This window comes from Caproiciproducens sp. MSJ-32, assembly GCF_018918055.1.
Classification (GTDB): domain Bacteria; phylum Bacillota; class Clostridia; order Clostridiales; family Clostridiaceae; genus Clostridium.
This window is the reverse complement of sequence record NZ_JAHLPS010000037.1, coordinates 1-53,733: the sequence shown is the minus strand read 5'-3', so window position 1 is coordinate 53,733 and position 53,733 is coordinate 1. Positions and strand designations below refer to the sequence as shown.

The 53,733-nt window shown below is 28.9% G+C and carries 48 protein-coding genes and 1 pseudogene; 44 read left to right on the top strand and 5 right to left on the bottom strand.

The annotated features are described in order from the left end of the window. Positions 1–242: 242 nt before the first annotated feature. Entirely contained in the window at positions 243–767 is a 525-nt protein-coding gene (locus KQI16_RS04460) for a tryptophan transporter (protein WP_216432504.1), read from the top strand. 34 nt (positions 768–801) lie between these two features. Here KQI16_RS04460 and KQI16_RS04455 read toward each other — a convergent pair whose 3' ends face one another. Next, complete coding sequence (locus tag KQI16_RS04455; protein WP_216432503.1) at positions 802–1,536, bottom strand: polysaccharide deacetylase family protein; 735 nt, start codon at positions 1,534–1,536, stop codon at positions 802–804. A 196-nt stretch (positions 1,537–1,732) separates the two neighbouring features. Here KQI16_RS04455 and KQI16_RS04450 point away from each other — a divergent pair, with 196 nt between their 5' ends. The 3 genes from KQI16_RS04450 to dut all read left to right on the top strand — a co-directional run bounded on the left by KQI16_RS04450 (position 1,733) and on the right by dut (position 5,015). Then, positions 1,733–3,943 carry a sensor domain-containing protein gene (locus KQI16_RS04450; protein WP_330654133.1) on the top strand — a complete coding sequence of 737 codons (2,211 nt, stop codon included), beginning with the start codon at positions 1,733–1,735 and terminating at the stop codon, positions 3,941–3,943. Between the two features lie 71 nt (positions 3,944–4,014). Beyond that, complete coding sequence (locus tag KQI16_RS04445; RefSeq protein ID WP_216432502.1) at positions 4,015–4,428, top strand: SpaA isopeptide-forming pilin-related protein; 414 nt, start codon at positions 4,015–4,017, stop codon at positions 4,426–4,428. 149 nt (positions 4,429–4,577) lie between these two features. After that, positions 4,578–5,015 carry a dUTP diphosphatase gene (gene dut / locus KQI16_RS04440; protein ID WP_216432501.1) on the top strand — a complete coding sequence of 146 codons (438 nt, stop codon included), beginning with the start codon at positions 4,578–4,580 and terminating at the stop codon, positions 5,013–5,015. A gap of 138 nt (positions 5,016–5,153) precedes the next feature. Here the strand turns inward: dut and abc-f are convergent, their stop codons facing one another. Beyond that, entirely contained in the window at positions 5,154–7,073 is a 1,920-nt protein-coding gene (gene abc-f / locus KQI16_RS04435; protein WP_216432500.1) for a ribosomal protection-like ABC-F family protein, read from the bottom strand. A gap of 169 nt (positions 7,074–7,242) precedes the next feature. Continuing rightward, positions 7,243–8,457: a 6-phosphofructokinase gene (locus KQI16_RS04430; RefSeq protein WP_216432499.1), complete on the bottom strand. Its 1,215-nt coding sequence runs from the start codon at positions 8,455–8,457 to the stop codon at positions 7,243–7,245. 186 nt (positions 8,458–8,643) lie between these two features. On the opposite strand from KQI16_RS04430, the gene KQI16_RS04425 reads away from it, so the two are divergent. Further along, positions 8,644–9,204, top strand: a complete 561-nt coding sequence (locus KQI16_RS04425) for a manganese efflux pump MntP (protein ID WP_216432498.1) — start codon at positions 8,644–8,646, stop codon at positions 9,202–9,204. 54 nt (positions 9,205–9,258) lie between these two features. Then, positions 9,259–9,681, top strand: a complete 423-nt coding sequence (locus KQI16_RS04420) for a Fur family transcriptional regulator (protein ID WP_216432497.1) — start codon at positions 9,259–9,261, stop codon at positions 9,679–9,681. A gap of 11 nt (positions 9,682–9,692) precedes the next feature. On the opposite strand, the gene KQI16_RS04415 is transcribed toward KQI16_RS04420, so the two are convergent. Next, the gene (locus KQI16_RS04415; protein ID WP_216432496.1) at positions 9,693–10,487 is read right to left on the bottom strand and encodes a metal ABC transporter permease; all 795 of its coding nucleotides are present in this window, start codon (positions 10,485–10,487) and stop codon (positions 9,693–9,695) included. Positions 10,488–10,514: 27 nt separating this feature from the next. Then, positions 10,515–11,186 carry a metal ABC transporter ATP-binding protein gene (locus tag KQI16_RS04410; protein WP_216432495.1) on the bottom strand — a complete coding sequence of 224 codons (672 nt, stop codon included), beginning with the start codon at positions 11,184–11,186 and terminating at the stop codon, positions 10,515–10,517. A 334-nt stretch (positions 11,187–11,520) separates the two neighbouring features. Between KQI16_RS04410 and KQI16_RS04405 the strand changes: the two genes are divergently transcribed. From KQI16_RS04405 to KQI16_RS04220, 38 genes and pseudogenes are all read left to right on the top strand, one after another. Then, the gene (locus KQI16_RS04405) at positions 11,521–11,919 is read left to right on the top strand and encodes a DUF6762 family protein (protein ID WP_216432494.1); all 399 of its coding nucleotides are present in this window, start codon (positions 11,521–11,523) and stop codon (positions 11,917–11,919) included. Positions 11,920–11,958: 39 nt separating this feature from the next. Further along, entirely contained in the window at positions 11,959–13,752 is a 1,794-nt protein-coding gene (gene pepF, locus KQI16_RS04400) for an oligoendopeptidase F (protein ID WP_216432507.1), read from the top strand. A gap of 143 nt (positions 13,753–13,895) precedes the next feature. Further along, positions 13,896–14,852 (top strand): rhomboid family intramembrane serine protease, encoded by a 957-nt coding sequence (locus KQI16_RS04395; protein WP_216432493.1) that lies wholly within the window; start codon positions 13,896–13,898, stop codon positions 14,850–14,852. Between the two features lie 169 nt (positions 14,853–15,021). Beyond that, on the top strand, positions 15,022–16,365 hold the full coding sequence (gene gdhA, locus KQI16_RS04390; RefSeq protein WP_216432492.1) for an NADP-specific glutamate dehydrogenase: 1,344 nt from the start codon (positions 15,022–15,024) through the stop codon (positions 16,363–16,365). 191 nt (positions 16,366–16,556) lie between these two features. Further along, on the top strand, positions 16,557–17,951 hold the full coding sequence (locus tag KQI16_RS04385; protein ID WP_216432491.1) for a glycosyltransferase family 2 protein: 1,395 nt from the start codon (positions 16,557–16,559) through the stop codon (positions 17,949–17,951). A gap of 161 nt (positions 17,952–18,112) precedes the next feature. Next, entirely contained in the window at positions 18,113–20,062 is a 1,950-nt protein-coding gene (locus tag KQI16_RS04380; protein WP_216432490.1) for a DNA gyrase/topoisomerase IV subunit B, read from the top strand. A gap of 23 nt (positions 20,063–20,085) precedes the next feature. Further along, positions 20,086–22,995 carry a DNA topoisomerase IV subunit A gene (locus tag KQI16_RS04375; protein ID WP_216432489.1) on the top strand — a complete coding sequence of 970 codons (2,910 nt, stop codon included), beginning with the start codon at positions 20,086–20,088 and terminating at the stop codon, positions 22,993–22,995. Between the two features lie 13 nt (positions 22,996–23,008). Next, the gene (locus KQI16_RS04370) at positions 23,009–23,551 is read left to right on the top strand and encodes a DJ-1 family glyoxalase III (protein ID WP_216432488.1); all 543 of its coding nucleotides are present in this window, start codon (positions 23,009–23,011) and stop codon (positions 23,549–23,551) included. Positions 23,552–23,561: 10 nt separating this feature from the next. Then, entirely contained in the window at positions 23,562–25,340 is a 1,779-nt protein-coding gene (gene recJ, locus KQI16_RS04365; RefSeq protein WP_216432487.1) for a single-stranded-DNA-specific exonuclease RecJ, read from the top strand. 515 nt (positions 25,341–25,855) lie between these two features. Further along, entirely contained in the window at positions 25,856–26,935 is a 1,080-nt protein-coding gene (locus KQI16_RS04360) for an undecaprenyldiphospho-muramoylpentapeptide beta-N-acetylglucosaminyltransferase (protein WP_216432486.1), read from the top strand. 264 nt (positions 26,936–27,199) lie between these two features. Next, positions 27,200–30,712: a pyruvate:ferredoxin (flavodoxin) oxidoreductase gene (gene nifJ, locus KQI16_RS04355; RefSeq protein ID WP_216432485.1), complete on the top strand. Its 3,513-nt coding sequence runs from the start codon at positions 27,200–27,202 to the stop codon at positions 30,710–30,712. Between the two features lie 130 nt (positions 30,713–30,842). Further along, a complete protein-coding gene (locus KQI16_RS04350; protein ID WP_216432484.1) occupies positions 30,843–31,139 on the top strand; it encodes a DUF1292 domain-containing protein in 297 nt (98 codons plus the stop codon). Positions 31,140–31,252: 113 nt separating this feature from the next. After that, entirely contained in the window at positions 31,253–32,071 is an 819-nt protein-coding gene (locus KQI16_RS04345; protein WP_216432483.1) for a PHP domain-containing protein, read from the top strand. An 8-nt stretch (positions 32,072–32,079) separates the two neighbouring features. Next, positions 32,080–33,273, top strand: coding sequence for a pyridoxal phosphate-dependent aminotransferase (locus KQI16_RS04340; protein WP_216432482.1), 1,194 nt, complete (start codon positions 32,080–32,082; stop codon positions 33,271–33,273). Between the two features lie 300 nt (positions 33,274–33,573). After that, positions 33,574–34,386 carry an aminotransferase class IV gene (locus KQI16_RS04335; RefSeq protein WP_216432481.1) on the top strand — a complete coding sequence of 271 codons (813 nt, stop codon included), beginning with the start codon at positions 33,574–33,576 and terminating at the stop codon, positions 34,384–34,386. Positions 34,387–34,479: 93 nt separating this feature from the next. Then, on the top strand, positions 34,480–36,018 hold the full coding sequence (locus KQI16_RS04330; RefSeq protein ID WP_216432480.1) for a DUF342 domain-containing protein: 1,539 nt from the start codon (positions 34,480–34,482) through the stop codon (positions 36,016–36,018). A gap of 10 nt (positions 36,019–36,028) precedes the next feature. Then, positions 36,029–36,475 carry a chemotaxis protein CheW gene (locus KQI16_RS04325; RefSeq protein WP_216432479.1) on the top strand — a complete coding sequence of 149 codons (447 nt, stop codon included), beginning with the start codon at positions 36,029–36,031 and terminating at the stop codon, positions 36,473–36,475. Between the two features lie 5 nt (positions 36,476–36,480). Continuing rightward, positions 36,481–36,972, top strand: a complete 492-nt coding sequence (locus KQI16_RS04320; RefSeq protein ID WP_286172871.1) for a chemotaxis protein CheD — start codon at positions 36,481–36,483, stop codon at positions 36,970–36,972. Between the two features lie 43 nt (positions 36,973–37,015). Continuing rightward, a pseudogene (locus KQI16_RS04315) lies at positions 37,016–37,573 on the top strand (CheB methylesterase domain-containing protein); the annotation flags it as partial. Between the two features lie 11 nt (positions 37,574–37,584). Next, the gene (locus KQI16_RS04310) at positions 37,585–38,349 is read left to right on the top strand and encodes a CheR family methyltransferase (RefSeq protein WP_216432477.1); all 765 of its coding nucleotides are present in this window, start codon (positions 37,585–37,587) and stop codon (positions 38,347–38,349) included. A gap of 13 nt (positions 38,350–38,362) precedes the next feature. Then, complete coding sequence (locus tag KQI16_RS04305; protein ID WP_216432476.1) at positions 38,363–40,378, top strand: chemotaxis protein CheA; 2,016 nt, start codon at positions 38,363–38,365, stop codon at positions 40,376–40,378. A 13-nt stretch (positions 40,379–40,391) separates the two neighbouring features. Further along, positions 40,392–40,991, top strand: a complete 600-nt coding sequence (locus KQI16_RS04300; protein ID WP_216432475.1) for a chemotaxis protein CheC — start codon at positions 40,392–40,394, stop codon at positions 40,989–40,991. Between the two features lie 16 nt (positions 40,992–41,007). Next, complete coding sequence (locus KQI16_RS04295; protein ID WP_216432474.1) at positions 41,008–41,367, top strand: response regulator; 360 nt, start codon at positions 41,008–41,010, stop codon at positions 41,365–41,367. Positions 41,368–41,388: 21 nt separating this feature from the next. Further along, complete coding sequence (locus KQI16_RS04290) at positions 41,389–41,787, top strand: chemotaxis protein CheW (protein WP_216432473.1); 399 nt, start codon at positions 41,389–41,391, stop codon at positions 41,785–41,787. A gap of 15 nt (positions 41,788–41,802) precedes the next feature. Then, positions 41,803–42,798 carry a flagellar motor switch protein FliM gene (fliM, locus tag KQI16_RS04285; RefSeq protein ID WP_216432472.1) on the top strand — a complete coding sequence of 332 codons (996 nt, stop codon included), beginning with the start codon at positions 41,803–41,805 and terminating at the stop codon, positions 42,796–42,798. After that, complete coding sequence (fliY, locus tag KQI16_RS04280) at positions 42,791–43,927, top strand: flagellar motor switch phosphatase FliY (protein ID WP_216432471.1); 1,137 nt, start codon at positions 42,791–42,793, stop codon at positions 43,925–43,927. Before fliM ends, fliY begins: the two co-directional genes overlap by 8 nt. Before the next feature lie 112 nt (positions 43,928–44,039). Further along, positions 44,040–44,315, top strand: a complete 276-nt coding sequence (locus KQI16_RS04275) for a flagellar biosynthesis anti-sigma factor FlgM (protein WP_216432470.1) — start codon at positions 44,040–44,042, stop codon at positions 44,313–44,315. A gap of 1 nt (position 44,316) precedes the next feature. Then, positions 44,317–44,727 (top strand): flagellar protein FlgN, encoded by a 411-nt coding sequence (locus tag KQI16_RS04270; RefSeq protein ID WP_216432469.1) that lies wholly within the window; start codon positions 44,317–44,319, stop codon positions 44,725–44,727. 14 nt (positions 44,728–44,741) lie between these two features. Further along, positions 44,742–46,484 carry a flagellar hook-associated protein FlgK gene (gene flgK / locus KQI16_RS04265; protein ID WP_216432468.1) on the top strand — a complete coding sequence of 581 codons (1,743 nt, stop codon included), beginning with the start codon at positions 44,742–44,744 and terminating at the stop codon, positions 46,482–46,484. 11 nt (positions 46,485–46,495) lie between these two features. Further along, positions 46,496–47,467 (top strand): flagellar hook-associated protein FlgL, encoded by a 972-nt coding sequence (gene flgL, locus KQI16_RS13190; RefSeq protein WP_216432467.1) that lies wholly within the window; start codon positions 46,496–46,498, stop codon positions 47,465–47,467. 12 nt (positions 47,468–47,479) lie between these two features. Continuing rightward, positions 47,480–47,905: a flagellar assembly protein FliW gene (gene fliW / locus KQI16_RS04255; protein WP_216432466.1), complete on the top strand. Its 426-nt coding sequence runs from the start codon at positions 47,480–47,482 to the stop codon at positions 47,903–47,905. Positions 47,906–47,987: 82 nt separating this feature from the next. Then, positions 47,988–48,212, top strand: coding sequence for a carbon storage regulator CsrA (gene csrA, locus KQI16_RS04250; RefSeq protein ID WP_216432465.1), 225 nt, complete (start codon positions 47,988–47,990; stop codon positions 48,210–48,212). A gap of 91 nt (positions 48,213–48,303) precedes the next feature. Beyond that, entirely contained in the window at positions 48,304–48,651 is a 348-nt protein-coding gene (locus tag KQI16_RS04245) for a flagellar protein FlaG (RefSeq protein WP_216432464.1), read from the top strand. 14 nt (positions 48,652–48,665) lie between these two features. Continuing rightward, positions 48,666–48,956: a hypothetical protein gene (locus KQI16_RS04240; RefSeq protein WP_216432463.1), complete on the top strand. Its 291-nt coding sequence runs from the start codon at positions 48,666–48,668 to the stop codon at positions 48,954–48,956. Between the two features lie 13 nt (positions 48,957–48,969). Further along, positions 48,970–49,356, top strand: a complete 387-nt coding sequence (gene fliS / locus KQI16_RS04235; protein WP_216432462.1) for a flagellar export chaperone FliS — start codon at positions 48,970–48,972, stop codon at positions 49,354–49,356. Between the two features lie 25 nt (positions 49,357–49,381). Then, on the top strand, positions 49,382–51,553 hold the full coding sequence (gene fliD, locus KQI16_RS04230; RefSeq protein ID WP_286172870.1) for a flagellar filament capping protein FliD: 2,172 nt from the start codon (positions 49,382–49,384) through the stop codon (positions 51,551–51,553). A 10-nt stretch (positions 51,554–51,563) separates the two neighbouring features. After that, positions 51,564–51,887, top strand: coding sequence for a flagellar protein FliT (locus KQI16_RS04225; RefSeq protein ID WP_216432461.1), 324 nt, complete (start codon positions 51,564–51,566; stop codon positions 51,885–51,887). 343 nt (positions 51,888–52,230) lie between these two features. Continuing rightward, positions 52,231–53,346 carry a flagellin N-terminal helical domain-containing protein gene (locus KQI16_RS04220; RefSeq protein WP_216432460.1) on the top strand — a complete coding sequence of 372 codons (1,116 nt, stop codon included), beginning with the start codon at positions 52,231–52,233 and terminating at the stop codon, positions 53,344–53,346. Positions 53,347–53,733: the final 387 nt, after the last annotated feature.

Below are 53,733 nucleotides of genomic sequence, written 5' to 3'. Positions count from 1 at the left end.
CAATATCTGAAATTTATTCATTTGTACATTAATTTCTATTGAACCGCCGTGTACCGAACGGTACGCACGGTGGTGTGAGAGGACGCTGAATAAAATAATTATTCAGCTCCTACTCGATTATATAAATTAATTTACGCTAAAGTTTTTGTTAATCAAAAGGGGGGATATTTATGGTATGAAGAGTAGAAGTAATAAGCAATATAAGAAACAATAAAAAATATTTAACAATTGGGGGTATAAATATGAATACAAACAGTAATATTAGAAAAATGACAATTAATGCTATACTTTTAGCTCTAGGAGCATTATTACATCAAATTACGCCTGTACTTGGTTTCCCTATGCAGCCAGATTTTGCAATAATGATGTTGATTATAATAATATATTTAAATAAGGATTATAAAACTACTTTAATAGCGAGTATTATAGTTGGTATCTTCACAGCTTTAACTACAAAATTTCCAGGAGGACAAGTACCTAATATAATTGATAAAATTATTACGGGGAATATAATTTATTATTTATTCCTAGTAACTAGGAACACATTTAAGGATAATATAAAACTTATATTTTCCCTAGGGTTAGGAACAGCTATTAGCGGATTTATTTTTTTAACATCTGCCTTGATATTAGTTGGCTTACCTGGAGATTTTATTCAATTGGTTGTTGCAGTTGTATTGCCTGCTGCAATATTAAATTTAATAATAGGTACTATTCTTTATAAAATAATTATTAGATCATTAGAAATAAATAATTTGAAAATTTAAGAAAAAAATAAATAAAGGACTTTTAGTCCTTTATTTATTTTTTCATAAATTTGTATATTTCTTCGGTATTTTCATCAATTACTTTAAAGCTATAACCATTTTCTTTATAATATTTAATTATAGAAGGAAGGGCAGAAACAGTATTTTGGTTTATTGCAGAACAATGCATAAGCATTACAATATTTCCGTCAGAGTTAGCATGTTTTGTAGAGTTTTTTATTATCTTATCTATAGGTAATTTGCAGTTAGCTCCATCCCCACAATCTCCTGTCCAATCATATATCTTAAAATTATTTTTATGAAGTAAGTCAACTAAAGACTGTTCTAATTTATAAGATTTATTATTGCATCCAAAAGGAAATCTTATTATGTAATATTTTTCTCCAGTAACTTCATAAAGGATTTCCTGGCATTTTAACATTTCTTCCAAAAAAGCTTCATTACTTGAGTAGAGATTTTTTCTATCATGAGTATGACTATGAAGTCCTATACTATGACCTTCATTTTTCATTCTAAGAATAATATCTTCCTGGCCCTTAACTTGGGAAGAAATTATAAAAAAGGTTGCTTTGACATCTTCTTTTTTTAGGATATCTAAAATTTCCCTTGTAACTTTTCCCCCTGGTCCATCATCAAAGGTTAAATATATAATTTTTTCGTTAGAATTATTATCATGGGAAGCTGCAAAAGCTTTTATAGGAAAAAGCAGTAGAATTAGCAGAAATATTAAAGAGGAATTTATTACTTTAATAAATAGAGTTTTATTCATATATTTCCCTCCTAGATAGTGTAATAAAATCAATTTTTACACTATTTTAATTTATTATATAATTAGTATACCAATTATTATTAATAATAAAGTATTTAATAAATGGAAGAATGAAAATACAAAAATCAAAAATATGTTAATTTTAGGAAAAATATGATAAAATCTTTATAAAAAGTAAAATTTGAAGAAGGCATAGGTGATAAAGTTGGGGAGAATAGACAAAAGATTAGCATTTGTAGTTATAGCTATATGCTTTTTTAATGATGATTTCATTTTTGGATTTATTGTCTTAATTAATCTGATATTAATAATTTCATTAATATATTTAATTAAAAAATATAGAAATTTATATAAATTATCAGAAGTCAATAAAAATAAATATAATCTGGCTATTGATTTTTTAGAAGCTGTATTATGGGAATGGAATTGTGAAACAGAAGAATTTTATATATCTTCCAAAATAAAAAATTTATTATCAATTGATAAAGAAGAGATTAAATTAGAAGATTTATTTTCTTATATTACTCAGGAAGACAGAAACGAGTTGAAGTTGTTTTTTGATGAGATGATAAAGGATAAGATTATAGATAGTTTTTCCTTGGAAACTAATATTATTAATAATTTAGGCCAAAGATTAACAGTTGAAATGCAGATACGGAGCAATTTTAGAGATGGAGTTTTTATAATTTCAGGAATGATAAAGGATATTACGGCAAAAAAGCAGCAAGAAAATATTAATAAAGCTATTGAAAATAAAAATAGATTAGCTGTAGAAGGATCAAAAGATATTGCTTTTTGGTGGAATGTAAGGCAAAATGTTATATCCCTGAATAAAAGGATAAGAGAATATATTGATTTTGAAGGTGAAAAAGATATAATAATATCTTATACAAAATGGAGAAGTTATATATATAAGGATGATCTTGCAGAATATGATAGTCAGATGATGAGGCTAATAAGTTCTAAAACAGATGAGTTTTATTCGATGGAGTTCAGAATTTTAACTAAGGACAATGAAATAAGATGGTTAGAAAGTAAAGGGAAAAAGACCTTAGAGAAGAATGGGGATGTTTTTATATTTGGGGCTCTTTCCGATATTACAGCTAGAAAAGAAAAAGAGTTAGAAAATAGTTTTTTAAGTTATTTTGATGAAGTAACAGGAATTACAAATAGAAGATATTTTATTAAGGAAGTTGGCGAATATATAGAAAAAAATCCTAAAGGAAGTTTTGCTGTTATTTTTATTGATTTAGATAACTTTAAATTTATTAATGATACTTATGGACACGATGTTGGAGATTTACTATTAGTTGAATTCACTAATATTATAAACGGAATGAAAATAGAAAACTCTCTTTTTTCTAGGTATGGTGGAGATGAATTTTTGTTAGTAAAATACAATGTAATAGAAATAGAAGATCTAAAAATTATATTAGATAATTTAATAAAGGAATTAAGTAAGCCTATTGCCATTAATGATATTGAGGTATTTTGTACTTTAAGTATTGGAGTCAGTATTTATCCTGCAGATGGAAAAGATATTGGAACTTTATTAAAAAGGGCAGACATGGCTATGTACCTTGCGAAAATTAATGGTAAAAATAGATATGAAATTTTTGATATGAATATGCTGGAAATATTAAATAGAGAGTTTGAAATCGAAAAAAGATTAAGAGTTGCCTTAGATAATAATGAAATAAAGGTATTATATCAGCCTAAAATAGATACAGAAACTGAAGAGGTATTAGGCTTTGAAGCTCTTGTAAGATGGAATTGTAAGGCATTGGGAATGGTTTCCCCTAAGGAATTTATTCCAATTGCAGAATCTTCAGGATTAATAATACCAATAGGTAATTATATAATAGAGGAATGTATTAAGAAATGTAAGGAGCTGTCTATAAAAACTAATAAGAAGTTTAAAATGGCTATTAATTTATCTGATGTCCAAATAAGAAGTGAAAAAATACTTCCATTTATAGAGGAAACTCTAGAAAAATATGATTTAGATGCCAGTTATATAGAATTTGAAATAACTGAAAGTGTTATTATGAAGTATCCTGAGAAAAATATAGAAAAATTAAAACAGTTAAAAAAGTTGGGAGTATCTTTAGCTTTAGATGATTTTGGTACTGGTTATTCTTCCTTAAGCTATTTAAGAATATTGCCAATTGATTCTTTGAAAATAGATAAAAGTTTTATAGATGGAATTGTCATTGAAGAGAAAAGTGAATATATTATTGATACTATTATAGAACTTTCCCATTATTTAAATTTAATTGTAGTAGCGGAAGGAGTAGAAACAAAAGAACAGTATGATTATTTAAAGAGTATAAATTGTGATTTAATACAAGGATATTATTTTAGTAAACCTCTAGAATTTATTGAAGCAGAAAAGTTATTGCTATAAAATTTATAAAATTAATCACCAAATCACAATATTCTTCATATTATGTAACTATATTGTGATTGGAGGTATGTATGAAAATTAAAATTGATGATAATTTATCTGAAAGAGAAAGTTTTATAGAAGATGAAGATATATTAAATGATGATTATATTATTGATGAAGAAGTAGACAAATCTAAAGGAACTATTGAAGTTATTGTAAAATTGGGGAATTATAATGGTGCAAATTTAAAGGGAGCAAAAGTTAATTTATACTTATTACAAGGAATATCTCCTAAGTTAAAACAATCCAAATTTACTGATGAAGATGGAAAAGTAATATTCGATAATTTAGACAATGGCTGTTATAGGGTTATATCAATAGTAGATAGAAAATACTTTGAAAAACCAATTTATCATACTTGGAATGAGTTTACTGTAGATCAGGAAAATAAATCTACAAGAATAATAGTTATTAATCGTTTGAAAAAAGTAAAAAAACAATAAGTTATATTTCACAGATTATATTAATTTAACAATAATCAATTAATATAATCTGTGAATTTTTTTATTAAATGTATAATTTTCTATTATATGATTTTTGAAATTAAATAAATATGTTAAAATAGAAGATATGCAGCAGAGGAGGAATAAGGATGAATGAATTTAAACTAAAAGTTAAAAGAATACATGAAGATGCAATACTGCCTAATTATGCTCATTATAATGATGCTGGACTAGATTTATATTCTATAGAAGAAAAAATTATTAATCCTTCTGAAAGTGCTTTAATAAGAACGGGAATAAAAATAGAACTTCCTTTTCAAACTGAAGCTCAAATTAGGCCAAGAAGTGGATTAGCTCTAAAAAATGGAATTACAGTTTTAAATACTCCAGGAACTATAGATGAAGGTTATAGAGGAGAAATAGGAATAATCCTTATTAATCATGGAAAAGAAGTTTTTAAGGTTGAAAAAGGAATGAAAATTGCTCAAATGGTTGTAAAACCAGTTTGGAAAGTTCAGGTAGAAGAAGTTAAAGAACTTTCTGAAGATGCAAGAGGAGAGAAGGGATTTGGATCAACTGGTCTTTAGAATGCCAATTGACAATTTACAATGGCTGATTAGGAGAATAATTAAAATTTGTTGAATTATGAAAAATGGGGCTGTCGTATTAATACGATAGCCCTTTTATTTTAGAGTTTTAGCATATCTAAAAATATTCTGAAATTGTTAATTGATTAAGCTTTCCCATTCTTGATAAAGAGCTTCTATTGTTTCTTCAAGTTTTTTTATTTCCTTATTTACCTTTTCGCTTTCTATTGGGTTTGAATATACCTCTTCTAGACATAGTTTTTCTTGTAAAGCTAATAACATATCTTCATTATTAGCAATATCTTCTTCTAATTTTTTTAGTTTTATTTTTAATGCTTTTTCTTCCTTTTCTTTTTCTCTTTTCTTTTTACGTTCTTCTTTAATTTGAGTTTTTGTTTTTCCATTAGCGATTTCTTCAATTATTTCAAATCTATGAGGGTTTATCTTTTTTTCTTGGTAGTAGGAGTAATTTCCTAGATATTCTTTTACTCCATTCTCAGTTAATTCAAGAATTTTATTAATTACTTTATTTAAGAAGTATCTATCGTGGGATATTACTAAGACTGTACCATCATAGTTTAATAAAGCATCTTCAAGAGCTTCCCTTGATATTATATCTAGATGGTTTGTAGGTTCATCTAGTAATAGGAGATTTGCTTTAGATAACATTAATTTTAATAAATTAATTCTACATTTTTCTCCACCGCTTAAATTTTTAATTACTTTAAAGACATCTTCTCCAGTAAATAAGAAGGAAGCAAGCATACTTCTTATTTTTGAAACCGTAAGGTTAGGAAACTCATCCCATACCTCATCTATTATTGTTTTATCTAAATTTAGGTCAGATTGTTCTTGATCATAATAACCTGGATTAACATTTGTTCCAAGAATAACCTTACCACTATCGGCTTTAATTTTATCTAGAATTATTTTAAATAATGTAGTCTTTCCACGACCATTTTCACCAATTAAGGCGACTTTTTCTCCTCTTTTAATATCCATATTTAAATTAGAGAAAAGGGTTTTGTCTCCATAGCTTTTAGACAAGTTTTCTATATGAAGTACGTCATAGCCGCTTTTTATTGCAGTTTCAAATTTTATTTTAGAAGGATCCTTTTCCTTATCAGGAGCCTCTATTCTTTCCATTTTTTCTAAGGCTTTTTCCCTACTTTCTGCAGCTCTTATGCTTTTTTCTCTATTAAAGCTTCTAAATCTTTCGATAATGGCTTCCTGCCTTTTTATTTCAGCTTGCTGTAGGTTATATGCTTTAAGTTGAGCTTCATAATTTTTACGTCTTTGTTCAATAAATTTTGTATAAGGTACATTGTAACAATTAACATGACCGTTTATTACTTCAAAGGTTTTATTTGTTACTTTATCTAAAAAGAATCTATCATGGGAAATAACCAAAACAGTACCTTTATAATTAGTTAAGTATTCTTCAAGCCATTCAATCGCATCCAAATCTAAATGGTTAGTAGGCTCATCTAATAGAATTATATCAGGATTTTTAAGTAACAACTTACAAAGGGAAGCTCTTGTTTTTTGTCCCCCGCTAAGAGTTCCTATTATTTTATTAAAATCTTCTTCTAAAAAACCAAGACCTTTTAAAACCCTTGATATTTCTCCCTTATAGCTATATCCGCCTTTATTTGTATATAGATCTTGTAATGTTGTATATTTTTTTATTAATTTATCATAATAGGATGCGTTAACTTCATCATAAGGTTGATTCATTTCTATTTCTAATTCTTTTAATTTATTTTCAATATCAATAAATTCTTTAAAGACTAAATTCATTTCTTCATAAATAGTATTTTCTAAATCTAAATCTATATTTTGACTTAAATAACCGATAGTTTTATTCTTGTCAATAAAGATTTCTCCTGAATCATAAGATAATTCCTTTGAAATAATTTTAAATAAAGTAGATTTACCTTCCCCATTTCCTCCAATAATTCCGACTTTGTCTCCTTCATTGATTGAGAAAGTAACATCTTTTAGTATTTCTTTTATTCCATAACTTTTAGATATGGATTTACAGCTTAAAACTATCATTTTTTCCTCCTAGTTTATTTATAAAAACATATGTGAAAATTTTAATCTAAATTTTATTATACTATAAGGCTCTAGGCCAAGCAAACAACAATAATTATTATCTAATTTTTATCATATTTTAATAATTAGATTAGTTTAAATAAAAAAAGTTGCTTTATAGCAGCTTTTTTTATCTTATTGTCTTAAATTTTGGTAAATTATTCATAAACTTAAGGGAAGGAGATCCTTCAATTAAAGGTAAGAAATACTCTAGGGCTTCTTCTTTTATATGGTTTCCTTTTTCATTCACTAATTCTACAGGAAAATATTTTACTTTATTCGCAACTTTATCTGCCTCAATTAAAAAGTGAGAAGTTTTATATGGAGAATTACTGTCTCTTTTTATTGCAACCATATAGCCGCTTTTATTTTCCATTGAATATTTAATAGCTGAATAACCAGCATTAAAGGCTTCATCTAAATCTGTCTTTGATGAACAATGCATTGCACATCTTTGAAGTACTCCAAGTTCCAGAGCTTTAACTCTAGTAGTTATTCCAGAATTAATAATCAAGTTTTTTAGGTAATTGCCAACACCGCCAAGCTGAGCATGTCCAAATTTATCATCACCAAATTGAGGAACTTCAGATAAGAATTTTCCTTCCTTGTTTTTTATGCCTTCTGAAACAACTATAAATACCTTGTTTTGTTCTCGGAATTTTTTTCTTACATCTATAAGAAAAGTTTCTACATTAAAGGCTACTTCAGGTAAATATATAAAATCTGCAACAGGCTTGTCATTTATTCTAGCCATACATGCAGATGCTGCTAACCAGCCTGTGTCTCTTCCCATAGTTTCTAATATGAATATTCCATTATTTATATATACTGATGCATCTAGATATGTTTCTAATGTTGTTGTTGCTATAAATTTAGCAGCACTAGCAAAACCAGGAGTATGATCAGTATACATTAAATCATTGTCAATAGTTTTTGGAATGCCTATAAAGTTAATATCTATATTCTTTAACTTTGCATACTTGCCAAGCTTAGCGATAGTATCCATTGAATCATTTCCTCCAATATAGAAGAAGGCTTTAATATCGTTTGCTTTTAATATATCTATAAGTTTATCGTATTCTTCAGTTGATTCCTCGATATTTTTCATTTTATATCTACATGAACCAAGGCCAGAGGCTGGTGTATATCTAAATTCTTCTATTTCATCATCTGAAAAATTCGATAAGTCAATTATATTTTTATTTAGAATTCCTTCAATTCCGTTTAAACCAGCATAAACCTTCTCATAAGCACCTAAGTCCTTATTTCCTTTTAATAAACCGACAACACTTGAATTTATAACAGAAGTTGGTCCTCCAGATTGTGCAACTATGCAATTAGCCATTATTATACTCTCCTTTTATTAAAAATAGTAAATGTGATATACTTTTTACAATTTATATACGCTATATAATAATATACAACAATTTATGTCGAAATAAAAGTTTTTTTTGCAAAAAAAATCATCATAAATATTGTACTAATTAATAAAATAGTAAAGAAAGGGATACATGAAAAGCAGGAGGGAAAGATGAGTTTAAAAGATATCTTTTTAGTTGCTATAGCATTAGGAATGGATGCTTTTGGTTTAACAATTAGTCTTGGCATAAATCCAAGGTTAAAGAGAAAGAGTAAAATAGCTTTCATATTATCATTTTCTTTTTTTCAATTCTTATTTATATTATTAGGGGGAATTCAAGGCAGGATATTTAATAAATATATAGTAACAATTCCGGATATATTAGGTGGAATCACTGTATTTTTGTTAGGGATAATAATGATAATAGCTACTTTTAAAAAGGATGATACTGATGATGAACTGCTAATTAAAAAAGCAATGTATATAATTTTAGGTATTTCTGTGAGTATAGATGCATTGGTAGTTGGTTTTACAAGTCTTTATTCAGTAAAAATAATTATTATTTTTTTGTATGCTTTAATAGTAGGCTTAGTAGCATTATTAATTTGTTTAGTTGGTTTCATTAGCTGTAAGTATATAAGAAAAATAGATTTTGTTAATAAATATTCGGATATATTAGGGGGAATTATTCTTATTGGTCTAGGAATAAAGATGATAGTTTTCGGTGTTTAATATATTTAATTTTAGTGATATAATAAAATTATTAAATTACGTTAGGAGAAAAATATGAGCTGGGAAAGGTATTTAAAAGATAATAATATAAGAATAACAAGCGGAAGAATTGCAATTTTAAATATATTAAAATCTTCAAATAAAGGTCTTTCTGCAGAAAATATATATGATTTATGTAAAAAACAATATGAAAACTTAAATCTTAGCACTATTTATAGAACTTTAGAATTATTTGAAGAAAAGGAAATAATAAAAAAAATAAATATAGATGGTCCAGCCCTTTATATTTTAAAAAAGGAAGGACATAAACATCTATTAAAATGTGATTTATGTAATAAAAGTGTGGAAATTCAATGTCCTATGGAAGAAATAGAGGAAATTATTAAAGCTCAGGCAGGCTTTAGTTTAACAGAGCATAAACTTGAACTTAAGGGTGTTTGTAATGAATGCAAAAATAAAAAAAATTCAAGAGTGTAATCTTGAATTTTTTATTTATTCAAAAATTTATTTATTATTATAACCATGCATAAGGTTATAATTGATGTAATAGCAATAGTACCACCAGGAGCACTATCTATATAATAAGATAAGCTTAATCCTAAAAGTATATCTATCATCCCGAAAAGAATAGAATATATTAAAGTTGATTTAAAACCTTTTTTTAATTGCATTGCGGTGGCAACAGGAACTATCATAATTGAGGAAATAACTAATAATCCCATAACTCTTATAGACATAGAAATTGTTGCACCTACTAAAATAGTGAATACATAATTTATCAATCTTACATTTATATTTGTAGTCTTAGCACCTTCTTCGTCAAAAGTTATATAAAGTAGTTTATTATATAAGAATATTAAAACAAATAAGCTTATAAGACCAACAATAAGAATTAATTTTATATCCTCACTGGAAACTGTTAAAATGCTTCCGAATAAATAAGAGTTAACTTTAGTAGATGCTTTACCGCTGCTTATTAAAAGAATTGCTATTCCTAGACTTAAAGTTAATACTATGGACATAACAAGTTCTGCATATTTTTTATAGTAGCCCCTAAGAAATTCAATGATAATGGCACAAATTGTAGTAAATAAAAAGGCTGATAATATAGGGTTGATTCCTATAACAAGACCTATTGCTACACCTGCAAAGGAAGAGTGGGATAGGGTATCACCTATAGTAGAATATCTTCTAAGGACCAAAAAAAGTCCTATAAAAGGACAAAGTATTGAAATAATTAGTCCTGCAATAAATGCATTTTGCATAAAATCTAATTGAAACATAAAATCTACCTTTCCAAGACAAAGAAATTAAATAACATTATCTAAGTCTAAATTATTATTTCTAAATTTTTTATATTCATCAACAGTAAAAAGCTTTAATTTCCCATTATCTATTCTTAATATGTGAGTTGAATTTTCTAAAGCAATATTAATATTATGTTCAATAGAAATAATAGTTTTTTTGTTTTCCTTATTTAGTCTTTTTAATATACTATAAATTTCTTTTTGATTTACTTCATCAACTCCTGTAGAAGGCTCATCTAAAATTATTATATCAGGGTTGCCCATTAAAGCCCTGGCGATTAATACTCTTTGCTGTTGCCCGCCTGATAACATTCCTAATAGTTGATTTTTATATTCCTGCATATTAACAATTTTAAGCATCTCTAAAATATTGATATCTTTATTTTTTAAGGATTTTTTATGGCATGATAAGACTTCCTTAACTGTTATCGGGAATTGAGAATTAAAAGAATCGAGTCTTTGAGGTACATAGCCAATTTTATTTGAATTTATCTCAATAGAACCTAAATTAGGTTTTAAAATTCCTAAAATTAATTTTATAAGTGTAGTTTTACAGCTTCCATTTTCACCAACAATAGATAAGTAAGCACCATCAGGAATGGTAAGATTTATATTATTTAAAATATATGGTGGTTTATTAGAATATGAAAAACTCAGGTTTTTTATATTAATCATTTAATAATCATCTCCTAAAATTTCTTTTACTATTATATATGAAAATGCAAATGACTTGCAAGAATAACTTTATAATATACACTTTATTTTATTATCAATAGTATTGCCATATTTAGATATTGAAAAGCAATTTTTTTGATTATAGTGCATAATTCACAGCTTAGAATGAAATTATTTCCTAGTTTTTTAAATTTAGAAAATTTTTAATATTAAACTTGTGAACTATGCATTAAATATAAGTTCTATGCACTTTTATAGGTTGATTTATATTCTGAATAAAACATATAATATAGATAAGTTGAAAAACTAAAGTAAGTATATTGGAGGAAGAAATATGGATTTTTCAAGTTTAGTATTAATGGAAAAGGATAATGAAACAGGATTCATAACAAAAGAATTAGGAAGTTTTCAAGTCTCAGAAGGGGCTGAATATGTAAAAAAATTTTTTGTTTTAAATGGAATTGTAAATTTATACTTTGATACAAATAAAGATGTTGAAGAATGGGAATACTCTGCTATATACGATCTTTTTAATTATGATATTTTTAAAGAAAATGATTTTGAAATAGAAGATGTCTTAGATGAATATAATCCAACATTTTTAATAAAATTTAACTATGTTGAGGATTATAATATTATGAAGGAAAAAATAGAAAAAGCTTTAGGTTTAATTGATTTAACTATGGAAAAGGTCTTTAATGATATTAAGGGCAAAGAAGAAGAATATATGTAGAAGGGAGGGCCTAAGTATTTAGGCAATATTATGAGTGATATAAAAAAGCTTAAAAGCAGAGAAGAAATAGATGAAAAATTTAAGTGGAAAGTAAATAAAATTTTTCCAGATGATGAAGCCTGGGAAAAGGCTTTTAAAGAAGTAAAGGAAGAAGCACCAATACTAAAAAGCTTTGAAGGGAAATTAAAAGATGAGAAGCGTCTGCTTGAATATTTAAAAAAGAGTGAAGAACTTGGCATAAAAGTAGAAAATGTATATATTTATGCCCATTTAAAAAGTGATGAGGATACTTCAAATACAAAATACCAAGCAATGATGAATAGAATAGATGCATATTTAGCAGAATTTTCATCTTATACATCCTATTTTGTACCAGAAATTTTATCCTTTGAAGATGGATATATTGAAAGTATTATTAATAATAATGAAGAATTTAAAATGTATGAATTTATGTTTAAGGATATCTTAAAAGAAAAGCCTCATGTATTAAGTAAAAAAGAGGAGGAGCTTTTAGCAAAAGTTTCAGATTGTCTTGATGCACCAAGTACAATATATAATATGTTAACTAATGCAGATATGAAATTTCCAACTATAGTTGATGAAGAGGGAGAAAAGGTAGAATTAACTGAAGCAAATTATTCTACTTTCATTAAAAGCAAGGATAGAAGAGTAAGAAAGGACGCCTTTAAAGCTTTATTTGGAGAATATAAGAAGCTAGAAAATACTTTAGCTACTTCATTAACAAGTTCAATAAAAAACTTTAATTTTAGCGCTAAAATAAGAAAATATAACTCGGCTTTAGAAGCGTCATTGAAACCTAACGAAATTCCTGTTGAAGTATATACAAATTCTATAAAAACTATTAATGAAAATATTAAATCTCTTCATAGATATGTAGATTTAAAAAAGAAGCTTTTAGGCCTAGATGAAATTCATATGTATGATTTATATGTACCTGTTATTGAAATGCCAAAGGAGCATATAGAATTTGATGATGCTGTAAATATAATTCTAGAAGGTTTAGCTCCCCTTGGAGAAGAATATTTAAATATATTTAAAGAGGGAATAAATAATGGTTGGATAGACATATACCAAAATAAAGGAAAAAGAGGCGGCGCTTATTCCTGGGGGGGGTATAATACCATGCCATATGTACTTTTAAATTATAATTATACATTAAATGATGTATCAACCTTAGCTCATGAAATGGGGCACTCAATCCACTCTTATTATTCTAGAAAAGAGCAGCCATATATTTATGCTGGATATACCTTGTTCTGCGCAGAAGTTGCCTCAACAACAAATGAGGCTTTATTAATTCATCATTTAATAAATAAGGAAGAGGATAAAAAGAAAAAGCTATTCTTAATAAATCAAGAACTAGAACAAATTAGAACTACAGTATTTAGACAATTGATGTTTGCAGAATTTGAATTATTTACTCATGAAAGTATGGAAAAAGGAGAATCATTAACTGCAAGTGATTATAATAAAGCTTGGCATGACTTAAATGTTAAATATTTTGGACCATCTATGGTAGTTGATGAAGAAATAGATAGTGAATGGGCAAGAATACCTCATTTCTATTCTGATTTCTATGTATATCAATATGCTACTGGATATGCAGCAGCATCTGCCTTTGCAAAATCAATTTTAGATAAGGAAAAAGATGCAGTATCTAAGTATATTGGTTTCTTAAAGAGTGGCGGAAGTGATTATCCAATAGAAATACTTAAAAAAGCAGGGGTGGATATGACAACTTCAAAGCCGTTAGAGGCTACAATTTCAAGATTTAATGAATTATTGGATATGCTAGAAAAAGAAATTCAATAAGAAATTTAAGGGACTTCTAAGAAATACATTTAGAAAGTCCCAATTTTTATAGAAACTTTAAACTAGTGCGGAGTGTAGATTAGCGTGGAGTTTGGAGTTAAACTCAACACTCCACACTCCAAACTGAAAGGTGGGGTGTTTTTTTGGAGCAGTTTGAAAGGGATTTTTTCAATATTTTAACAAAGGAATTACATTTTTTTATTAAGGATTATTATAGCTATAGTTTAAATACAAATAAATGGCTAGCAGTACTTGATCTTGGTGAAAATTATACTGCTGTAATAGTTACTCAAGAGGAAGACCTAACAAGTTATTATGAATGCTATGATTTTTTATCAAAAAGTTTAAATAAACCTTTTATTTTAAATAATATTGTATTGACTAAAAAAAGGGAATTAAATTTTATTGAAACTGATTATAATAAACTTATTTTCTCTTTAGAAAGTAATAATATACTTTATTTTGGGGAAGGAACAAAACCTTATGTATCAATAATAAATTTAATTGCTAATAAAAATATGCCTAAAAGAAGCTTAGATTTAAAAAAATATAAAATTACTTATAGTATTATGCTAATAAATATTCTTATATATTTATTAGAAGTAATAAATTCTAGAAATTTTTTTAGTATAGACATTTATACTTTAGTTGAAATGGGAGCTAAATATAATATTTTAATAGAAAATGGAGAATTTTATAGGCTTATTACAGCAGGTTTTTTACATGGAGGTATAATGCATTTATTTTTTAATATGAGTGCCTTAAATATTATTGGTAAAGAAGTTGAAGAGGTGTATGGGACTAAGAAATATATTTTTATTTATATTTTCTCCTTATTAGGGGCTTCCGTTTTTAGTTATATATTTTCTGAGGGTATATCTGTTGGAGCTTCAGGAGCAATTTTTGGACTATTGGGAGCCATGCTTGCCTTTGGGCTAAAAAACAGAAAGAAGATAGGCAGAGCTTATATTAAAAACATAATTGAAACTATAATTTTAAATATAATAATAGGAATTACTATTTCAAATATTGATAATTTTGCTCACATGGGGGGACTTATATTTGGATTTATAATATCCTTAATATTATTTAAAAATTAATAATTTATTAATTATATTGGGTTTAAAGTAATTAAATACTAAAAAAATAAAAAATATTTACAAAAATATACTTTGAGATATATAATGTTGATAAATTATTAATTTGGTTCATTGCTGGCTTAAAAATCCTATAATGAGCAAATCTAATAAATAGGGAGATGAATTTAGTATGTTAGGTAAGGAATATGTAGAAAAGGTTATTAAAGAAGTAGAAGAAAGAAACAAGGGAGAAGTGGAGTTTTTAAATGCAGTTAAAGAAGTATTAACTTCATTAGCACCTGTATTTGATAAGCATCCAGAATATATTAAGGAAGGATTATTAGAGAGAATTGTTGAGCCTGAAAGACAAATTTTCTTTAGAGTTCCATGGGTAGATGATGAAGGAAAGGTAAGAGTAAATAGGGGATATAGAGTACAATTTAATAGTGCCATTGGTCCTTATAAGGGTGGTTTAAGATTTCATAAAACAGTAAATCAAAGTATAATAAAGTTTTTAGGTTTTGAGCAAATTTTTAAAAATTCCCTAACAGGTCTTCCTATAGGTGGAGGGAAAGGTGGATCAGATTTTGATCCTAAGGGTAAATCTGATAGAGAAATAATGAGATTTTGCCAAAGTTTTATGGCAGAATTATGTAAGCATATAGGAGCAGACACTGATGTTCCTGCTGGCGATATAGGAGTAGGAGCAAGGGAAATAGGTTATATGTTTGGATATTATAAAAAAATAAAAAATGCTTATGAAGGTGTATTGACAGGAAAAGGATTATCTTATGGTGGCAGCTTAGTTAGAACAGAAGCTACAGGTTATGGATTAGTATATTTTACTGAAGAGATGTTAAAGGATAAAAATTTAAGCTTTAAAGATAGTACTGTTGTTATTTCAGGATCAGGAAATGTAGCAATACACGCTTTAGAAAAAGCTCATCAATTTGGTGCTAAAGTAGTTGCTATGAGTGATTCAAACGGCTATATTTATGATGAAAAAGGAATAAATCTTGATATTATAAAAGAAATTAAGGAAGTTAAAAGAGGAAGAATAAAAGAATATTTAGAAAAAGTTCCAACTGCAAAATATGTAGAAGATCATAGAAAGATTTGGGAAATTAAATGCGACATTGCTTTGCCATGTGCAACTCAAGGAGAAATAAATAAAGAAGCAGCAGAAACACTTGTAAAAAATGGAGTTAAAGCAGTATCAGAAGGAGCTAATATGCCAACAGATCTAGATGCAATAGAAGTATTCCAAAAGGCAGGAGTTTTATTTGGTCCTGCTAAGGCAGCTAATGCAGGTGGCGTAGCTGTTTCAGCCCTTGAAATGAGTCAAAATAGTGTTAGAGTTTCTTGGTCCTTTGAAGAAGTAGATAATAAGTTAAAAAATATCATGAAAGACATTTATTTAAATGCAAAAAATGCAGCTAAGGAATATGGTGATGAAGGAAATATTTTAATGGGAGCAAATATTGCAGGTTTTCTTAAGGTTGCAGAAGCTATGTATGCTCAAGGAATTGTATAGATTTTAAATGATAAAACTTTTTAATAATAAACTTTTCCATTATGTCAAAATCTTCTAATTTATTAAGAGATAATTAAGCAAAAATTAAGATTTATATACTTGATTTTTTATAGATATAGGAATATATTAGATAAAGGTGTGAAGTAAATTTGTTTAAAGCAAATTTCGCATTTTATATAGGAGTTGATATGATGGAAAAGTTAGTTTTTTCTGTTACTGGTATATTCCAAATTCTTGTTTTTTTAATAATGATGTATTATTTTATTTTATCTTTTTTTGGATTACATAGGAAAGCAGAAAAAAAGAATTACATGCCTAAAAATAAGTTTGCCCTCATAGTTGCAGCTCATAATGAAGAAATTGTAATTGGAAAATTAATAGAGAGTTTATTAAATCAAGATTATCCAAGGGAACTTTTTGATGTCTTTGTTATAGCTGATAACTGTACTGATAATACTGCTAAGGTTGCTAGGCAGTATGGAGTAAAAGTTTATGAGAGATTTAACAAGGTAGAAAAAGGTAAGGGCGTTGCTTTAGAATGGATGTTTAACAAATTATTTAAAATGCAAAAAAAATATGATGTTGTAGCTATTTTTGATGCAGATAATATAGTTTCAAGAAATTGGTGTAAAGAAATAAATTCAAAAATGCAAGAAGGCTATAAAGTTGTACAAGGATATATTGATAGCAAAAATCCAAATGATTCTTGGATTACTTCTTCTTATTCTATAGCTTTTTGGACACAAAATAGAATGTATCAATTAGCAAGAGCTAATTTAGGATTATCTAATCAAATAGGTGGAACTGGATTTGCTATTGATACTAGACTTTTAAAAGAACATGGCTGGGGAGCTAAATGTTTAACTGAGGATTTAGAATTTACCTGCAAGATGATATTAAACGGAGAAAAAGTAGGTTGGGCTCATGATGCTATAATTTATGATGAAAAACCACTTACTTTAAAACAATCTTGGGTGCAAAGAAGAAGATGGATGCAGGGATTTGCTGATGTAGCTTCTAGATATTTCACCAAGTTAGTAAAAAAAGGCATTAAAGAGAGAAGATTATACGTTTTGGATTGTGCATTATATGTTATTCAACCTTTTATCACTATAGCAATGGCAATTTCAGCTTTATTAAGTTTTGCTGGCAGTTATTTGCCGATTGGTGAAGATATATTTATGATGAACTATTTATTGGGAAATAAAGTAATAATGGTTATTACATTAATACAATTTTTAATGACACCATTAATACTAAAATTAGATAGAAAGATATCAATTGGATTCTTTACAATGTTTGCATTTTATGCAATAAGTACAATTTTCCTTCCTATATTAGTAAAAAGATTAAATTACAAAGGAGAGGTATTTTTAATAGAGTTATTATTTAATTTGTTATTTTTAATTTCAATCTTTACTATATTAGGAAAAGAAAAATTAAAGTTCTTTATAAGATTTCTTTTATATTCCTTCTATACATTAACATGGGTACCAATAACCTTAGAAGGTATAATTAAGAAAAATAATAAGGAATGGAATCCAACTAAACATATTAGAAATGTAGAGATTCTTGATATGCAATAAAAGTGAGGGTGACCCCTCACTTTTATTTTGGGTCTTAGCGAACTTATGTTTGATTTATTTCTTAAAATGTTTTATATTTTTATTTAGGATTTAATTATGTTAAAATAAAAATTATTATATTTATGTTGTAGAAAAAGATGTAAAAGTATTTGGAGGTTTGTATGAGCGATGAGATAAAGAAAATTTATGATGTCACGGATTTAACTTCTCTTGAAAAGTTGGAACCAGTAAGAGTAAGACCTGGGATGTATATAGGCTCAACAGGTACAAAAGGCTTACATCATTGTGTATGGGAAATACTAGATAATGCTATAGATGAAATATCTAATGGCTATGGAGATAAAGCATGTGTAATTATTAATAAAGACAAAAGTATAACTATAAGAGACAACGGTAGGGGAATTCCTACTGGGATACATCCTGTAAAAAAGAAATCAGGAGTAGAAATGGTTTTTACTGAATTACATACTGGTGGTAAATTTAATAATAAAAATTATAAAACCTCTGGAGGACTTCATGGTGTTGGGGCAGCTGTAGTTAATGCCTTATCTACATGGCTTGAAGTAGAAGTATATCAAAATGGGAATATATATAGACAAAGATTTGCTTATGCTTATGATCAAGAATTAAAAAGGAATATGCCAGGAACACCAGTCACAAAACTTGAAATTGTAGGAAAAACAAGCGAAACAGGTACTAAAGTTACCTTTATGCCTGACAAAGATGTTTTTTCTACTATAGATTTTAATGTTGATGTAATAGATGAAAGATTACAAGAATTAGCATTCCAAAATAAAGGAATACATTTAGAGTTGGTAGACTTAAGAAAAGAAGAGGAGTTTAGAAAAACTTATTACTCTGAAAATGGGCTTTTAGATTTTATAGAATACCTAAATGAAAGTAAAAGCCCTATACATCAGCAGCCGATATTTTTTGAAGGAGAAAGAGTTATAAATGATATAAGCATGTTTGGAGAAGTATGTGTGCAATTTACAGACTCAACAACTGAGCATATAGCCAGCTATGTAAATAATATTCCCACAACAGAAGCTGGAACTCATGAAACAGGATTTAAAACAGGAATGACCAGGGCTTTTAAAGAGGGTGCTAGAAAACTTGGTCTTATAAAAGAAAAGGATAAGGAATTTGAGGGGGATGATTTAAGAGAAGGAATGACTGCTATTATTAGGATTAAGATAAGTAATCCTATCTTTGAAGGTCAAACCAAAACTAAACTAGGAAGCAGTGAAGCCTATACTATGATGAATGAATTATCCTATTTAAAATTTAGTGAATGGATAGAAGATAATAAGGATACAGCTGCCATGTTAATAAACAATGCCCTACAAGCAGCTCAAAGAAGAGAAAAAATTAAAAAAATAAATGAAGCTGAAAAAAGAAAAATAGGTAAGGGAGCTGCGCCATTAGTTGGGAAAGTAGCAGTATGCTCTTTAAGAGATAGTTCAGTGACAGAATTTATTGTAGTGGAAGGGGATTCGGCTGGTGGTTCTGCAAAGCAGGCTAGAGATAGGCGTTTCCAAACAATAATGCCTTCTAAGGGTAAAATCATGAATACAGAAAAGCAAAAATTAGAAAATGTATTGGCTTCTGAAGAGTTAAAAATATTTAATACGGCAATTGGAACTGGTACCTTAGAAAATTATAGGGAAGAGGACTTAAAATATGATAAAATAATAATTTTAAGTGATGCTGATGTTGATGGGTATCATATTAGAACTTTATGGATGACTTATATTTACAGATATATGAGATCTCTTATTACTAATGGTCATTTATACTTAGCACAGCCTCCTTTGTATAAGGTATATAAAAATGTAAAAGGAAAAGAAATTTACAAATATGCTTATAGTGATGATGAGTTAGAAGCTGTTAAAAAGGAAATAGGTAAAGGTGCCCTTATACAAAGATATAAAGGTCTTGGAGAAATGAATCCAGATCAGCTTTGGGAAACAACATTAAATCCAGAAACAAGAACCCTTCTTCAAGTAACTGTAGAAGATGCTGCTAAGGCAGAAAAAATGGTTTCTTTATTAATGGGAGATGTTGTTGGTCCAAGAAAAGCTTATATATCTAAGTATGGTGAATTTTAAAATAGTTAGAATGGAGAAATGTTATGGCGAAGAAAGTTAATAATATACCAAAGGATAATAATATAATAAAGATCCTTTTAGAAGAAGCAATGCCAGATAACTATTTGCCTTATGCTATTGAAGTTGCAAAGGATAGAGCATTGCCAGATGTAAGAGATGGACTTAAGCCTGTTCATAGAAGAATATTATATGGTGCTTATAAATTAAAGGCTTTTCCTGATAAACCTTATTATAAATCAGCAAGAATTGTTGGAGATATCTTAGGTAAATATCACCCTCATGGTGATACATCAGTTTATGATGCTATGGTTATTTTATCGCAAGATTTCTCTACAAAAGAGCCTCTTATAGATGGTCATGGTAACTGGGGTTCTATGGATGGTGATGGAGCTGCAGCAATGAGATATACAGAAGCAAGGTTATCACCAATAGCCCTTGAAATGCTAAGGGATATAGAAAAAGACGTCGTGGATATGATTCCAAATTATTCGGATACAGAAATGGAACCTACTGTTCTACCAAGCAGGTATCCAAATTTATTGGTAAATGGTTCTTTTGGAATTGCCGTTGGATTAGCAACTAATATTCCACCTCATAATTTGAAGGAAGTAATAGATGGAGTATTAGCTTATATCGATAATAATGAAATAACTACAAAAGAATTAATGAGATATATTAAAGGACCTGATTTACCAACAGGAGGAATTTTAATTGGTAAGCATTCATTATTATCTGCCTATGAAACGGGAGAAGGAAAGGTTACTCTTAGAGCAAAAACCAGTATAGAGAAATTAGAGAATGGAAGATGGGGAATAGTAATAACGGAATTCCCATTTAGAAGAAATAAGGCCAAACTTCTTCAAACTATTTCTGAAATGACTGGGGATAAAAAGCATTCTAAAGCCTTAGAAGCAATAGTTGATATAAGAGATGAAACAGATAGAAATGGAATAAGGGCAGTAATTGAGTTAAGAAAATCTGCAGATAAAGAAACAGCCGATAAGGTATTGAAATATTTATTTAAAAAATCCGATTTGCAATGCAATTTAAGCTTTAATATGGTAGCTTTAGCAAATGGAAAACCACAGACAATGGGTCTTAAAACAATAATTCATCATTATGTTAATCATCAAAAGGAAATTATAACAAGAAGAACAAGAAAAGAACTTGAAAATGCAGAAAGAAGATTTCATATTGTTGAAGGTTTTATTAAAGCAATAGATGTTTTAGATGAGGTAATAAAAACTATTAGGGAGTCTAAGTCTAAAAAAGATGCAGGAATTAACTTAATGAATAAGTTTGATTTTACTGAAATTCAAACAGAAGCTATCCTTGAACTTATGCTTTATAAATTAACTGGCTTGGAAATAAAAGTTTTTAAGAAGGAATATAATGAATTAGAAAAACTTATAAAAAAATTAAAGAAAATATTATCAGATGAAAGGGAACTTCTCAAAGTTATAAAAACTGAATTAAAAGAAATAGCAGAAAAGTATGGCAGTGACAGAAAAACAGCTATTGTTGAGGATGATGAAGAAGCTAAGATAGATGTTGAAGAACTTATAGTTGTAGAAGATGTAATGATTACTCTTTCCAAGGAAGGTTTTATAAAGAGAATATCAACAAAGGCTTATAATAGAGCAAATTCAGATGTAGAAGCTATTGAATATAGAGAGGGAGACGAGTTAAAGTTTTTAATAGAGTCTAATACAACTCATAACTTAGTGTTATTTACAGATAAAGGAAATATGTATCAAACAAAGGTTGTAAATATAGTAGAAGGAAAATGGAAGGAAAAAGGGGAAAGAATAGAGGAGTTAATTAAAACTCTTAATCTTGAAGAGGAAAAAATAGTAGAAGCCTTTTCCATAGATAATTTTATGCCAAATAAGTACTTACAATTTATAACTTCAAAGGGTGGAATAAAGAAAAGCTCTCTTGATAATTTCCAAACTAATTATAGTAAGCTTCAAGCTCTAAAGCTTAAAGCTGACGATAAAGTGGTTAGTGTTATAATGCTTAATGAAGATGAAGAAAAGGAATTTGTAAAATTCACAACTAAATTGGGATTAAGCTTTGATTTGGAAATTCCAAAAATAGAAAATCAACCTAGAAATATATTAGCCATTTCATTATTTAATCTATCAGAAAAAGATGAAGTTATAGAAGTTGAATATATTGATAAATTAGAATATATAGAATTTAATATTGGGGTAAATAATAAAGGAATACTAAAGGCTTATAATAATATAAAAAACAATGATAATTTAAAAGTAAAGACAGATAGCTTAAGTGAGATTTTATTCTTCACTAATAAGGGTAATGTAATAAAAATACCAGCTTATATGCTTAAAGGGCTACTTGAGAAAGAAATATCAATAAATACAATGGTTGATAATTTAGAAAAAAATGAAAATATAATAAAACTGATATCTCTTAAGGATTATAGTGATAAAAAGTTTATATATCAATTTACTAAAAAGGGTATGGTAAAGAAAACTTATCTTTCAGAATTTGAAGGAAATTATCTTTCTCAAATAGCTTATAAATTTAAATTTGAAAAGGATGAAGTTATATCTGTAAGTCTTCATACTGATGATACAGCTGAGATTTTAATGATAACAAAAAAAGGGATGGGAATTAAGTTCTTATCAGATAATATAAATCCAATGGGAAGAATTGCTGCTGGTGTAACAGGAATAAGTTTAAAAGAAAATGATGAAGTTATTTATGGTAATATAGTATCTGTAGAAAGTAGTTATTTAGATATTGAGCTTGCCATTGGAAATTATAATAAGGTTGAATTGATAACAAAAAATAAAAAACGTAAAGAAATAGAAGTTGATGCAATAAAACTTCAAAATAGAGCTGGTAAGGGAAGCAGTCTTATGACTATAGATTTAGGGGATGAAATAAAAGAAATTATATATTAAGGAGGTTATTTATATGGCAAAGGTTGCAGTTTTACTTGCAAATGGCTTTGAAACTTTAGAAGCTTTAACAGTTGTTGATATTTTAAGGAGAGCAAAGGTAACTTGTAATACTTTTGCTCTTGAAGGAGAAGAGGTAATATCATCACATAATATTAAAGTAAAGGCAGACAAAAATATTAATGATAAAGAGATAGAAGATTACGATTTTCTTGTATTACCTGGTGGAATGCCAGGGGCAACTAATTTAAGAGATGATGAAAGAGTAATAGCGCTTGTAAAAAAATTTAACAGGGAAAATAGATATGTTTGTGCAATATGTGCGGGCCCAATTTCCCTTGGAAAAGCTAAGATAACTGAGGGGGTTAATATGACATGTTATCCTGGCTTTGAGGAAGAAATTAAGGGGTGTAATTATAAAGAAGATTTAGTAGTTACAGACAAAAATATAATTACAGGAAGGGGACCTGCAGCTGCTATTCCTTTTGCCTTTGAAATTTTATCTCATATTTCAGAAGCAAAGGTTGATGAAATAAAAAAGGCAATGCTGTTTAAATAGGTGTTGAAATATGAAGGAAAAATGGATAATGACAAATAAAAGAGAGAGCTTTTTAAAGCTCTCTAATTCTATAGAAGAAAATGTATTATTACTAAGGCTCTTAGCAAATAGATCTATTGATGATGTAGAACTTGCAAAAAAGTTTTTATATGGAACTATCAAAGATCTTTATGATGGATACCTTATGAAAGATATGGATAAGGGAGTAGAGATAATTAAAAAAGCTGTATTAGAGAATAAGAAAATTATTATTTACGGAGATTATGATTGTGACGGCGTAATAAGTACAACCATACTTTATTATGCCTTAAAAGATATTGGAGCAAATTTTGGATATCATATTCCCCATAGAGAAGATGAAGGCTATGGTTTAAATAGTGATAGAATTAAAAAGCTTAAAGAGGAAGGATATGAAGTCATTTTAACCTGCGATAATGGAATATCAGGATTTGATCAAATAGATTTAGCAAAAGAATTAGGAATGGATGTTATAGTTACAGATCATCACGATATCCCTTTAATAGAAAAGGAAAAGGGAGAGTTTGTTCCTGCTATTCCTAGGGCTGATGCAGTTATTAATCCCAAAAGGCCAGATTGTAAATATCCCTTTAAATTATTATGTGGAGCAGGTATTGCTTTAAAATTCTCCCAATGTTTATTTAGGGAATTTAATATAGATGAAAGTAAGTTTTATAAGCTTATACAGTATGCAGCTATTGCAACAGTTTGTGATGTAGTAGACTTAGTTGACGAAAATAGAATTATTGTACAAAAAGGCTTAGAATTATTAAATAAAACAGAGAATATTGGATTAAGGGAATTGTATAAAGTAACTGCTTTGGAAGGAAGAGAAATAGAAGAATATCATTTAGGTTTTATAATAGGACCTTGCGTTAATTCTACTGGTAGATTAGAAACAGCAGCCTTATCTGTAGAACTATTAATTACAGAGGATATTGAAAGGGCAAAATATTTAGCCAATACCCTTTACAAATTAAATCTAGAAAGACAAGATTTAACTCAAGAAGGAGCTAATAGAATTATAGAAAAAATAGAAAAAGAAAATTTAAAGGATAAAGTAATTGTTGTATATGATAAAGAAATTCATGAAAGTATTGCTGGAATAATAGCTGGAAGGATTAGGGAGAAATTTAATAAGCCTGCTATTGTTATTACAAGAGGAAAAGAAATGCCTAAGGGATCAGCGAGATCGATTGAAAATTATAATATTACTGAAGAGTTAACTAAATGTAGTGGGCTTTTAGAAAAATTTGGGGGACACCCTATGGCGGCAGGGCTTTCTATTAAAGAGGAAAATATAGAAGCATTAAGAAGGAAAATTAATTCTATATGCAAATTAACAGATGAAGATATTATACCTATAGTTAGAATAGATTCAGAGCTAAAAGTCAATTATTTAAATGAAGAACTTATAAATACAATAAGTAAGTTAAAACCTTATGGCAAGGGAAATCCAAGTCCTTTATTTGCGGTAAGAAATTTATTTGCTGAAAGAATTTGGCTTATTGGAAAAGAAAGAAATTATTTGAAATTAAGATTTAGATTTGAATTTAATGGCAGAAGTGTATACATAGATGGAGTAAGTTTTGATAAGCTAGATGATTTAAAAGAAGAGATAATAACTAAATATGGAGAGAAGGAATTTATTGAGGCTGTTGAAAGCAGTTATTTAAATAAAAATTTAGATATAGTATATTATCCAGCTATTAATGAGTTTAATGGAGTTAAAAACATTCAGCTAATGATAAAACATTTAAGACTTAGTTAAAATCTTAGCAAAAATAGGGTATAATAGGAGTTGGGAATAACTAGTTAGGAGTGTGGAGCATTGGTAGTGTGGAGTGCTGAGTGTGGAGTGTGGAGTTAGTAATAACTAGTTAGTGGTTAGGAGTGTGGAGCATTGGTAGTGTGGAGTGCTGAGTGTGGAGTGTGGAGTTAGTAATAACTAGTTAGTAGTTAGGAGTGTGGAGTTAGTAATAACTAGTTAGTAGTTAGGAGTGTGGAGTTAGGAGTGTGGAGCATTGGTAGTGTGGAGTGCTGAGTGTGGAGTGTGGAGTTGGTTTTTAGGTTTTAGTTTGCTGCACAACTCAGAGTTCATAGCTCTAGACTCAGTGAAGAAGCAATGGTAAGAAGTAAAAGGTAATAAGTAAGTGAGAATAAATAATTAACAATCAGCATAGATGGTGTAAAATGTACAATGAAGGAAAATTTTTAGCCTTGCTGAAAACTGAAAATTGAAAACTGAAAACTGAAAACTGAAAACTGAATTCGGGTGGTGTTTTAATGAGTAAATATAAAATAATAATGACTGGTGGGGGAACTGCAGGTCATGTTACTCCTAATTTGGCTTTAGTACCAGCCTTAAGGGAAAAGGGCTTTGAAATAAAATATATAGGAAGCAAAAATGGTATAGAAAAAGAAATAATAAAAGATGCAAAAATACCTTATTATGAAATTTCTTCAGGAAAATTTAGAAGATATTTTGATATTAAAAATTTTACAGACCCCTTTAAAGTTATAAAAGGGATAAGTGAAGCTAATAAAATTTTAAAGAAGGAAAAACCGAATATAGTTTTTTCAAAAGGGGGATTTGTTGCTGTACCAGTAGTAATAGCAGCATATTTGAGGAAGATACCAGTAGTTTCTCATGAATCAGATTTAACTCCTGGATTAGCAAATAAATTAGCAGCTCCATTTTCATCTAAATTATGTGTTACCTTTAGGGAAAGTTTAAAATACATTAAGGATGGGAAAGGAGTTTTAACTGGAACTCCAATTAGAAAAGAAATTTTAAATGGAAATGCAATGGAAGGCAAAAAGATATGTGCTTTTAAAGACAATAAAGAGATTCTCTTTATTATAGGTGGAAGTCTTGGAGCTAAAAGCATAAATGAAGAAATTCGAAAGAATATTGATAAATTATTAGAGGATTTTAATATTATTCATATTTGTGGAAAGGGAAATTTAGCTGAGGAACTTAAAAATAGAAAAGGTTATGTTCAATTTGAATATGTAAAGGAAGAATTGCCTCATTTATTAAAGGCAGCAGATTATGTTATTTCTAGAGCAGGTGCAAATGTTATTTTTGAATTGTTAGCTTTAAGAAAACCAACTTTATTAATACCTCTGTCTAAAAAAATAAGCAGGGGAGATCAGATACTCAATGCTAACTCTTTTGAAAAAGAAGGATACTCTATAGTTTTAGATGAAGATGAAATGTTAGAAAAGGAAGGGCTTATTTTAGAAAAAATAAAAGAATTAAAAGAAAAAAAGAGTTATTTGCTTGAAAATATGAAAAATAGTCAGGTATCAAATGGAGTAAATGCTATAATCGAAGTTATTCTCAACAATTTAAAGGAATAAAAATTATTAAAAAAACAAATATTACTATTAAATAAACAATAAAAATAATAGCATGAAAAGGTTATCTTTTTAACAAGCTATTCTAGTAAAACCTTGCAAAATAAAAATAGTGTTATATAATAAAATAGTAAGTAAAATTGGGGGGGTATTATAAATTAATTTCCCTAAATTTATTTCTAAATATAATAATTAAATACAGTTTAATAGATTTTCTGTATTAGCCGTATTTATAAATTTTTATATAAAGGAAGAGAGGTCAAAAAGATGAGAAAAATGAAAACTATGGATGGTAATACAGCCGCTGCTCATATATCTTATGCTTTCACAGAAGTAGCTGCTATATTCCCAATCACACCATCTTCACCAATGGCTGAACACGTTGATGAATGGGCTGCTCAAGGAAGAAAGAACATATTTGGACAACCTGTAAAGGTTATGGAAATGCAATCAGAAGCTGGTGCAGCTGGTGCAGTTCATGGATCTTTACAAGCTGGTGCTTTAACTACAACATATACTGCATCACAAGGTTTATTATTAATGATTCCTAATATGTATAAGATTGCAGGAGAAATGTTACCAGCAGTATTCCATGTATCAGCTAGAGCTTTAGCTACATCTTCATTAAGTATATTTGGTGACCACCAAGACGTTATGGCTGCAAGACAAACTGGTTTTGCAATGTTAGCTGAAGGCTCAGTTCAAGAAGTAATGGACTTAGCTGCTGTTGCACACTTATCAGCAATTAAAAGTAGAATTCCATTCTTAAACTTCTTTGATGGATTTAGAACATCCCACGAAATACAAAAGATAGAAGTTTTAGAATATGATGAATTAGCTAAGTTAGTTGATCAAGAAGCTTTAGAAGAATTTAGAGCAAGAGCTTTAAGTCCAAATCATCCAGTAACAAGAGGAACTGCTCAAAACCCAGATATCTATTTCCAAACTAGAGAATCAGTAAATAGATATTATGAACAAGTTCCAGACATTGTTGAAAGTTACATGGCTGAAATAACTAAATTAACAGGTAGAGAATATCACTGCTTCGATTATTACGGAGCTCCTGATGCTGATAGAATTATTATTTCTATGGGTTCATCAATCGACGTTGTTGAAGAAACTGTTGACTTCTTAAACGCAAGAGGAGAAAAAGTAGGTTTAGTTAAAGTTAGATTATTTAGACCATTCTCTGTAGAAAAATTATTAAAAGTAATACCAAGCACAGTAAAGAAAATTGCTGTATTAGATAGAACAAAGGAACCAGGATCAATTGGAGAACCTTTATATCTAGATGTTAAGAGTGCTTTCTATGGAAAAGAAAATGCTCCTATCATAGTTGGAGGTAGATATGGATTAGGTTCAAAGGATCCAAATCCATCACACATAGCTGCAGTATTTGCAAACCTAGCTTTAGATAATCCAAAGAACGGATTTACTATAGGTATAGTTGATGATGTAACAAATACTTCATTAGAAATTGTTGAAGATATAGATGCTACACCAGCTGGAACTAAAGCATGTAAGTTCTGGGGATTAGGATCAGATGGTACTGTTGGTGCTAACAAGAGTGCTATTAAGATCATTGGAGATAAAACTAACATGTATGCTCAAGGATACTTCTCATATGACTCTAAGAAGTCAGGTGGTATAACAGTATCTCACTTAAGATTTGGTAATTCTCCAATTAAGTCTCCATATTTAATAGATAAGGCTGATTTCGTAGCATGTCACAATCAAGCATATGTATATAAATATGATGTATTAGAAGGATTAAAGAAGGGTGGTAAGTTCTTACTTAACACTGTTTGGACAACAGAAGAACTTGATGAAAAATTACCAGCTTCAATGAAGAGATACATTGCTAACAATAATATTGAATTCTATACATTAAATGCTGTTAAGATAGCTCAAGAAGTTGGTCTTGGCGGAAGAATTAACATGATAATGCAATCAGCATTCTTCAAGATTGCAAATATTATTCCAGTTGAAGATGCAGTTAAATACTTAAAAGAAGCAGTTGTTACTTCATATGGTAAAAAAGGACAAAATGTTGTTGATATGAACCATGCTGCTATAGATAAGGGAATTGAAGCTATAGTTAAGATAGACGTTCCGGCTGATTGGAAAGATGCTGTTGATGAAGTTAAGGAAGATAAGAGAAAGAAACCAGACTTCATTAAGAATATAGTTGAGCCTATAAATGCTCAAAAAGGATTTGATTTAACAGTTTCTCAATTAGCAGATTTAGCTGATGGTACATTCATGCCGGGTACTGCTGCTTATGAAAAGAGAGGAATTGCTATTAACGTTCCTGAATGGCAAGAAGATAAATGTATTCAATGTAATCAATGTGCATTTGTTTGTCCACATGCTACAATTAGACCATTCTTATTAACTGAAGAAGAAAAGAATAATGCTCCAGAAGGAATGAAGTCAGTTCCAGCTAAGGCATTAAAGACTGAAGAACCAATGTTCTATACAATTGGGGTTTCACCTTTAGATTGTACAGGCTGTGGAAACTGTGCTCAAGTATGTCCAGCTCCTGGTAAGGCATTAATTATGAAGCCACAAGAATCACAACATGATCAAATTGAACCATGGGATTATGCAGTAAATGACATTAAACCTAAGAAAAACCCTATGAATAAGAACACAGTTAAGGGTAGCCAATTCGAACAACCATTACTTGAATTCTCAGGTGCTTGCGCAGGTTGTGGAGAAACTCCATACGTTAAGCTTGTAACTCAATTATTCGGTGATAGAATGATGATAGCTAACGCTACAGGATGTTCATCAATCTGGGGTGGTTCAGTTCCTGCAACTCCATACACTGTAAATAAAGATGGACATGGACCAGCATGGGCTAACTCATTATTCGAAGATAACGCTGAATTTGGTTTAGGTATGTTCTTAGGAGTTAAGGCTATAAGAGAAAGAATTGCTGAAAATATGAGAAAAGGTCTAGAAGTTGAAAGTTCTGAAGAAGTTAAAGCAGTACTTCAAGACTGGTTAGATCATATGAACAGTGGTGAAGGAACAAGAGATAGAGCTAATAGAGTAATTGCAGCTCTACAAAATGTTGATGCTGATTATGCTAGAGAAATCTTAAAAGAAAAAGATTATCTAGTTAAGAGATCACAATGGATCTTCGGAGGAGACGGTTGGGCTTATGACATCGGATACGGTGGATTAGATCACGTTCTTGCTTCTGGAGAAGATGTTAATGTTCTTGTATTAGATACAGAAATTTACTCAAATACAGGTGGACAATCTTCTAAATCTACACCAACTGCTGCAATAGCTAAATTTGCTGCATCAGGTAAGAAGACTAAGAAGAAAGACCTAGGAATGATGGCTATGACATACGGATATGTATATGTAGCACAAATTTCTATGGGTGCAGATAAGAACCAAGCTCTTAAGGCTATAGCTGAAGCTGAAGCTTATCCAGGTCCATCATTAATCATTGCATATGCTCCATGTATCAGCCACGGAATTAAAGCTGGTATGTCAAACAGCCAAGATGAAGCTAAGAAAGCTGTTGAATGTGGATATTGGGCTCTATATAGATACAATCCAAGCTTAAAGGGAACTAAGAATCCATTTAGCTTAGATTCTAAGGAACCAAAGGGTAGCTTCAGAGACTTCTTAATGGGAGAAGTTAGATATGCTTCATTAGCAAAAGTATTCCCAGAACAAGCTGAAGAATTATTTGCTAAGACAGAACAAGATGCTATGGAAAGATTAGCAACTTATAAGAGATTAGCAGAACAAGAATAATTTTAAATAAGGAGCTTTTTGCTCCTTATTTTTTTATGCTTTATAAAAAATAATTAAATTTTTTGCTTTTAATTTTTATAAATAAAGGGTAGAATTAAATAGAAGAATGCCTTTAAAGGAGGATTATATTATGGATAAAGAAAAAAATGAATTACATCATCATGAACATGGAGAAGATTGTGGATGCGGACACGATCATGAACATGAACATTTTGTTGTAGATCTAGAAGATGATAATGGAAATGTAATTTCATGTCCTATTATTGATGCTTTTGAATTTGAAGATAAGGAATACATACTAGCTCAAGATCCAAATGAAGATTCAGTTTACTTATTTAGAGCAGCTGAAAATGGTGAATTAGAAGTTCCTGAAGAAGATGAATTTGATAGAGTATCAAAATTTTATAGTGAAGAACTAGAAGATTAATAATAAAAAAGTGCTGATATAGCACTTTTTTTAATTGTCATTTTATTTTAATAGTGATATTATTTTTATAATGTAGAAAGAAATAATAAAAAGTTAGAAAAAGGTGCTAAAGAATGAAATGTGCAGATTTACATATACATTCAAATTATTCTGATGGAACTTTGTCTCCTGAAGAAATAGTTGAAATAGCTAGGCAAAATGGACTAAAAGCTATTTCTATAACAGATCATGATTGTATATCTTCACAATATATTGTAGAAAAGAAATATAATGATATAGAAATAATACCAGGGATTGAATTAAGTTCAGAAATTGATAATTTAGAAATACATATATTAGGATATTTTATAGATTATAAGAATGCTCATTTAATTAATATTGTCAATAAATTGGCGAAAGAAAGAATAAAAAGAGTAGAAAAGATCATTATGAAGCTCAATGAAAATGGAATAGACCTATCAATGGAAGATATTGAATTAAGCAATTCAATAGGTAGAAGTCATATAGCAAATGCTATGGTTAAAAAGGGATATTATGATAATTATAAAACTGCCTTTATGAGCTTTTTGGTTAAAGATAAACCTGCTTATGTTAAGGGGTATAAATTAAATTATAGGGAAGCCATTAAAGTCATTAGAGAAGCTGGAGGAATTCCAGTTCTGGCTCATCCTGGTCAAGTGTATAGAGGTTTAGCCATGGAGAATTTAATAAAAGAGTTAAAGTTTTTTGGATTAATGGGTTTAGAAGTGTATCATCCTTCTCATTTAAGAGAAGATACTAATAAATTTTATAATCTTGCAAAAAAACATAAACTTATTATTACAGGGGGAAGTGACTATCATGGTAAAGGGTGTTATAGTGAGAATCTGATTGGAAGTTATGGAATAAAAGAAGAGTTATTAAATAAATTAATTAAATTTAAGAGCAAGTGAGGTACAAAATGGAACTATCTAAGAAAGTTTTACAAATTAATCCGTCAATTACATTAGAAATTACAGCTAAGGCTGCAGAGTTGAAAGCCCAGGGAATAGATGTATTGAGTTTTGGTGCTGGAGAACCAGATTTTAATACTCCAAATAATATAATTGAAGCAGCTTATAAAGCTATGAAGGAAGGAAAAACAAAATATACAAAAACAAGCGGAATTATAGAATTAAGAAAAGCTATATGTGATAAATTAAAAAAAGAAAATAATCTTAATTATTTTCCTGAACAAATTATAGTTTCTACAGGTGCAAAACAATGTTTATCAAATATTTTTATGGCTATATTAAATCCGGGGGATGAAGTAATAATTCCAACTCCATATTGGGTAAGTTATCCAGAATTAGTAAAAATGGCTGATGGAGTACCCGTATTTTGTAATACAGAAGAAAGTAATGACTTTAAATATACAATAGCTTCTTTGAAAAAAGTATTAACAAAAAAGACAAAAGCAATAATATTAAATAGTCCCAATAATCCTACCGGCAGTATATATAATGAAGAAGAGCTTAAAGCTATAGCAGAATTTGCAAAAGAAAATGATCTTATAATAATTTCAGATGAAATATATGAAAAACTTATATATGATAACAAAAAGCACATAAGCATAGCTTCCCTTTCAGAAGATGCTTATAATAGAACGATAGTAATAAATGGCTTTTCAAAATCCTATGCAATGACTGGATGGAGAATAGGATACTCAGCTTCTTCAAAAAAAATTGCCAGTCTTATGGGAAGTATACAAAGTCATATGACATCAAATGCAAGTTCAATAAGTCAATATGCTGCCCTTGAAGCTTTAGAAGGCAGTCAGGATAGCGTAAATAAAATGATAAAAGAATTTGAAAGCAGAAGAAATTATATGGCTGATAGATTAGCTGAGATAAAAAATGTTTCTTTTATTAAGCCAATGGGTGCATTTTATATTATGGTTAATGTAGGTTATTACTATAATAAAGAACTAAATGGATATAAAATAAAATCTTCTTTAGATTTTTCAAAAAAATTATTAGAGGAGGAAAAGCTAGCGGTTATCCCGGGAATTGCTTTTGGGTTGGATAATTACATTAGATTATCCTATGCGACTTCCATGGAAGTGATAAGCAAAGGGTTAGATAGGCTTGAAAATTTCCTAAATAAATTGAAATAATATTGATAGTTAATAAGTCTTAAGTAAAGGGTGATAGGTGAAAGTTTGGTTTTAAGCCTATTACCTTTTTGTTATAAATTTAATTAATTTATTAATTATTTAAGATAAAAGTTTTTTATTATATAATAAACATATAAAATATTATCCTTAATGTTATACCATTTTTGTTTTATTATGGATAATTTTATAGATAAATTATATAATAAATATAACAAATGAAATATTTAGAAGAACTTGTAGAAATAAAAAGCACTCATTTAAGTTATTCTAGATAGGGGATAATTATAAGGAGGCATTAAAGTGGAGGCAATTTTAGAATATTATTTAGAAGATGGACATATTGAAAAAATTATTAATTACACAAGTGATGCAACAGAAAAAGGAAGGATTATTTATGAAGTTATTAAGGTGATACAGGGAGTTCCTCTATTTTACGAAGATCATATAAAAAGGTTTGAGTCCTCCTTTAATTTAACTAATAAGGTTTTTTCTTATAAATATGATAAAATCAAGGAATACATAGATAGGCTTATAGAGGCTAATAAAATTAACTGTGGAAATATAAAGATAACTTTTGATATAAAGACGGATACAATGAAGATTTTTAGCATAAAACATTCTTATCCTTCAAAAGAAATGTATGAAAAGGGAGTTAAGACTATATTTTATCATGGAGAAAGAACAAACCCAAACGCAAAAGTAGTTGATAATGATTTTAGGGCTAAAGTTACTGAAGAAATAAATAAAAATAATGCTTATGAAGCTATTCTAGTTAATAAGGCTGGGTATATTACAGAAGGCAGCAAATCAAATATATTTATGATTGAAAAGGATAAACTTTATACTTCTCCTTTAGAAGATGTGCTTCCTGGAGTAACAAGAGGAAGGATAATTGCCTTAAGTAAAAAAATAGGGCTAGATTTTGAAGAAAAGTCAATTAAATTTGATAAAATAGAAAATATTGATGCCATGTTTATTTCAGGAACATCTCCTAACATTCTTCCTATTTCATCAGTTGATAATAAAGTTTTAGATGTAGATAATAAAGTTTTGAGATATTTGATGAAAAAGTTTGATGAAGAAATAAAAAAATATATTGAAAATTATAGATAATATAAAATTTTACTATAAATTTAAATAATATTTAAAAATTTATTTAATTATCATATTATTATATTAATGGTAGGTTTATCGGAGGCGATAATTATGGAAGAGAGAGTTCCTGAGAAAAGTAGTGAAGTTAAGAAAAATATTAATATTAAATTTAATTCTGATAAAACAGAAGCTTATATAACCATTACTTATCAGGATGAGGGTGAGGATTTAAGTAATAAAAATCTTCCAGAATTAATATCAGAAGATGAAATAATTCAATATTTAAATAGTTATGGAATTAAATATGGTATTTTACAATCCTCAATTGAATATATAAAAAGCAATAAAGAAGTTAAGGAGTTATTGATTGCAAAGGGAGAAAAAGCAAGGCCTCCTATAGAAGATAAACTTAATATATTATTTGGTACTAATAAAAAAATAGAGATAGACGAAAATATATACAAAATAGATTATAAAAATATCAATAATATAATAAGTGTTAAAGAAAATGAAGTTCTTGCCGAAATTATTATTGGAGAAGATGGCGTAAATGGAGTTAATGTATTTTCAGAGGTTATACCTAGCAGGCCCAAAAAGATAGTTGAATATAAAGCAGGCCAAGCTTGTAAGCTTGTAGATAATAAATTTATTTCAACTATGGCCGGTAAGCCAAATTATAATAAAAGCTCTGTATGGGTTGAGCCTATGTATGTTCTTAATAATGATGTAAATTTAAAGAGTGGAAATATCAATTTTCCTGCTAATGTTAAAATAAATGGAAAAATAACTGATGGAATGAAGGTAAACTGCGGGAATTCCCTTTTTGTTAGTAATGGAGCTTTTAATGCAGTTATTAAGGCAAATAATAGCTCTAAAATAGAAGGCAATATTATAGGCTCAACTATAGAAATAGGAGGAATTGATTTAATTAGGCAAGAGAGAATTGATTTATTAAATGAGTTAAAAGATAAAATTGAATCTATATTAGCTAATTTTGAATATTTAAAGAATAATAATTTAATAAAAGCAGATGTGTCAGAAAAAATGATGATTAGATTGTTAATAGAAACAAAATATAAGGACATATCTAAGCTTTCTGTGAAAATAATTTCTAATTTTTCTAGAGATTATAACAAATCAGATATTGTTAAAATAGTAAGAAATAAATTATTAGGGACAAGCATAGCTAATATTAATAGTATTAAAGAATTAGAAGAACTTTTAGAAAAAGTTAATGATGAATTAAATGAATTAAATGAGGAAGCTAAGATAAGCATAGATTTAATTATGGATTATGGACAAGAGTCAGATATAAAGGCAGCCGGAAATATTATTATTAATGGAAAGGGATTATTTACAAGTGAACTTTATGCAAAGGAAAGTATTAAGTTTACTAGTAAAGAAGCTGTCTGCAGAGGTGGCCATTTAAAAGCTGGAAAAGCTATTTATGCTTCAATTGTAGGAAATGAATCAGGAGTGGTTACAAAATTAGAAGTTGATAAAAAAGGTGAGATAAAAGTTAATATTGCTTATCCTAACACTATTTTTATTGTAGCTAATAGAAAATATATTTTGGATAAGCCATCTAAGGATATTCATGCATATTTAGATAAGGATGGCACTATAGTTATTGATAAATTGCTTCTATAGGAGGAAAGAAATGAAAGAGATAAAAATATTAGTTTTTAAATTAGATGATGAATTTTTTGCTACAGATATTATGGAAGTTGAGAGAATTCTAGGGTATGATAAGCCTACAGCTCTTCCGGATGTTCCTGAATTTTTTGAAGGGGTAATTAATTATGAAGCAGGAGTATTACCAATAATAAATCTTGCAAAAAAATTTAAGTTCAAAGAAAATATTTCAGATGATAAAAAGATAATTGTTGTTAAAAAAGAAAGAAATAAGTTTGGAATATTAGTAGACAGTGTTAGTGAAGTTTTAAGTATATCTGAAGATGATATAAATGCATCTAAAGAAATTTCAAGCTTAATATCTGTTAGATATATAACGGGCATAGTTAAAAAAGATAATAACATAATTATGCTGTTAAATTTAGATAAAATTTTAACTTTAGAAGAGGAAGAAATAATATTTCAGGGGTGAAAAAGTTGCAGGAAAAAAGAGAGGTTAGAGTTGGAATAGCTGATGCTGCTGTTGTATCTTCCCCGGATACATTAATTACTATGGGTCTTGGATCTTGTGTAGGAGTTGCTTTATATGATAGAGAAAAAAAACTTGCAGGATTAGTACATATAATGCTGCCAGATAGCAAACAATTTAAAGATATTGTCAATCCTTATAAATATGCAGATTTAGGTATAGAAAAATTGCTCTTAAAAATGCTAAGCTTGGGTGGTAATAGAGAGTGTATTACAGCTAAAATAGCTGGCGGAGCATCTATGTTTAATTTTAGTGATAAAAGAATTATTAGTGATATTGGACAAAGAAATGTTTTAGCTACAAGAGAGGCCATAAGGAAGTTTGCTATACCGATAATTGCTGAGGATGTTGGTGGCAATAAGGGAAGAACTATGATAGTTGATAGCGAAAATGGATCGGTTATCATAAAGACTGTAGGAAATGACTTAAAGAAACTATAAGGGGGATGCACTATTGGAAAATAAAAATAAAAAAGTGATACGTGATATAATTTTAATAGGAGCATCAACAGGTGGCCCTAATGCAATAGAAAAAGTAATTACAGGGTTTACTCAGGATATTAATGCAGCAGTATTAGTTGTTCAACATATGCCTAGTGGTTTTACTAAAGCTTTTGCGGAAAGATTAAATAAAAAATGCAGGTTAGAAGTTCTTGAGGCAAGAGATGGATATAAGATAGAAAAAAATAAAGTTTATGTTGCACCAGGAGGATATCATATGGTGGTGAAAGAACCTGGTATTATAAGATTAAATCAAGAGCCACCCCTATGGGGAGTAAGGCCAGCAGTGGACCAACTATTTATTTCTGCTTCTTTAGTATATACCAATAGAATAATATCTGTAGTATTAACAGGTATGGGTAAAGATGGAGCAAAAGGTACTGTTGAAGTGAAGAAAAATAATGGAATAACTATTGTTCAGGATGAAGAAACATGTGTGATTTATGGAATGCCTAAGGTAGCCCTTGAAACTGGATATGTAGATTATGTAGTTCCAGTTGATAAAATTGCCTCAAAAATACAGAGTTTAATTAACAATTAATAGGAGGAAATATGGATTTTAATGATTTTCACAATTGGGTGTATGGGGAGTTTAAAATAAATTTACATGCCTATAAGCCTGAACAATTAAACAGAAGAATAAGAAGTTTAATGTCTAGAATAGGTGTTAAAAGCTTAGAAGAATATAAAAAACTGCTCCTTAATAATGAAAATGAAAGACAACGATTTTTTAATTTTATAACTATAAATGTAACTGAATTTTTTAGAAATGCGGAATTATTTAAGGAATTAGAAAGCACTTTGAAAATATACATACAGTCAAATAAAAATCTGAAGGTGTGGAGCGCTGCTTGTTCTATAGGTTGTGAGCCTTATAGTATAGCAATGATTCTTAATGAAATAAACCCCTTAGGTAGAAATGATATTATTGCTACTGATATTGATACAACAATATTAAAAAAAGCCATGCTTGGCGAATATCAATTAACTGAAATGAAAAATGTTAGTAACTTCTATTTGAAGAAATATTTTAAAGAGGTTAACAATAAATTTATTATAGATAATAAGATAAAATCCATGGTAAAATTTAAACGACATGATTTAATTTTAGATGATTATGAAAAAGGATTTGATTTGATAGTATGTAGAAATGTTATTATATACTTTAAAAATGAAACCAAAAAAGAAATATTTGAAAAATTTGTAGATTCTTTAAAAAAGGGTGGATTACTTTTTGTTGGTGCAACTGAAAGTATTTACAATTATAAAGACTTTGGATTAGAAAAAGTATCTACATTTATTTACAGAAAAGCATAAGGGGTGAAAATGTATGGACGTATCTCAATATATGGGGATGTTTCTTGAAGAATCAATGGAAAATTTACAAACTTTAAATGAAGCGCTATTAGATTTGGAGCAAAATCCTAAAAATAAAGATAAATTAAATGAAATCTTTAGAGTTGCGCATACTATTAAGGGAATGGCTGCAACCATGGGATTTAGTGATATAGCTGAACTAACACATAAGATGGAAGATGTTTTATCTGAGTTCAGAGAAGGAAAGCTAGAAGTAACAAGCAATGTAGTAACAATATTATTTGAATGCTTAGATACACTAGAAAGAATGGTAAGCAATATCGAACAAGGCTCTGATGAAACAATAGATATTACAGAAGTAATGAGAAATTTAGAAAGTGTAGCTAATGAGGAAAATATTATTGTGGAAACTGAAGGGGATGCTAAAGCAGAACCTGCAGAAAATAATGAAGAAACAACTAATACCCTGTTAAATGAATATGATATATCAGTATTAAAACAAGGTAAAGAAAATGGTTTTAATGGTATAGACATTAAAATAACACTAAGAGAAGATATTTTGTTAAAATCTGCAAGAGCTTTTCTAATCGTACAGGAACTAGAAACTCAAGGAGAGATTATCAAATCATATCCATCAACTGAGGATATAGAAAATGAACAATTTGATACAGAATTATATTTCGTTCTTGTAACAGTTAAGACAAAAGAAGAAATTGAAGAAATAGTTAAAAATATTTCTGAAGTTGAGAAGGTAGTAACAAAGTATGTAGAATTAAAAGAGGATATAAATAAGCTTCCGGAAATTCCAAAGGCTAAGGAAATAGAGAAGAAAACAATAGTAAATAATAAAAATACTAATTCAGTAAAGAATATAGCTAAGAAAGAAAAAAGCAGTAAAAGGGTACATCAATCTGTTAGAGTAGATCTAGATAGAATAGATAAATTAATGAATATGGTATCTGAGCTTGTAATATATAGAACAAGATTAGAGCAGATTGTAATTGATAATAAATCCCAAGAATTAGTTGAAACTATTGAACAAGTAGAAAGGACAACTTCTGATCTGCAAGATTTGGTAATGAAAATAAGAATGTTACCTTTAGAGGTTGTATTTAACAGATTCCCAAGATTAATTCGAGATATATCAGTTGATCTTAATAAGGAAATAAATTTTATCATTGAAGGTTCAGAAACTGAATTAGATAGAACTGTAATTGATGAAATTGGAGAACCATTAATCCACCTTTTAAGAAATGCTGCTGATCATGGTATAGAAAGCAGAGAAGAAAGAATAGCTGCAGGTAAAGATCCAGTAGGTACTATTAAATTAGTTGCTTATCAAGAAGGAACTAAGGCTTTAATAAAAGTTGAAGATGATGGTGCTGGAATTAATCTTGCAAAGGTTAAGGCTAAGGCAGAAAAAATGGGTATAAATACTGAAGGATTAAGCGATAATGATATTAGAAATTTAATTTTTAATCAGGGTTTCAGTACTAATACAGAGGTTACCGACATATCAGGACGTGGGGTAGGAATGGATGTTGTTAAAACAAAGATTTCTGCTTTAGGTGGTACTGTAGATGTAGTTAGTGAAGAAGGCAAAGGATCAAGCTTTATTATAAAATTACCTTTAACACTTCAAATTATACAAGCTTTATTAGTTAAGGTTGGAAGCCAAACTTTTGCTATTTCTTTAGGATACATAGATAAAGTAATAGATTATAAAGAAGATAGAATTAAGAAGACTAATGGAGAAGAAGTAATAGTTTATAGAGATACTATTATACCTTTAATCAGATTAAATGAAAGATTAGGAATTGAAAAAGCTGATAACAAAAAGAAATTTGTTATAATAGTAAAAGTAGGAGACAAAGTAGTTGGATTATTAGTAGATTCCCTATTAGGACAACAAGAAATTGTAATTAAACCTTTAGGTGATACCTTAAAATCACTAAAAGAATATATAGGTGCTACAATACTAGGAAATGGACTAGTTACATTGATACTTGACGTTGCAGCATTAATCTAGAAGGGAGGATTTTATGGAATATAAAAATTTAACTTCATTCCAATTGGATGCTTTAAAGGAAGTTACCAATATAGGAGCTGGCAATTCTGCAACATCATTATCAATGCTTTTAGGCACCAAAATAGATATGTCGGTTCCAAGCGTAAATTTGATAGAATTTGAAGAACTGCTAAATAGCAATAAAGAAAATGAAGTAGTAGCAGTTTTAGTTAAAGTTTTTGATGATATTCCAGGAAGTATACTTTATGTGTTTGAAAAAGATATAGCATTAAAAATGATATCTAAAATGATATCAAAAGACGAAGCAGCTCTCACAGAAATGGGGATTTCTGTAATATCAGAAATAGGTAATATAATTGCCTCATCTTTTATGAATTCAATTGTAGCTTTTACTAATTTAAAGGCAACAGTTTCTGTACCGGCTGTAGCAAATGATATGCTTAGTGCTATATTAGTTACTACTTTTGTTGAAACAGGTCAATATCAAGAATATGTTTTAGATATAGAAACATTATTTATTGGTAGTGGAGAGGACAAATTAGAAGGACATTTCTATTTCGTGCCTGCTCCAGGATCATTAGAAAAAATTTTAGAAGCATTAGGAATAAAATAATTTGGAGGGATAATAAATGACAAGAGTTTTAATAGTTGATGATGCATCTTTTATGAGAATGATGATAAAGGACATTTTACAAAAGAATGGATTTGATGTTATTGCAGAAGCATCTAATGGTTTAGAAGCTGTAGAATTATATAAAAAAGAGAGACCAGATGTTGTTACAATGGATATAACAATGCCAGATATGGATGGAATAGAAGCTGTTAAACAAATAAGAGCTTTTGATCCAAATGCAAAAATAATTATGTGCTCAGCAATGGGACAACAATCAATGGTTATGGATGCAATAAAATCAGGAGCAAAAGACTTTATAGTTAAGCCATTCCAAGCAGATAGAGTATTAGAAGCTATAAGAAAAGTTGTTGGTTAAACAATTTAGGAGGAGTATGGAATGCAATATGTGGTATTTAAACTAGGGGAGGAGCATTTTGCAGTTGAGACATCAAAGATATTAAGTATAAATGATATGATGAAGATAACACCAGTACCTAAGGCTCCTGTTCATATTAAAGGATTAATAAATTTAAGAGGAAGCATTAAGTCCCTTGTTGATATTAATTTATTATTAAATATAGTGCCTAGTGAAAAACAAAATAACATAATAATATTAAAAGTTAATGAAGAAGAAATTGGCATCATAGTAGATGATGTAGAAGAAGTAGTAGATATAGATGATAATAAACTTCAAAAATTAGAAACTCAAAATATAGAAGATTATATAAAAGGAGTTATTGAATTAGACAATAGATTATTAACAATAATAGATATTGAAAAGTTACTAAACCAATAGGAAAGGGGAAGAGAGATGGCAGAGGTTTTATCACAAAGTGAAATAGATGCTTTATTATCTGCCTTATCTGCAGGTGATTTTGAACCGGATCAGCTTAAAGAGAAAGAAGAAAAACATAGAGTCAAAAAATATGACTTTAGAAGTCCTCAGAAATTCTCTAAAGAACATATTAGAACTCTAGAAATGGTACATGATTCCTTTGCCAGAATTGTAAGTAATTATTTATCTGGACAATTAAGGAAACATGTAAAAATAGAAATTCAAACTGTAGAGCAGATAACCTATGAGGAATTTATTCATTCAATCCCTAATCCTACTGTATTAACAATATTTAGTATGCCACCGTTACAAGGTAATATATTGCTTGAGATGAATCCTGAATTTTCATATCAAATATTAGATATACTTTTAGGTGGAGAAGGAAATAGAAAGGTTAAATTAAAAGATTTTTCAGAAATAGATAAAAATATTTTATCTAGTATTACATCTGAAATGATAAATTCTATGAAACTAGCTTGGGAGGATATAATAGAGGTTAGACCACAATTTGAGGCTCTTGAAACTAATCCATCTGCCAGTCAGACCTTGGCTCCTAATGAAGCTGTTGCTTTACTTAGTTTTTCTGTTGAATTAGGAAAGAGTACAACTTATATGAATTTATGTATTCCTTATTTAAGCGTCGAAAAAATAGTGGATAAATTAATTGTTCAATATTGGTTTAAAACTGATGCTTCAGAACTTGATACAGATGCAAGAGAAAAGATTATGGCTGGAATTGAGCCTGCCAAGGTTGACCTTCATGTTGAACTTGGAGAAACAGAAATTACTTTAGATGATTTTCTAAGGCTTGTTAAGGGAGATGTTTTAGTATTAAACACTCGTTATGATAGTCCTGTTAGAGTTTTTGTTGAGGATGAAGAATGCTTTATTGCAAAACCAGGTATTATTGGAAAAAACTTAGGAGTAGAAATATTAGATATTACAGATAAGGATGTGATTGAGATTGAGTAACGGTTTTTTAACCCAGGAAGAAATAGATTCATTGCTAAACGGTAATGTGGGAGGTAATGTGGATAATAAAGAAGCTGAAATATTATCAGATATAGAAAAAGATTTACTTGGCGAAATCGGAAATATATCAATGGGATCAGCATCAACAGCTCTTTATCAACTTACCAATAAGCAAGTAAATATTACAACACCAAGAGTTAATGTAACAACCTTAAGGGAAATTAAGGAAAGCTTTAAATGTCCAAATATTATTTTAGATGTTGAATATACTTCGGGTATTATGGGACGAAATATTTTGATCATGCAAACAAATGATGCAGCAGTTATAGCCAATTTAATGATGGGTGGAGACGGCAATGTAAATAGTACTGAACTATCAGAACTTGAAATTAGTGCTGTACAAGAAGCAATGAACCAAATGATAGGGTCAGCAGCAACCTCAATGGCAACCATGTTTTCTAGGGAAGTTAATATTTCTCCTCCGAAGTCAAAGATCTGGAAATCAATAACTGAAAGCATAACAGAGGAAATTCCAGAAGATGTTCCTATTATAGAGGTAAAATTTGACTTAACAATTGATGGCTTATTAAATTCAAGTATGATGCAGATTTTACCTATAGAAACAGGAAAGAAAATAGTGGCAATAATGACTGGAGAGGAACAAGAAGAAGCTGCCATAACTTCAGAAACTAAAACTGAGCCAGAAAAAGTTGAAGTTAATAATAAAGCAGCTGAAATTTATGAAAAGCCTATTGATATTGATGAAGAGATTAGAGAAGAAAGATATTCAAGAAAAGATGAGAAACCAGTGGAAGTACATAAAGCAAGTTTTGGTGAACTTAAGCAAGGTCCTGTTGGTGAATCTCATAGAAATCTTGATCTAATCTTAGATGTAGCTTTAAATATTTCTGTAGTACTTGGAAGAACTAAAAAAAGTATAAAAGAAATATTAGATTTAAGCACAGGTTCATTAATTGAATTAGATAAATTAGCAGAAGAGCCAGTTGAAATTCTGGTTAATGGCAAAAAGATAGCTTTTGGTGAAGTAGTGGTTGTAGATGAAAATTTTGGGGTAAGGATAACAAGCATTGTAAGCAGTGCTGAAAGAATAAAGTCTTTAAAAGATTAAGTATTAAAACAGATTAAGTTTATTGCTTAATCTTTTTTTTATTTAATCTATAAACTTATATTGATAAAATACGAAAATAAGAATATAAAGAAGAAATTATTAGGAGGTAGCTATGAATATTAAAGGAATAGGATATATGAGCGGAATAAATCAATATAATAGGGTTTCTTCTAATAAAATAAGTAAATTAGAAAAAAGAGATGTGTCTGATAGGATAGAATTATCTCAAGAAGCAAAGCTGCTAAAGAACTATGCTATAGATGAGAGTGCATTTAATAATAGTCAAAAGATCATAGAAATTAAAAATAGAATTCAAAACGGTACTTATGATATAAACAGCAGGATTTTGGCTCAAAGTCTATTAGATGCTATGAGGGGAAAAGAATAATATGGTAGAAGAATTAAAAAATGTCCTTATTGAAGAAGAAAAAGAATTAAGAGGCTTATTAGAGCTGCTTGATAAGCAATATAAATTAACTATTAAAAAGGAAGTTTATGCCTTAGAGGCAATTGTAGAAGATATAATGTTAAAAAATAAGGATCTAGCAGAAAGTGAAGTTAAAAGAAGAAGAATATTAGGAAATCAATCCATGAAGGATCTTGTTGCAAATTCCCAAGATAAGGAACTTGAGGATATATACAGAAGAATCCAAAGGCTTTTAAATGAAATTAAGCTTCAAAAGGATACTAACGAACTATTAATAAAACAGCAATTAAGTTTTACAAATAAGCTTCTTAGTTTAATAAATCCACAAAGAAATGTAACAACTTATAATTCCTATGGAAATATTAGAAGATAAGCAGGTGAGAAAAGGTGTCAGGATTATTTTCAACATTTAATATAGCTAAGAGAGGGATGTCAGTACAACAGAAAAGTATAGATGTAACTTCCCATAATATAGCGAATGCAAATACAGTAGGATATTCAAGACAAAGAGCTACTATTGTTACTACAACTCCTTATACTGTTCAAGGGGGAGTTGGTCAGATTGGTACAGGTGCTGAAATTAGTAAAATAGAAAGAATAAGAGATACATTTTTAGATTATCAGGTAAGAAATGAAACTACTATTTTAGGAAAGTATCAAATTAGGGATAACTTTTTATATAAAGTAGAAAATATTTTGAATGAATCGTCAGAAACAGGTTTATCAAGCTTAATAGGAAGTTTTTTTGATGCTTTTCAAGAACTTTCTAAGCAGCCAAATAGTTCAAATTCAAGAACTGTAGTTGCTCAAAAAACTTTAGCACTAACAAATGCATTAAATTCAACTTATGGACAATTAGAAGCCCTTCAAACAAATGCCCAAGACCAAATGAGACACACTGTTACAAATATTAATAGTCTTTTAGATCAATTAGATAGGCTAAACCAAGAAATAATAAGTGTAACAGTAGCAGGTAATACCCCTAATGACTTAATGGACAAAAGAGATTTGCTTATTGATGAGTTAAGCATTAATTTTGGTATTGTAGTTGAAAGGGAAGAATTTAATGGCATAAATATTAAGCCAACAGAATCAGGCAAGGTAAAAGCCAACATATTAGTTAATTCCAGTCCAAATGGAGATGCTGCTAGATTTTCTTATATACCTGGTATAGAAAAAGTTGAAGAAGGCTCTTATATTATTACTTATTATAAAAACGGAGATATGAGCCGTGAAAGTAATAAGCAAACTTTAAAGATAACAGGAATTACTGAAGAACAAGCTCAAGAAATTCTAAATAAGAGAATTATATGGGCAGATAAAAATGGGCAGGCTATTAAGGGAGACGGTCATCCTATAGCTGATAAGGCTGAAATAAGCTTTGACGAATTAATGATGTTTGAGCCAGCATCAGGTAGTGTTAATGGTCTTTATTCAGTTCAAAAAGATATACAAGATTATATGGATCAGCTAGATAAGTTAGCTAAAGCAATAGCATTAGCAGTAAATGCTGTTCATAGCGGCAAAGAAGATGCTTCAGAAGATACACTTCCTTTTTTTGTTAATAAGGATACTGCAAAATATGATTCTTCAGGAAAACTTATAAATATAGAAGATACTTTAAATGCGGAAGTAGAAATTTCTGCTAAAAATATTACTATCAACGAAGAAATATTAAAGGATGTAATGAAGATCAATGCAGGGAAAGATGAAAATTCAGGAGAAGGGGATGGAACAAGAGCTTTAGCTATAGCACAGCTTAGATACGGAAAGCTTAAAATTCAAGATATAAATGAATCAATAAATACTAGGGAAGATTTTGTGAAGAATATTTTAAAAGATGATGGACTTGGATTAAATAATGCTGAAGGCGGAATGACTTTTGATTCCTATTTTAAAGATACTGTAGATAGATTAGGAGTTCAAGCTCAAGAAGCTTCAAGGATGGTAGCTAATCAAGAGGACCTATTATACAGCATAGAAGAAACTAGAGCAGCAGTTTCCGGTGTTTCTTTAGATGAGGAAATGGCAAACTTAATCCAATTCCAACATGCATATAATGCTAATGCAAAGATAATTGCAACTATAGATGAACTATTAGAAGTTGTAATAAATGGATTAAGGAGATAGGAGGTAATTAAGTGAGAGTTACAAATTCTATGTTAGCTAAAAGCTTTTTAAGGGATTTACATAGAAATCAAAATAATTTAAAAAGGATAAATGGTCAGCTTTCATCTGGAAAGGAAATAAGCAGACCTTCTGATAATCCTTATAAAGTAGCGAGAAGTATGCAATTAAATAGCGATATTAAGGCGGCTATTCAATATAATGAAAATATTAAGGATACTACTAACTGGCTAGATACAACAGATACGGCTCTTCAACAATTAGAAAAAAGTTTTCAAAGAATTAGGGAGCTTATGGTTTCTGCAGGTAATGCTGCTTATGGATCTGATGAAAAAAAAGCTATTAAGGATGAAATAAATGAAAAGGTGAATGAAATAGCTCAAATTTTAAATACTAATTTTGACGGAAAATATATTTTTGGCGGAACAAAGGTTAATAGTAAACCAGTGGCAGTACAGGCTGATGGGACAACAGGAAATAATAAATTATATTATTCTTCTTCCGATGGTACCATAATAGCAGATCCATCTACAAGTAATGAAATGGAAATGCTTGCTTCAGGTCTTATAGTTGAAATTTCGCAAGGTGTAACAATGAAGTATAATGTTAGTTCAACAGAAATTTTAGAATTTGGTGAGGGAGCAAATAAAGTAAATGTAATGAATTTATTAACAGACATTACGAATTCACTTGATTCAGAAGATTCTTCAGAAGTAACAGGAAGTCTATTAGGTCAAATGGATTCAGCAATATCAAATCTATTAAAGGTTATGGCTGAACTTGGCTCAAAACAAAATAGAATGGAAGCGGCAGCTACGCAAAATGAAGATCAAATTTTAAATTTAAAAGATGTATTGTCACAAACGGAAGATATAGATTTTGCAGAAAAAACTATAGAAGCAACAGTTGCTCAAACAGTATATATGGCTTCATTACAAGTTAGTGCAAGAATAATTCAGCCAACACTTTTAGATTTCCTTAGATAGGAGTAGATGAATATGGAAATAATATCACCAGTACATGGAAAAATGATATATGAAGAAAAGGAAATTATATATTTTGAAAAGGGAATACCAGGTTTTGATGAACTTAAAAAATATATTATTAAGGAAGTTGATGAAGAAAGTCCTTTTAAAATAATGCAATCAATAGAAAATGCAGAACTTGGCTTTATAATAATATCTCCTTTTGAAATTAAAAAAGATTATCAAATAAAATTAAGCAATGAAATAATTGAGGCCTTAAATATACAAAATCAAAAAGATGTTTTACTTTATTCAATTGTAAAATTAGATAGCAAAGTAGAAAATATAACAGCAAACCTGAAAGCACCTTTGGTAATAAATATAAATTCAAAAAAAGGGCAACAATATATACTAGATAAAGAAGATTATAATATAAGAGAAAAAGTATTTAATAATTAGGATTTATTACTAATTTAAAAAGAAATGATTAAAAAATTAGATAGGTAACTATCAATTTGAATTAATAAAGCGGGGTGTTGGTTTGTTAGTTATAACTAGAAAGAAAGGTGAGTCTATTTTAATAGGTGACAATATAGAGATATCTATATCAAAAATAGAAGAAGGCAGTGTAAAATTAGCTATAAATGCACCTAGAGAAATGACCATCCTGAGAAAAGAATTATATGAAGAAGTAGAACATGAAAACAAAGAAGCAGTGAAAATGAAACTTAATATAGATGTGCTTAAAAAGCTAGGAAAAAAATAATATAAGATTTAGTTAGAGACCTTGAAGGAGTTTTAGCCTAATTATTCATTATGAATTGTAAATTATGAATTGTAATTAAGGGGGTGCGAAAATGGATATAATGGTTAAAAGTCAAGGAGGACAAGTCAACCTAAATCTAGCAAAAGTAGCTGAAGTAAATCAGTCTTCAGAAAACAGGGATGTAGCAAAGGATATTAATAGAGATAAAGATTTTAAGAAAGAGGATTTAGATAAAGCAATAAATAAGTTAAATGATTTATTAAAGGTGGAAAATACTTTTGTGGAATATTCAGTCCATAAAAAATTAGGTGATATTATGGTAAAAGTAGTTAATGGCGATACAAAAGAAGTTATAATGGAATATCCACCGGAGAAAATACTAGACCTAGTAGCTAAAATGTGTGAAATGGCTGGAATAATAGTAGATAAAAAAGCTTAAAGTAGGTGAATGCCATGAATCTTTTTCTTAATAAAATTGATACTGATATTAGAAGAGAGCTATATGAAAAAACAAAGGATAATAAGGTTCATAGGAAGGCAAAAATCAAGATTTATAAAGATAGTGAAAAAAATAAGGGAAAAAGCTTTAATGAATATGTTAAAGAAGAGAAAGATAAGTTAAAAAAAGGGAAAAATAAAATTATAATTAAGGCTAGCAAAGAAAAAGAAGGCGAGATAATTTTAGAGGCAGAAAAAGATTTAAAATCTATAGAATACGGTACTTTTATAGATACTAAAAAGTAGGAGGAAAGAAAGAATGTACGGTAGTAATGCACTAAATGCTTATAAAAATAATAGTGTAAATTTTGCTTCCAAGGAACAATTACTCTTAATGCTGCTAGATGGTGCAGTGAGATTTTCCAAAATGGCTAAACAAGCATTGGAAGAAAAAAATATTATAGAAAGTCATAAAAATCTAGTTAAGGTGCAGGATATTTTTACAGAACTAATGATAACTTTAGATACAAGTGCTGGAGAATGGGCAAAACAGCTCTATAGTGTTTATGACTTTATAAAAAATAGATTATTTGAAATAAATTTAAAGAAGGATCTAAAAATGATGGACGAGCTTATGCCTGTTATAGAAGATGTGAGAAATACCTGGCATGAAGCTTATGAAAGATCAAAGAGAATGAGAAGATAATAATTAAAAGATAAGGAGGGAAGTTATGGCAATAAGAATAACAGGCCTTGCTACAGGATTAGATATAGATGCTGTTATAAAAGAAACAATGCAAGCCTATAGGGCAAAAATAGATGTTCAAGAGCAAAAAAAGGATATTCTTGAAATTAAACAGAAATTATATAGAGATATTATGAATGAAGCAAAGGATTTTTATAATAAATACTTTGACATTGCTAATAATAGTAGCTTACTTTTAAGTAGTAATTATCAAGCTGTTAGATATGAATCATCTAATACTGCAGTTTTAACAGTAAAAGGAAGTTCTGAAGCAACTCTTAGTAATTATACTATCTCAGGTAATATTGGAACTGCAGCAAAAGCAGTTTTGACTGAAGATGTAATCATAGATGATAAAATTAGAATTAACGGACAGGAATTTACCTTAAAAGGCGATACTTTAAAAGATAAGGCGAAAAATCTTAATAGTCAATTAAAAACAGCAGGAATAAATATTACTGTTAGATATAGTGATTTTGCAGGAACTTATGATCCTATTACAGGTGGTGGAGAAAATAAGTCAGGCCTTATATTTGAATCAACTGTTTTAGGATCAAGCAGTAGTTTTGTAATAGAAACAGATTTATCAAAAGATTCAATTGCTTTATTTTCTGAAATAGAAAAAGAAAAAGAAAAACTTGGTAAAGATGCTGTTGCAGCGAGGGCTACAGGAATCAAGGTTAATGATTTAATAAATGCAATAGAAGCTGATGAAGATAATCCTGAGAAGAAAAAACTAGTAATTAAAATAGGTGATAGTACTGTAACTATTAATGATATTTCGAAAGAAGCAATTAATGGTATGGTAGATGATGATGCTAGTGAGTTAGAGAAATTTCTAAATGAAAAGCTTTCTGACGTAAAAGTAGAAATTAAAAATGATAATATTACGTTTATAAGTGAAGAATTAGGAGCTTTGAATAATGGTAAAAGTATTTTAATAGGTTCGGAAGAAAATTCTAAAGAAGTTATTTTGGAGAATGGTGAGGATGCAGATTTTGCAGAAACTACCGTAAAGCTAGATGCTGTTAAGGGCAAGAAAATATATATTAATGGGAATATAGTATCAATTCCGCAATTAGAAAAAAATCCAACAAGTGAAGAAATAAATTCTTATGTAGAGAATGTTAATAAACTTTTATCAAATCAAGGCATTGCTATTTCAGTAATAATAGATGGAGATAATATAACTTTTACATCTAAAAATGCTGGAAATAAATATCAAATAGAGATGCAAGCTTATAATCAAGTAATAGATGAAAGTGTAATAAATTCAACGACAGGCCAGGATGCAAATATAATTGTAAGAGATGCTAAAGGTGGCTATTACGTACATACTGGCCCTACAAATACTTTTACCAAAGATGGTGTAACTTTTACTTTTAATGGTGAAATACCTGCTGAGGGAATTCAAGTTACAGGAAAAGTTGATGTAAAAGATACTTTTGATAAAATTGTTAATTTCATAAACGACTATAATAAATTAGTAGAAAAACTAAATAAATTAGTGACAGAAAAGAGAGCTAGGGACTATCAACCATTAACTAAGGAGCAAAGAAAAGAACTTTCAGAAAAGGAAGTAGAACTTTGGGATGCTAAGGTTGAACAAGGACAATTATATAGAGATTCAGATTTAATGAGAATAAATAATAGTTTAAAAGAATCAATGAGAACAATTGTTAATGGTACAGGGTTAAGACTAGAAGATATTGGAATAACTGCAGTTTTAGATTACAGTGGAACTAAAAATGGAACCTATTCAATAGACGAGAAAAAATTGACAGAGGCTTTAGAAAACAAGATGGAAGATGTTAAAAACTTATTTGCTAAGACTAAGCCGACGTCAGTTGGATTGAGTGATAGAGAAAAATATTCTCAAACAGGTATTATGTATAGACTAAAAGATATTTTATATAATGAAACAATATCTACAAGTTCTCTTCTTGCAAAAAAAGCTGGGATTGAAGGTACATCAACAGCACATAATAACACTTTAACTAAGACTATTGAAGAATATCAAAGAAAAATTAAAGATATGGAGAGCTTATATAGTAGTAAGGAACAAGCTTTATATATTAAATATGCAAGTTTAGAGAATATAATGAATAAGTATAATAGTCAAATGACTTATCTATCACAAAGTTTAGGTTTAGGTTAAAAGGTGATTTATGGAAGAAATTTTTAATAATTATAAAAATATTACAAGGGCCATAATATTAAATTTAAAAAATGGTTTGGATGTAGAAAATTTAATGAATAAAAGAGAATATATAATAAAAAAAATAGTTGAGAGTGATTTTGATAAAGCCTTAGTAAAAGAAATGTATATTAATAAAGGAATAATGAAATTAGATAAAGAACTTGAAGAAGTTATTAAAGAAGAGCAAAAAAGTGTGAGAAATGAATTACAAAGTCTTTACAATAGAAGAAAAGCAAATAATATGTATGAAAAAAATAAAAATGTAAATAGTTTTTTTAATAAAAAAATATAAAATAAATTAAAAATAACTATAAAGTTTAAAAAATGATTACGATAATAATAATATGGTTAATAAAAATTACTAGTAATCATCTTATTTATTAACTAATATTAAATTATTAAAGGTTAAATAAATTTAAAAATATAAAAAAAATTTAAAAATAACTATAAAGTTTAAAAAATGATTACGATAATAATAATATAGTTAATAAAAAATTACTAGTAATCTAACTTATTAACTTATTCTTAGCTAATAAGCTTATAATTAATTAAGATATACAATATCCTTATTAATTATAGCTTAATTATAAAAATGGACAAGGATGTCTAAAATTAAATTCAAGGAGGAATAAAAAATGATAATTAATCACAATCTTAATGCGATGAACGCACATCGTCAGTTGGGTCTTAACACTGTAAATGCTGGAAAGTCAATGGAAAAGTTATCATCAGGTCTAAGAATCAACAGAGCTGGAGATGACGCAGCAGGACTTGCAATCTCAGAAAAGATGAGAGGTCAAATAAGAGGTTTAGAGCAAGCAGGAAGAAATGCACAAGATGCTATATCACTTATCCAAACAGCAGAAGGTGCATTAAATGAAACACATGCAATACTTCAAAGAATGAGAGAACTTTCAGTTCAAGCTGCTAGTGATACTAATGTAGATGTAGATAGACAAGCGATAAAGAAGGAAATAGATCAATTAACATCAGAAATAACAAGAATAGGAAATACAACTGAATTTAATAATAAAAAACTATTAAATGGAGACTTAGCTTCAAGTGTTACTAATGTAGAATCAGGAATAGGACCATCTGCTGGTATTTCAAAAATTTCTTCAAATGGAGCAAGTGCTGCAGATGACTATACTTTAGAATTTAATGCTGAAAATAATGAATTAACACTAAGCAGTGATACATTAAAAAAGTCAAGGACAATTAAGGTAACACCTCCATCTGAAGGTTCAATGGAAACAGTAGATGTAAACTTTGCAGAACTAGGAGTTACTGTAACAATAAATGAAGGATTAAAATCAGGCATAAGTACAGATAACACTTTTAAAGTAGCTTCAGGAAATTCTATTAAAGTTATGATAGGTGCAAATCAAGGACAAAATATTACTATTGACATTTCAGATATGAGGGCAGATGCTTTTAATGGATTAACTACAATAGATGTTTCAACAGCTGCAAATGCTGAATTAGCAGTAACAACAATAAACAATGCTATAGAAAAAGTTTCAACTGAAAGAGCAAAGCTTGGTGCATTCCAAAACAGGTTAGAGCATACAATTGCAAACCTTGGAACATCAGCGGAAAACCTAACAGCGGCAGAATCAAGAATTAGAGACGTAGACATGGCTAAGGAAATGATGACATTCTCAAAGAACAATATCCTAAGCCAAGCTGCTCAAGCAATGCTTGCACAAGCTAACCAACAACCACAAGGTGTTCTTCAATTATTAAGATAATTGAAATTTTAAAGGGGATTTCACATATTGTGAAGTCCCTTTTCTATTGTTATTTTAATTAATTGTATAAGATAAAAATAAAGAAAGGAAAGGATATTATGAAAGGACACAATGATGATAATGTAAAATGCTCTTTGTCTTTTAAAAAAGTAGTTAAAGAACTATTTGAAGAATTAAATAATCAATTTGAATATTAATGCTAAAATAAAAATTAACAAGATTACAAATATAAAACTTAACAGAATTGCAAATGAAATAGTATAATTATCTCCGACGTAAGGAGGTAATTAGCATGATAGAAACAATAAAGGCAGAACTGAACATTTTGAGGTGCTTAAATATGAAACCAAACTATAGTGACTTAGCAAGAAAATATGGAGTTTCAAG

Coding starts and splice junctions, on each gene's coding strand:
- KQI16_RS04270 (WP_216432469.1), top strand. CDS start 44,317: ATGGTAGAAGAATTAAAAAATGTCCTTATTGAAGAAGAAAAAGAATTA.
- KQI16_RS04420 (WP_216432497.1), top strand. CDS start 9,259: ATGAGCTGGGAAAGGTATTTAAAAGATAATAATATAAGAATAACAAGC.
- KQI16_RS04290 (WP_216432473.1), top strand. CDS start 41,389: ATGCAATATGTGGTATTTAAACTAGGGGAGGAGCATTTTGCAGTTGAG.
- KQI16_RS04330 (WP_216432480.1), top strand. CDS start 34,480: ATGGAAGAGAGAGTTCCTGAGAAAAGTAGTGAAGTTAAGAAAAATATT.
- fliW (WP_216432466.1), top strand. CDS start 47,480: ATGGAAATAATATCACCAGTACATGGAAAAATGATATATGAAGAAAAG.
- KQI16_RS04410 (WP_216432495.1), bottom strand. CDS start 11,186: ATGATTAATATAAAAAACCTGAGTTTTTCATATTCTAATAAACCACCA.
- KQI16_RS04360 (WP_216432486.1), top strand. CDS start 25,856: ATGAGTAAATATAAAATAATAATGACTGGTGGGGGAACTGCAGGTCAT.
- nifJ (WP_216432485.1), top strand. CDS start 27,200: ATGAGAAAAATGAAAACTATGGATGGTAATACAGCCGCTGCTCATATA.
- fliM (WP_216432472.1), top strand. CDS start 41,803: ATGGCAGAGGTTTTATCACAAAGTGAAATAGATGCTTTATTATCTGCC.
- KQI16_RS04385 (WP_216432491.1), top strand. CDS start 16,557: ATGGAAAAGTTAGTTTTTTCTGTTACTGGTATATTCCAAATTCTTGTT.
- KQI16_RS04405 (WP_216432494.1), top strand. CDS start 11,521: ATGGATTTTTCAAGTTTAGTATTAATGGAAAAGGATAATGAAACAGGA.
- fliD (WP_286172870.1), top strand. CDS start 49,382: ATGGCAATAAGAATAACAGGCCTTGCTACAGGATTAGATATAGATGCT.
- KQI16_RS04350 (WP_216432484.1), top strand. CDS start 30,843: ATGGATAAAGAAAAAAATGAATTACATCATCATGAACATGGAGAAGAT.
- KQI16_RS04455 (WP_216432503.1), bottom strand. CDS start 1,536: ATGAATAAAACTCTATTTATTAAAGTAATAAATTCCTCTTTAATATTT.
- KQI16_RS04370 (WP_216432488.1), top strand. CDS start 23,009: ATGGCAAAGGTTGCAGTTTTACTTGCAAATGGCTTTGAAACTTTAGAA.
- recJ (WP_216432487.1), top strand. CDS start 23,562: ATGAAGGAAAAATGGATAATGACAAATAAAAGAGAGAGCTTTTTAAAG.
- KQI16_RS04300 (WP_216432475.1), top strand. CDS start 40,392: ATGGAATATAAAAATTTAACTTCATTCCAATTGGATGCTTTAAAGGAA.
- KQI16_RS04340 (WP_216432482.1), top strand. CDS start 32,080: ATGGAACTATCTAAGAAAGTTTTACAAATTAATCCGTCAATTACATTA.
- abc-f (WP_216432500.1), bottom strand. CDS start 7,073: ATGATAGTTTTAAGCTGTAAATCCATATCTAAAAGTTATGGAATAAAA.
- KQI16_RS04425 (WP_216432498.1), top strand. CDS start 8,644: ATGAGTTTAAAAGATATCTTTTTAGTTGCTATAGCATTAGGAATGGAT.
- KQI16_RS04295 (WP_216432474.1), top strand. CDS start 41,008: ATGACAAGAGTTTTAATAGTTGATGATGCATCTTTTATGAGAATGATG.
- KQI16_RS04445 (WP_216432502.1), top strand. CDS start 4,015: ATGAAAATTAAAATTGATGATAATTTATCTGAAAGAGAAAGTTTTATA.
- KQI16_RS04380 (WP_216432490.1), top strand. CDS start 18,113: ATGAGCGATGAGATAAAGAAAATTTATGATGTCACGGATTTAACTTCT.
- dut (WP_216432501.1), top strand. CDS start 4,578: ATGAATGAATTTAAACTAAAAGTTAAAAGAATACATGAAGATGCAATA.
- KQI16_RS04460 (WP_216432504.1), top strand. CDS start 243: ATGAATACAAACAGTAATATTAGAAAAATGACAATTAATGCTATACTT.
- KQI16_RS04225 (WP_216432461.1), top strand. CDS start 51,564: ATGGAAGAAATTTTTAATAATTATAAAAATATTACAAGGGCCATAATA.
- KQI16_RS04310 (WP_216432477.1), top strand. CDS start 37,585: ATGGATTTTAATGATTTTCACAATTGGGTGTATGGGGAGTTTAAAATA.
- KQI16_RS04305 (WP_216432476.1), top strand. CDS start 38,363: ATGGACGTATCTCAATATATGGGGATGTTTCTTGAAGAATCAATGGAA.
- KQI16_RS04415 (WP_216432496.1), bottom strand. CDS start 10,487: ATGTTTCAATTAGATTTTATGCAAAATGCATTTATTGCAGGACTAATT.
- KQI16_RS04240 (WP_216432463.1), top strand. CDS start 48,666: ATGAATCTTTTTCTTAATAAAATTGATACTGATATTAGAAGAGAGCTA.
- KQI16_RS04275 (WP_216432470.1), top strand. CDS start 44,040: ATGAATATTAAAGGAATAGGATATATGAGCGGAATAAATCAATATAAT.
- gdhA (WP_216432492.1), top strand. CDS start 15,022: ATGTTAGGTAAGGAATATGTAGAAAAGGTTATTAAAGAAGTAGAAGAA.
- KQI16_RS04220 (WP_216432460.1), top strand. CDS start 52,231: ATGATAATTAATCACAATCTTAATGCGATGAACGCACATCGTCAGTTG.
- KQI16_RS04345 (WP_216432483.1), top strand. CDS start 31,253: ATGAAATGTGCAGATTTACATATACATTCAAATTATTCTGATGGAACT.
- KQI16_RS04245 (WP_216432464.1), top strand. CDS start 48,304: ATGGATATAATGGTTAAAAGTCAAGGAGGACAAGTCAACCTAAATCTA.
- KQI16_RS04430 (WP_216432499.1), bottom strand. CDS start 8,457: ATGGCTAATTGCATAGTTGCACAATCTGGAGGACCAACTTCTGTTATA.
- KQI16_RS04375 (WP_216432489.1), top strand. CDS start 20,086: ATGGCGAAGAAAGTTAATAATATACCAAAGGATAATAATATAATAAAG.
- fliS (WP_216432462.1), top strand. CDS start 48,970: ATGTACGGTAGTAATGCACTAAATGCTTATAAAAATAATAGTGTAAAT.
- KQI16_RS04325 (WP_216432479.1), top strand. CDS start 36,029: ATGAAAGAGATAAAAATATTAGTTTTTAAATTAGATGATGAATTTTTT.